The organism is Stenotrophomonas sp. A3_2 (assembly GCF_036624925.1).
Classification (GTDB): Bacteria; Pseudomonadota; Gammaproteobacteria; order Xanthomonadales; family Xanthomonadaceae; genus Stenotrophomonas; species Stenotrophomonas hibiscicola.
The window spans coordinates 1-56,203 of record NZ_JAZKVY010000362.1 but is presented as its reverse complement, the minus strand read 5'-3'; the positions used below and the strand labels follow the sequence as shown (position 1 = coordinate 56,203).

Below are 56,203 nucleotides of genomic sequence, written 5' to 3'. Positions count from 1 at the left end.
ACACGCATGGAGCGGAACTTGAGCATCCAGAACTCTTTACCGCCAAGGCCATGACGCTTCTGTCGGAACAACACCGGCCCCGGCGAGCTCAGCTTCACACCGATGGCGAGTACGGCAAACAACGGCGCCAACAGGACCACCGCTGTGCCGGCAACGATGATGTCCTCGACCCGCTTGAATAGCCGGAAACGCTGATCCGTCAGGCCCTGGCGGACGCCGATCATCGGCACATCCCCCACCTGGTGCACGCCGGGATTGAGCGCACCCATGCCCGTGGTATCGGGAATCAAGCGTACGGGCACCGGAAATCGCTCGATCTGCTTGAGCATGTCCTTGATCGCGGCCGCGTGCCCCATCGGCATCGACACCCAGACCTGATCGAATTCGCCGCGGTGCTGATCCATGTACTGCGGAACGTCTTCCAGTCGCCCCAGCCGGCACGGCGCATCACCACCGCGACGGGTGGCGATGTCGCCCGCACTGGCGAAGTAGCCGATGACGTCTTTGCCAAGCTCCGGCTTCCCACGCAGCAGGCGATGCAACCTCAAAGCAGGGGCTCGCAGTCCAACCAGCAGGATCCGCTCATGGTCCATCCCGCGTGACCGCAGGCGGTGCAACTGCACCCTCAGCAATACGCGTAGCACAGCCATTGAGCCCAGACCAAAGGCATACCAGCCACTCAGCCATGTAGCGGGGACCGCATCAGCAAGCCCAACCACCACGGCGTAGAGCGAGAACAACGCGAAGGTGGCAGACCACGCCAACAACAGCAGCCAGAGGTCGGCCAGCAACCCACGCATCCGCCAGTTCCGGTACAGCGGCGCGACAGAAAAGCAGACGATGGCGCTGAGAATCACTGCGCCAAACACAATGCGCTGGGAAGAATCCGGCGCAGCTGCGCCATACAACATGATATGGGAGAGCACCGCCATACCTGGCAGCAACATCAGATCGCCCAGACGCAACCCCAACTCAAGGGCTGCCCGGGCTTCGACGCGCCGGCGGCCCGCCCGGGCCCGCTCTGCGGGGAGGTCTTCTACTGATCCATGTAGCAAAGCACTTCTCCAGTATCCGCTCGACACGACTCCGAAGGATTCGGCGTCACGTGCGTGGACTCCCCAGCCAGCACAGAACTGTCAAGACAAAGTCAGTCAAATGTGGAGGAATTGTGAATGAAGTCCAGACCAAAAGATAGGAACCTCAAGTCGGGAGAATCCCCACCCAACCCCGGGAGAATCACCTAAGTAACTAGAATTATTACGAATTTCTAATGTATCCAAATGCATCAAAAGAAATCATTTTGAGTCAAAAATCAGACTTGTCGACACACCTTGAGCATCCTGGATCCCTCAGTACTGGTAGACTTTCGTGCAGTTTTCGCAACAAGGACGATGCGTGCCACACATCCTCATCTGCGGCGGCGCCGGCTACATCGGCAGCCACATGGCCCAATTCCTCGCCGAAGCCGGCCACTCCGTAACCGTGCTCGACAACCTGTCCACCGGTCACCGCGACGCCGTCCGCTGGGGTGAACTGCTGGAAGCCGATCTGCTGGCCCCCGAAACACTCGAGCGCGCCCTCCAAGGTCGCCATTTCGACGCGGTGATGCATTTCGCCGCCCGCTCGCTGGTCGGTGAGTCCGTTACTGATCCTTATACCTACTACGCCAACAACGTCACCGGCACGTTGAACCTGCTGGAGGCCATGCGCCGCCACGACATTGATCGCATCGTGCTCTCCTCCACCGCTGCGGTATTCGGCAATCCACAGTCGGATGTGATCGACGAGGATCACCCCAAGGCACCCATCAACCCCTATGGCGCCAGCAAGCTGATGGCAGAGCGGATCCTCGCTGACGCAGCCACAGCCTACGGCCTGCGCTCGACCTGTCTGCGCTACTTCAATGCCGCTGGTGCCCTGTCCGATCACGGCATTGGCGAGGCCCATGCCTGCGAAACCCACCTGATCCCCAATGTCCTGCGTGCCGCATTGGGCATCGGCAGCGCCATGAAGGTGTTCGGCGATGACTACGCAACGCCCGATGGCACCTGCGTGCGCGACTATGTTCACGTGCAGGACCTGGCCCAGGCCCACGCGCTCGCTCTTGAGTACATGGACCACACGCCCGGTGCGCATGCATTCAATCTCGGCAATGGCCAGGGCTTCTCTGTCCGCGAAGTCATCGCCGCTGCCGCAGAGGTGAGCGGGCGCAGCATTCCATTTGAGTTGGCAGAACGCCGGCCGGGCGATCCAGCCAGCCTCGTCGCCTCCTCCACCCGCGCTCGCCAATTGCTGGGGTGGCACCCCAGATGGACCGAGCTGGCACCGATCATCGAGAGCGCGTGGCAGTGGCATCGCAACCCGCCCGCATGGTCGCCACAGCCGGCCATTCCAGACACCGCCCGCAGCCTGGACGAAGCCTTGCCAGCCTGAACAGGCACCCCGCATAGGGATGGCCTATCGGTGCGGTTCCACCCCGCACCGCACCAAAGCCCAACCACCACCCTCTGCTACCATCGGCGGTTCTGTTCATCGCGCCCCCCACCTGCCCGCGATGGCGCCAAAACAACGTAACGAAACACAGGAGTCTGCATGTCTTCCGAGCTGCTCAAGTCCCTTGGCCTGGACGCGATCAACGCTGGCACGTACCTGGGCAACGGGGAGTGGTCGAGCGCGACCAGCGGTGAGCTGATCACCCCGGTCAACCCGACCACCGGCGAGCCGATCGCGCAGGTCCGCGCGACCACCGAGGCCGAGTACGAGACCGTCGTCGCCCGTGCGCAGGAAGCCTTCAAGGTCTGGCGCACCACGCCTGCCCCGCGCCGCGGTGAGGCCGTGCGCCTGTGCGGCGAAGCGCTGCGCAGGCACAAGGATGCGCTGGGTTCGCTGGTCGCCCTGGAAATGGGCAAGAGCAAGCCGGAAGGCGACGGCGAAGTGCAGGAGATGATCGACATCGCCGATTTCGCCGTGGGCCAGAGCCGCATGCTGTACGGCTACACCATGCATTCCGAGCGCCCCGGCCACCGCATGTACGAGCAGTACCACCCGCTGGGCCTGGTCGGCATCATCTCGGCCTTCAACTTCCCGGTCGCGGTGTGGAGCTGGAACTCGTTCCTGGCCGCCATCTGTGGCGACGTGTGCATCTGGAAGCCGTCCAACAAGACCCCGCTGACCGCCATCGCCTCGCTGAAGATCTGCAACGAGGCCCTGCGCGAGGCCGGCTTCCCGGACATCTTCTTCCTGATCAATGATGCCGGCACCGCGCTGTCGGAAAAGATGGTCGATGACCGCCGCGTGCCGCTGATCAGCTTCACCGGCTCGACCCAGGTCGGCCGCACCGTCAACGAGAAGGTCGCGCGCCGCCTGGGCCGCTGCCTGCTGGAGCTGGGCGGCAACAACGCCATCATCCTGGACGAAACCGCCGACCTGAAGCTGGCCGTGCCGGGCATCGTGTTCGGTGCGGTCGGCACCGCCGGCCAGCGCTGCACCACCACCCGCCGCCTGATCGTGCACCGCTCGATCTACGCCGACGTACTGGCCACCCTGGTCAAGGCCTACAAGCAGGTGGAAGGCAAGATCGGCGACCCGACCGATGCCGCCAACCTGATGGGCCCGCTGAACAGCGAAGGCGCCGTGCAGCAGTTCCTCGATGCCATCGCCCAGGCCAAGGCCGCCGGCGGCACCATCGAAACCGGCGGCACCCGCATCGATCGACCGGGTAACTTCGTACTGCCCGCCATCGTCTCTGGCCTGAAGAACAGCGACGCCGTGGTCCAGCACGAGACCTTCGCGCCGATCCTGTACGTGATGCCGTACGACAGCATCGACGAAGCCATCGACATGCAGAACGGCGTGCCGCAGGGCCTGTCGTCCTCGATCTTCACCCAGAACCTGAAGACCGCCGAGAAGTTCCTGTCGGCCGCCGGCAGCGACTGCGGCATCGCCAACGTCAACATCGGCACGTCCGGTGCGGAGATCGGCGGCGCCTTCGGTGGCGAGAAGGACACCGGCGGTGGCCGCGAATCCGGTTCGGATGCGTGGAAGGTCTACATGCGCCGCCAGACCAACACCATCAACTATTCGGATTCGCTGCCGCTGGCCCAGGGCATCAAGTTCGACCTGTAACGCTTTCTGTAGTGCCGGGCCATGCTCGGCAGGATGTGCAATGAACACCGCAGGAAATGCAGCCGAGCATGGCTCGGCGCTACAGGGTGGCAAGCCGGTGATTGATTTCACCGGCCGCCGCGTGCTCATCGCCGGTGGCAGCAAGGGCATTGGCCGTGAGATGGCGCTGGCATTTGCCGGCGCCGGTGCGCGGGTCTCGGTCTGCGCCCGCGGCCAGGCCGGCCTGGATGCCCTGCGTGCCGATGCAAAGGTACAGGGCGTCGAGTTGCACACGTTTCCTGCCGATCTGGGCGAGGCCAACCAGATCCAGGCCTGGCTGCAGGCCGCCGCCGATGCCCTCGGCGGTATCGATGTACTGGTCAACAACGCCACCGGCTATGGCATGGCCGATGACGAGGACGGCTGGGCCGCCAGCCTGCAGATCGACCTGATGGCGGCGGTACGGGCCTCGCGCCTGGCACTGCCGTGGCTGCGCGCATCCAGCGATGCCTGCATCCTCAACCTGTCCTCGATCGCCGCCCAGCAGCCGCGTCCCGGTGGCGCGCCCTACGCTGCCGCCAAGGCCGCGCTGTCGCACTACACCACCTCGCAGGCACTGGCGCTGGCCAAGGACCGGATCCGGGTCAATGCCATCGCCCCGGGCTCGATCGAGTTCGATGACGGCCTGTGGGATCGCCGCCGCACCGAAGACCCCGCCCTGTACCACGGCACCCTGGCGAAGATCCCGTTCGGCCGCTTCGGCCACCCGCGCGAGATCGCCGACGCTGCCCTGTTCCTGTGCTCGCCGCTGGCGCGCTGGATCACCGGTCATGTGCTCAACGTGGATGGCGGCCAGGTGTTGATGGGCTGAATCTCTAGAGACGAGCCCATGCTCGGCTTGCACGCAAGACGCGGTCGATCCCGCATCAGCCCAAGGGGGCAACCGAGCATGGGCTCGGCTCTACAGGGCACTGCCCATGGGATTGCCCGGGCAGAGGCACTATCATGTGCACACTGCCAAGGAGGACCCCGATGAGCGTGGCACCCCGACAGACAAGCGCCCTGGCCGTGGTCAGCCTGGTCATGGGCATCGCCAGCTGGACCGTCCTGCCCTTCGTGGCCAGCATCGTGGCCATCATCACCGGCCACATGGCCCGCGCCGAGATCCGCCGCCGCCCGCATGAACTGGAAGGCGATGGCCTCGCCGTCACCGGCCTGGTGCTGGGCTGGGTGATGGTCGGCGCCGTGATCGCCGCCATCCTGGTCTTCATCCTGTTCTTCGGCGGCCTGGCGTGGCTGGCGGCAGTGTCGAAGTGACGCCATGACTGCCTCCGACAGCACTGAACGCTTCAGCAGCCGCGTCGCCGACTACGTCCGCTACCGGCCCGATTACCCGCCCGCCCTGTTGGAGTGGCTGCATGGCCCGATGGGCGTCAGCCACGAGGCCGTGGTCGCCGACATCGGCGCCGGCACCGGTATTTCCAGTCGCCTGTTCCTGGCCAGCGGCCATCCAGTAGTCGCGGTTGAACCCAACGCCGCCATGCGGGGCGCGGCCGAGGAATGGCTGGCACCGCAGTACCCGCAGTTCCGTGCGGTGGACGGCCGCGCCGAGGCCACCACACTGGACGATGCCAGCATCGATCTGGTCAGCGTCGCGCAGGCCTTCCACTGGTTCGACACCGTGGCGGTGCGCGCCGAGTGGCAGCGCATCCTGCGCCCGGGTGGCCTGGCACTGATCTACTGGAACTCGCGCCTGCTCGATGCCAGCCCGTTCCTGATCGGCTACGAGCAGCTGCTGCTGGACTACGGCACCGACTACACCGCCGTTGCCGAGCGCTACCAGGACGACGCCACCATGCAGGCGTGGTTCGGCCCCGGCCTGCGCGGCATGGTGGAGCTGCCGAACGTGCAATATCTGGATTTCGACGCCCTGCGCGGGCGCCTGCTGTCCTCCTCCTACGCACCCCAAGCCGGTCATCCGCGCCATGCGCCGATGATCGCCGCCCTGCAGGACCTGTTCGCCGCCCACGCGGTCGACGGCCAGGTTGCTTTTGAATATCGAACCCGAGCCTTCCTCGGCACGCTGGACTGAACCGACGCATGTATTCGCTTGCCCGCCCCTTCCTGTTCTCGCTCGACGCCGAGCGCGCCCACGGCCTCGGCCTGTCCGCACTGGACCTGGCCTATCGCACCGGCACCACGCCGCTGCTGGCCGCACGCATCGCGCCGATGCCGAGCACCGTGTTCGGGCTGACCTTCCCCAATCCGGTCGGCCTGGCCGCCGGCCTGGACAAGAATGGCGAGCACATCGATGCATTGTTCGCGCTGGGTTTCGGCTTCGTCGAGATCGGCACCATCACCCCGCGTCCGCAGGCCGGCAACCCGCAGCCGCGCCTGTTCCGCCTGCCGGAACACAACGCGATCATCAACCGCATGGGCTTCAACAATGCGGGCGTGGACGCGCTGGTGCGCAATGTCGAGCGCGCGCGCAACCGCCGCGGCCTGCTCGGCATCAACATCGGCAAGAACAAGGACACGCCCAACGAACAGGCCGTGGACGATTACATCGCCTGCCTGGACAAGGTCTATCCGCTGGCCGACTACATCACCGTCAACATCTCCTCGCCCAACACTGCCGGCCTGCGTGAACTGCAGGAGGAAACCGCGCTGCGCCAGCTGGTCAGCCAGTTGCGCGACCGCCAGGAAGCACTGGCCGCGCAGCATGGCCGCCGCGTCCCGATGCTGGTGAAGGTGGCACCGGACCTGAGCGAGCGCGACATCGATGCCGCCGCCCGCGTACTGGGCGAACTGCAGGTGGACGGCGTGATCGCCACCAATACCACCATCGACCACAGCAAGGTGGCCGGCGATCCGCTGGCCAACGAAGCCGGCGGCCTGTCCGGCGCGCCGGTGCTGGAGCAGTCCACGCTGGTACTGCGCCGCCTGCGTTCGCGCCTGCCCGAATCGGTCCCGCTGGTCGGTGTCGGCGGCATCCTGTCCGGTGCCGATGCGGTGGCCAAGATGGCCGCAGGCGCGGCGCTGGTGCAGTGCTACAGCGGCTTGATCTTCCGTGGCCCGGCGTTGGTCTCTGAATGCGTGGAGGCGATCCGTCGCCGCCGCGAAGCGCCGAGCCGCGGCGCGGTGGCCCCACTGTGAGCGCGCCCATGGATACCGTCGACGGCAACGCCCCGCTGCGCTGGACGCTCACCCGCAATGCGCCGCTGCAGGCGCTGAACACCTTCCACGTGCAGGCCAGCGCCGCGCAGCTGCTGGAACTGCACGATGCCGCACTGCTGCCGGACGTGCTGGCGCTGCCCGAGGTGGCCAGCGGCCCGCTGCTGGTGCTGGGCAGCGGCAGCAACGTACTGATCGCCGAAGACCTGCCTGGCACCGTGCTGGTGTTCGGCAACCGGGACATCAGGTTCCTGGAGCACCGCGCCGACCATGCGGTGATCCGCGCCGGCGCTGGCGTGTCCTGGCATGGCCTGGTGATGTGGTCGCTGCAGGAAGGCCTGTCCGGCCTGGAGAACCTGGCGTTGATTCCCGGCACGGCCGGTGCCGCGCCGATCCAGAACATCGGTGCCTATGGCGCGCAGGTCGGCGAGTTCATCCAGGCCGTTGAAGCCTGGGACTGCCAGGAGCAGGCCTGGGTGCGGCTGGACAACGAACAGTGTGGCTTCGCCTACCGCGACAGCGTGTTCAAGCAGCAACCCGATCGCTACCTGATCACCGCCATCGAGCTCAGGCTGCCGCTGCTGCACGACCTGCGCATGGACTACGCCGGCATCCGTGAGGAACTGCAGGCACAGGGCGTGGAGCTGCCCAGTGCCGTGGACGTGGCCAATGCGGTGATAGCGATCCGCCGCCGCAAGCTGCCCGATCCGGATGTGCTGGGCAACGCCGGCAGCTTCTTCAAGAACCCGGTACTGCCACTGGAACAGGTGGACGTACTGCTGCAGCACTTCCCCGAGCTGCCGGTGTTCCCGGCCGAACAGGACGACAAGCGCAAGGTCTCTGCGGCCTGGATGATCGAGTCCTGCGGCTGGAAGGGCTTCCGCGAAGGCGATGCCGGCGTCGCGCCGAGCCACGCGCTGGTGCTGGTCAATTACGGCAACGCCACCGGTGCTGAGCTGCTGGCGCTGGCGCGACGCATCTCGGCCTCGGTGCTGGAAAAGTTCGGCGTGCCGATCGAACCGGAGCCCCGCCTGCTCGGCGCACAGTGGTGAACACCCCCGCCCTCTCCCCCAGCGCCACCCCGATGCGGGCGGCGCTGCTGATGCTCGGCAGCACGATGGCATTCGGCCTGATGGCCGTCGCCATCCGCTACGCCACCCGGTACGTACCAACCCAGGAAGTGGCGTTCTTTCGCAATGCCTTTGGCCTGCTCGCGTTGCTGCCGATGCTGCTGCGCCCCGGCCATGCACCACTGAAAACGCAGCAGCTGCCGCGTTATTTCGTGCGCAGTGCGATTGGCCTGGGTTCGATGCTGTGCGCATTCTGGGCACTGGGCCATCTGCCACTGGCGCAGGCGGTTTCCCTCTCGTACTCCACGCCGTTGTTCGTCACCATCGCCGCCGTGCTGTGGCTGGGCGAGACCGTGCGTGTACGCCGCTGGGCTGCGGTGGTGGTTGGATTCATCGGTGTGCTGGTGATCGTGCGCCCCGGTACCGCCGGCTTCACCGCGGGCAGCCTGGTAGCGGTGGCAGCCGCCGTGCTCAGCTCATTGGTGGCGATCCAGATCAAGCAGCTGACCCGTGTCGACAGCGCTGACACCGTGGTGCTCTACACCTACGTGTTCTGGGTGCCGCTGTCGCTGGTCCCGGCACTGTTCGTCTGGGTCTGGCCCTCCGGCATGGCGTGGCTGTGGCTGCTGGCCACCGGCGTGCTCGGCACCGTCGGCCAGCTGTTGTGGACCCGCGCGCTACGGCTGGGCGAAGTCTCCGCCCTGACCCCGATCAGCTTCCTGCAGCTGCCACTGGTAACGCTGTTCGGCTGGCTGCTGTTCAACGAAACGGTGGACCGCTGGACGATCATCGGTGCCGGCATCATCCTCGCCGCCAACGCCTACATCGCCCACCGCGAAGCCGTGCTGTCACGCCGCGCTGCAAGCGCGGCGGCCTCTGCAGCGGCCAAGCCCGCCGAGTAGATCCGCACCACACGTGGATGACGCTGCACTCCTCTGTAGAGCCGAGCCTACGCTCGGCTGCTCTTCGCGCCTCCACCGTTGACTGAGCGCGCAGGGTTCATCCACGCATGGCGTGGATCTACAGCGCGCGATACACCCGCTCCGCCGCATCGAACACATTGCCCGGTGCGAACTGCTCGCCCAGGTAGTGCAGCGACTGCCTGCGCAGTTGCGGCGAACGCTCCTCGCCATCGCTGCCCAACAGCACCTGCTGGAACTCGATCAGGTCCTGCAGGATGCGCCAATGCCGGTACCAGGCGATCCAGCGCGGATCGCCGCGGTCGCTGCCGTAGCCCTCCTCGAAGCCCAGCGGATTCTCGCGCCCCCAGCGCCCACCAACCGCCGCACCAATGAACATCAGGTCGCGCTCGCGCGGGGCCAGCGAAAGGCCGTCCCAATCGATCAGGTGCAGGCCCCCGTCATTGCCCATCAGCAGGTTGCCGGCATGCAGGTCGGTGTGACACAGATGCAGATCTACCGGTACGTCCTGCAATGCCACGAGCAGCTCCCGTGCCTGCGCATGCAGCGCCGCGATGCGCGCATGCTGCTGGTCCCATACCGAAACAAATGCGCGGCCCAGCCCGTCCTTCGCGGCCGCCAGGCCTTCGCCGGCCAGCCATTGACCGACCGTCTCCAGCGCCGCGGTCTCCAGCCGTACGATCGGCAGCGCCTGCTGCAGTTGCGCTGGCAGTTGCGCGCCGTGCAGGCGCCGCAGTACCTCGCCCAACCGCTTCCACTGCGTGCGGCTCAACGCCGCCTCGAATCCGGACTGCCCTTCCACATAAGGGAACAGGGTGAACTGCAGCCCCCACCGCTGTACCGATGCGCCGCCGGTCAATGCTGGCCACGGCGCAACGATCTCATCGATACCCAGCGTGCCGCGCAGCCAATGCAGGCTGTCCCACACCGCTGGGGCGACCTGGTAGGTGCGGCATTTCAACCACCACTGCCCGTGCCGCGCATCGACGCGATACACGCTGGCATTGGCGTCGGCACCCACCGGGCGTGGCACCACGGCGGTGGCAGTGATGCCATAGGATTGTTGCAGGACTTCGCCGAGATGCTGCGCCGAAGCGAATGACATGGATGCAAGCGGAAAGTATTGCCTGCTGCCACTATCGCAGATGCATTCGCCGCGACACAGACATGTCCGTCACAACATCAGCTCGCCGCGACCAGAGAACTAGCCTGCGATGCGTCGCATCACCATCTCCAGCGGGCCGCGTGCGAACTGCCACGACCACAGCCAGGCCGCGCCCGTGGCCAACATCAGGAACAACAGCGCCCACAGCAGCACCGACGCCAGCGATGCACCGCCATCAAGCAGCCCCAGGCTTTCCAGCGTGCCCATGCCCAGCAGGATGTGGCCCACATACAGGGTCAGGGTCATGCGTCCGGCCGCGATGAACGGCTCCAACCAGTCACCCGGTCGCACACGCGCCAGCCACAGGCAGGCGGCGATGACACTGCAGGCCGCACCCGCACCCGTGAGCACATAGGCCGGTCCCGGCGGCATCGGCTGCGTTCCCAGCCACACCTGCCAGGGCGTCCCCTGCCCAAGCTGCTGCACGCCATGTCCAGCCCCGATCAGCAGCAGCCCCAGCACCAGCAATGCTCGCTGCACCCGCGGCTGCGACAGCTGAAGGCGTGCCAGCAGCATCCCCAGCAGGAAGAAGCACAGCCACGGCAGCAGCGGATGGAAGCCGTTGAACAACAGGTTGCGGGCCGCGCCCGGCCATTGCCACAGGTCGGCGTATTCTAGCGTCTGCCAGTTCCATCCCTGGCTGTAGTCCCAGTGCAGCAACGCCCAGAACGAACACGCCGCCAGGCCCACGATGCTGGCCAGCAACACCCGCGGCGACGCACGCAGCCACACCACCGCCAACGCGAAATACACCGCGTAGTAGTGCAGGATATCGGCCGGGAACAGAGTCAGGTTGAGCAGGCCCAGCACCATCAGGAACAGCGCGCGCCTCCAGGTCTGCACGCTGGCCGGCCACCACCCCTGCCGCTGCGTGGCCAGCACCAGGCCAAGACCGGCCAGAGTGACGAACGTCGCCGAGGCTTTGCCTTCCAGCAGATGGAAGAACCCTGCCAACCAACTCTCACCCTCTGCCGGCACGGCCATCGCCAGGCGGAAGTTGACCAGCACCATGCCGGCCAGGGCCAGGTAGCGCGCCAGATCAAGGCCGTGCAATCGCCGGTCAACGGCACTCATGCGCGTGCCCCGAGCAGCAGCGCGAGCAGGCCAAGATCCAGCGAGGCCTCATCGATGCCATCGGCTTCGCCCAGCCCCCGACGCAGCGCATCGCTTTCAATGGCATCCAGCAGCACCTGCGCCTGCAATGCCGGGGCCAGCACGGGACGCCGACGTTCGCGCCGTGCCACCTGCTGCAGGGCTTCGGCCAGGGTCGCCTGCAATTGCCTGCGATTGGCCGCAAATGCCTCGGCCACGGCCGGATTGCGTGCGCTCTCGGCCAGCACTTCGACGGCAAGCGTCGCCCATTCCGGCTGGCGGCACAGTGCGTGGAAGTCCTGAAGGAAACCCAGTACCTGTGCGCGCTCGCCTTCGGACGCGGCCAGTCGACGCAGCAACGGTGCAAGTTCTTCGCTCTCGGCCACTGCCACTGCAAGGATGATCGCTTCCTTGCCCGGGAAGTGGTTGTAGAGGTTGCCCAGGCTGACGCCAGCCGCCTGCGCGATGTCACGCATGCTGGTCTGGTGGAATCCCTTGGCGAGGAAGCACCGCAGGGCCGCCTGCAGGATCAGGGTCACGCGCTGCTCATTGCGGTCGATTCGGCTCATGCCATAAATAGTGAACGAACGTTCGTCCATTTTGAAGAGGGTAACCCGGCCACCACCGGGCTTCGTTCAGGCAGCCTTGACCTCAACCGCTGTTGAGGCCCGATGCTGCCCGCCCCGCCCAACGCTCAACCCGGAGTTGCTGCATGCCACGGATGATCTCCACCCTGCTCGACAGCCGCATGATGTGGTTCCTCGCCCGACTGCTGCTGGCCGTGGTGTTCCTATCCTCGGGTCTGGCCAAGCTGCTGGCGTGGGACAACAGCGTGGCCGAAATGCAGGCGGCCGGGCTGCAACCGCCCGCGCTGTTCAACATCGCCAGCGCCGTGGTGCTGCTGGGTGGCTCACTGTGCGTGCTGCTCGACCGCCTGCTATGGCTGGGCAGCGGCGCGCTGGCAGTGTTCATGCTGCTGACCATCGCCGTCGTGCATACCTTCTGGACCAAGCATGGCGCGGAACAGCAGCTGGCCCTGTTCTTCGCGCTGGAACACTTGAGCGTGGTCGGTGGCCTGATCTGCGCGGCCATCGCCAGCCATGCGCGGGCTCAGAAGAACTCGTCGAGCAACCGGTAGAACGCCAGCCGACGCTCGTCGGCCACCGCGCCATAGCGCTGGAACAACGGCGCCACCCAACGCGTGTCGCCGAAGTTGTGAACCAGGCTGCGCGCGGCCAGCGCCAGGTCCTGGTAGCGGTCGGCCACGCCCAGCCGCCCACAGTCGATGAAACCACTGAAACGCCCCTCGACCGCCATCAGGTTCGGCAGGCACGCATCGCCATGGCTGACCACCAGATCTTCATGGTCGGGCCGGGTGCTGCACAGTTCGGCGAACACCTGCTGTGCGCTCTGCCCCAGGCGCTCGTCATCGAAGTCATCGGCGTCGACCAGACCCGCCTCGACGCGGGCGGCGGCGGCCTGCAAGCGCGAGGCCAATCGCTGGTCGAACGGACAGGCTGCCACCGGCAACGCATGCAGCCTGCGCAGCGCGTCAGCCAGCAGTTCCACCAACTGCTGCGGCGCAAGTTCCGGCGACGAGGCCAGGTCGCGGCCGGGCAGCGCGCTCATCAGCAACCAGCGCCGGCCCGCTTCTTCCGCGGTGGCAATCACCGTTGGCGCCGGCAGTCCCTGTGCCTGCAGCCAGCGCAGGCGCATGATCTCATCGCCCAGCTCACTGAAGGCGTCGATCACTTCCGACTTCACGAAGGCATCGGGCTGGCCTGGCTGCTGCACACGAGCAACATCCGCACGCGACACGCCGATCGACTGCCGCTCGATGCGCGCATCGGCCAACGCTTCCTGCCACGCCCGCGGCAGCGGCAGGCCATCAGTGAAGGGATCGGGTGCTCCCATGTCGGGATGCTCCTGTTGCTGCGGACCCTACGGATTCTCGCCGATCCCGAAGCACACCGCCCAGCAGAGCGCGCAATGGAAGGAAGCGACATGAAATTGATGGTCATCGGCGCCAGCAGGGGCCTCGGTCGGGCATTCGTGGAAGGCCTGTGCAGTGCGGGCGACACCGTCATCGGCGTTTCGCGCAGCCGTCCGCGCGACTTTGAATGCCCAGAGGGTGTCACCCTGCAGTGGATCGAGGCCGATCTGTCCCAACCCACCCTGGCTGCCAATCACATCGCAGCGCAGGCACCGGCCGATCTGGATGTGCTGATCCACAACCTGGGCATCTGGGAAGAGACCGCCTTCAGCGACGAGTACGCCTTCCTCGACGAGAGCGATGCCGCGCTCACCCAACTGGTCGACGTCAACATCACCGCGACCCTGGTGCTGCTGCAGCGCCTGCTGCCGCGGGTACTGGGCGCACCACGCCCGCAGCTGGTGCTGACCGGCTCGACCTCGGCGCTGCCACGCAGCGGCCGCCCGGAAGTGGCGTTCGGCGCGTCCAAGTTCGCGCTCAACGGCATCGCCGATGCACTGCGCGAGGGTTTCCGCGATCGCCGCCTGGCGGTGACCAGCCTGCAGCTGGGCTACCTCAACACCGACGATGCACTGTCGGTGCCGGTGGCAGAGGCCGCAGCACGCGGGGATGGCGAACTTGTCCCGGTACACGATGTGGTGACCATGGTGCGCGCGCTGCTGCAGCTGTCGCCGTCCGGCTTCGTACGTGAACTGGTACTGCCAGCCATCGCCGACCCACGCTACTGACCTTGCCGGCCGCCGCAGGGCGCCATCAGTGGCCGCGCGCGCGGTCGTGGTTTACCCTGCTCCTCACCGGCCGTCGGTCACAGGCGGGAATGCTATGGATGCGCTGTCACGGGTCTCGGCCCAGGTCCTGGACGGTTCCCTGCCCAGCCTGCCGCTGTACCTGCTGCAGGCCACCGCAGTGATCGGCATGATCGGGGTGCTGCTGATCGCCACCCGCCGTGCCGGCCATGCCATTGAAGGCCGCCGCCTGTATGTGGGCGTGGCACTGGGCCTGATCTACCTGTTCAATTCCTGGTTCGTGGCCCGTTACACCCAGGGCGTGGTCAAGCTGCACCTCGGCTTCGACATTCTGCTGGTCAGCGGCCTGCTCGGCGGCTGGCGCGGTGGCCTGGTGTGCCTGGGCGCCAGCCTGCTGGCCCGCTACCAGTTCGCCGGCACCCAGTACTTCCTGCCTGCCGGCCTCGAGGCCACGCTGCAGATGCTGGCCGGCGTCTGGCTGCGCAGGCGCCTGCACCCGCACATGCTCAATGAACTCTCGCTGCGCATGATCCTGCAGGCCTGGGGCGTTCGTGTCGTCGTCACTGCGTTGGGCTTGGCACTGGGCGTAGCAATCATTGGTGCCAACCAGCTACCCGTGGAGGAGCTGGCAATCCAGCGGCTGCTGGCACTGCCGCTGTCACTGCTGATGCTGGGCGCGGTGTTCGCACTGGTCTACAACGATGCGCAGATCGATGCACAGCGTCAGCGCGAACACGCCTGGCTGCGCATCGATCCGATCAGCGGCCTGCCCAACATGCGTGCGCTGGGCGAACGTCTGCAGCAGTACTGGCGAGACAACGACGGCCTCGGCAAGGCCTGCCTGATCGTGGCCGAGATGGGCAACCTGCGCGATCTGCGCCTGCGCTACGGTCCGCTGCAGGAAAGCGGCCTGTGGCAGCGCGACAGCACCGAAGAAGTACATCGGCTGCTGCCCTCGCTGCCGGCCGGGCAACTGGAGATCTACCAGTTCGGCGATGCCGCGCTGGCGATCCTGGTGCGCGACCTGTCCTTGTCCGAACTACGTACGCAACCGCAGATCACCGAGCTGGCCAGCAACCTGGCCGAACGGGTGGGCCGCGATTGGCCCGGTTTCCGCCCGTTGTTCCGTTGCGCGGTAGTCGAACTCAAGCCCCCCACCGATACAGACGACGGTCACCTGCCGTTCCGGGCGATCACCCTGACGATGAGTGCGATCGAATCGGGCGTCGTGTTCTTCGACGACCCGATCCAGCGCGACAGCGAGATCGACGCCCTGATCGAAGTCGCTCTCGAACGCTGGCTGCAGCAGGGCGATGCACCACTGTGCTACCAGCCCAAGCATCGCCTGCAGGACCGCCAGCTGGTCGGCGCCGAAGCACTGCTGCGCATGCGCGACGGCGAGGGGCGGCTGATCGCGCCGATGCGGGTGATCTCGCTGCTGCGCCGGCAGGGGCGGCTGGCTGAACTGGAATGGGCCACGCTGCAGTCGGCCATCCACTTCCTGCAGCAGTGCCGACGCGATGGCACGCAGCTGAAAATCGCCGTGAATGTTTCGGCCGAGTCACTGCGCCTGCCCGGCTTCGGCCTGCGCCTGCAGGAACTGCTGCAGCTGCACGATGTGCCCGGCGTGATGCTGCGCCTGGAGATCGTCGAATGGACCGAGATCGTCGAGCGCGACGTGGTCGATGCCAACATCACACAGCTGCTGGCAGCCGGGGTCACCCTGTCGCTGGATGATTTCGGCGCCGGCTATTCAACCCTGATCCTGCTTTCGCAGCTGGCCATCGCCGAGGTCAAGATCGAGCAGGCGCTGATCGCCACGCTGTCCGACGCCAAGTCGCAGTCGATCGTGCGCTTCATCGTCGAGGTCGCGCACCGCTGCGGCGCGATCGTGGTGGCCGAAGGTACCGAAACCCTGGCGCAGGAGCAGAAGCTGCGAGCCCTGGGCGTGGATGTCGGCCAGGGCTATCTGTACTCGGCGGCGCTGCCGGCCGACGAGTTCCGTCGCTTCGCCGCCAGCTAGACCGCGTAGAAGCCCAGGAACATCGCAACCGCCGATTCGGCCACGCGCGCACGTTCCTGCGCGGTCAGCGGTGGCTGCCCCATCGTGACCTGTGGCCAGAACGCAAAGCTCTTCACCAGGCCGTGCAACTGGTGGCCGGCAAAGTCCGGATCCACCTCGCGCAGGCGGCCATCGGCAATTGCTGCGCGGATCCAGGCACTCTCGCCACTTTCCTTCTCGCCCATGCGGCAGACGATGGCCTGCGCCCGCTCCGGTGAGTGGATGACCTCGGCCATCGCCACCCGTGCCAGGTCGATGAAGTTGGCATCGCTGAGCAGTTCCAGCTTCTGGCCCAGCAACTGCAGCAGCTGCGCCTGCAACGGCTGGTCCGCGCGATACGGCAGTGCGTCGCTGGCCACGCTGCGTTCCCACAGCTCCTCCAGGATCATCGAAAACAACGCTTCCTTGCTCGGGAAATGGTTGTAGACGGTGCGCTTGGAGACCCCCGCCGCCTCTGCAACGCGGTCCATGCTGGTGGCCTCGTAGCCCGAGGCACGGAACTCCTCCACCGCCGCGCGCACGATGGCATCGCGTTTACGGTCGGTCAGGCGTTGCGGGGCACGGGGCATGGCGGGAACCGGATAACTGAACGGACGCCACCATTTTACACCCATCAGTGTACTTTTGAAAAAGACGAAACTACACTGTGCAGTGTACCCAGCGGACGTCACCCATGAAGCGCCTGCTCCTTGTCCTCCTGCTTGGAATCCTCGCTGTGACCGCCTACACCTTCTGCAAGTCCTGGTCCCTCCCCGACTTCCCCGATTCGCCGCAGTACCGTGATGGCAAGTTCCGCAATGCCCTGCCCCGTCCGGCGATGGGCCTGCGCGACGGTGCGGAGATCTGGTGGACGTTCCTGTTCAACAAGCCCAAGGGCACCGTCCCGGCCCACCCCATTCCGGTGCAGCCGCTGGACCGCGCCACGCTGGACGCCGCGCCGGACCGCAGCCTGTTCCGGCTGGGGCACTCCACGATCCTGCTGAAGCTGCGTGGCCAGTACTGGCTGACCGATCCGGTGTTCTCCGAGCGCGCCTCGCCGGTGCAGTGGATGGGCCCGGCGCGCTTCCACGCACCGCCGATTAGCATCGACAAACTGCCGCCCATCGCCGGCGTGATCCTCTCGCACAACCACTATGACCATCTCGACCATGCCGCGGTAATGCAGCTGGCTGGCAAGACCGCGCGCTTCATTGCACCGCTCGGCGTCGGCGACCAGCTGATTGCCTGGGGTGTGGACGCCAGCAAGGTCGAACAGCTGGACTGGTGGCAATCGACCGAGGCCAGCGGCCTGCGCCTGACCGCCACGCCGGGCCAGCACTTCTCCGGCCGCGGCCTGGGCGACAGCGACCGCAGCCTGTGGGCGTCGTGGGTGATCCAGGACGACGACTTCCGCATCTTCTTCAGCGGCGACACCGGCTACTTCGACGGCTTCAAGGCCATCGGCGAAAAGTACGGACCGTTCGACCTGACCATGATCGAGACCGGCGCCTATGATCCGCGCTGGGCATTCGTGCATATGCAACCGGAACAGACGCTGCAGGCGCACCTGGACCTGCGCGGCAAGTGGCTGCTGCCGATCCACAACGGCACCTTCGACCTGGCCCTGCACGCATGGCAGCAGCCGTTCGAGCGGATCACCGCGTTGGCCGCGGCGAAGAACGTGCCGGTGGCCACGCCGATGATGGGAGAAGCGCTGGACATGCAGGCGCCGCAGGCGGGCACGCGCTGGTGGGAGACGGTGGAGTTGTAACCGGCGTGACGGGGCGTCATGTATCCCAAGGCCCTGTAGAGCCGAGCCATGCTCGGCTGCTTCTGAAACGTGTTCAGTGGAAGTCAAGCAGGCTCAGCTCTGGCGAAACTGCAGGTAGAGACGCTGGCAGCATTGCTGACATCAAAATGCACCGCTATCAACTCGGCTTCCGGGAGCGCCTTCTGGACCTGCGCGCATGTGTCACGCGCGACATCGTTTGCGGCCGTTCCCTCTCGCCAGAATCGCAACGCCAAGATGCCCGGCAAACCGCTGCCCAGCAATGCATCGTCACATCCCGACTCTGCAAGACATCGCTCAAATGCACTGAGATCTTCTCCGGTATCGGGCACCCGATACATCAGCGTGAAGCTGAATTCCACCATCAATCCATTTCAGACCTGAGGTCGCTATCAATCAGCGTATGACCTAGCCTGCAGGCGTCCAGAGCCACATGCGTCAGTCCCATCGATGAATCGTGACTCAAGCCCACGAAGGAGGCGACCGGGGATCATCCGCAACCTATTGCAGCGCGTCATGTAACCGATTACATCCCTTGCTAGCGTAGCGCTCGCCCGATACCGGCCGAACCTGCGAGGCTGTCCGTAATGACGTTGCGCGCCGAACGCTCCAAGGTCTCCACCCCGCTTTTCCCGTTGTGCCCTGTCGCTGCCCTGCTGTTGGCCGCGCTGGCCTACAGCGCGCAGGCACAGACCCTCCCCCCGCGCAGCCAATGGCAGGCCAGCAGTTCCTCACAGCAGGTGCCGGCGATGGCGATCGGCCACCTGATCGACGGCGATCCGAAGACCGTCACCGGCGGCGCCTTCAGCCCCGGCCACTGGTTCCAGATCGATCTGGGCACGCCAACCCTGCTGGCTGGCGCACGACTCACTTGGGATGTCTCCAACCCGGAAGGCTATTCACTGCAGACCTCACTGGATGGTACGCAGTGGCAGACCGCGTACACCATGGCCGATTCACTGGGCGATGTGGAAACGCTGTACTTCGCGCCGCGGCAGGCGCGCTATCTACGACTGGCCAGCCCGCAGCGCACCTCCGATTGGGGCGTGTCGATCTTCGAGCTGGAGCCACTGGACAGCACGCTCAGCGCACGCGTCAGCGGCGTGGATGCAATGCAGGCAGCGGCACTCTGGCAAGGCGGCGGCACCGTCGCGATTCCGGCCGGCACGAATGGATCCCACGCGCTTGAGATCACGCTGCCCCGCGCTCAACCTACTGCGGGTCTGCTGGTTGAGTGGGCTGATGGCGCGCGCGGCGCTGCCCGTTTACAGGCGCAGGACGGCCGGGGTCGCTGGCACGACTGGGCGCACGACGCTCAGGCGGCCAGTCATCGGCAGAGCTGGCTGGCCGCAGATGACGCCCAATCCCTGCGGGCGTTCCGGCTGAGCGTGGACGGCGCCGCACCGCAGGTGGCGCGACTGCGCCTGCTCGGCCCCAAAGCCGTAATGACACCGATGAAGCAGTACCAGATCGCCGCCAGTGGTGCGCAGCGCGCGTTGTTCCCGGCCTCGCTGCAGATGCAGCAGACCTACTGGACTGCGGTCGGCGTGCATGGCGGACGACAGAAATCGATCTTCGACGAGTACGGCAACCTGGAAGCGTTCAAGGGCGCGCCGCTGGTGCAGCCGATCTGGCGCAGCGCCGATGGGAGCACTGCGGGTGCGGCCGGGCAGAACGTGCAGCATGCATTGCGGGACGGTTGGAAGCCGATGCCCTCCGCTACCTGGTCGCCGCAGCCCGGGCTGGAACTGCGCAGCGAAGTGTTTGCCATCGAACGTGGTGGCCAGCCGGTGACCTTCCTGCGGCATCGGCTGCACAACACGGGCAGCGCCAGGATCGAAGGCACGCTCAGCCTGGTCGTGCGCCCGATGCAGATGAATCCGCCGTGGCAGAACGGCGGGCTGTCACCGATCCGCGATGTGGCGATCGATGGACAGGCCGTGCGCGTCAATGGACGCACGCTGCTGCAGTCGCTCACGCCGGTGGCTGCGTCGGGCGCGGCGCCGTTCGGCAAGGATGGCGCAACGGAAATCACCGCGACCCTCGCTGCAGGCCAGCTGCCCTCCACGCAACAGGCGCGCGACGACGAGGGTCTTGCCTCGGCTGCGTTGAACTACCGCGTATCACTGGCACCGGGGGCCAGCGATGCCATCGTGGTCGCGTTCCCGCTGGGTACTACCGCCGCCGATACCAAGGGCGCACTGCCCGAAGCGCCTGCGCTCGATCTAGCCACGCTGCCCCGCGATGCCAATGCGGCGTTCGATTCCCTGGCCACGCAGGCCTCCGCGGACTGGCAGGCACGGCTGGGCCAGGTCGGCCTGCGCCTGCCCGATCCCTCACTGGTCGACATGCTGCGTGCGCAGGCCGCCTACATGCTGATCAACCAGACCGGCCCGGCCATGCAGCCCGGCCCGCGCAACTACAACCGCTCCTTCATCCGCGACGGCATGGCCACCTCGGCGGTGCTGCTGCGCATGGGTGAAGCCAAGGTCGCGCGCGACTATCTGGGCTGGTACAGCGAACACGGCGTGCATGCCAACGGCCTGGTCTCGCCGATCCTCAACGACGATGGCAGCGTCAACACCGGTTTCGGTTCGGATATCGAGTACGACAGCCAGGGCCAGTACGTAGCGCTGGTGGCCGATGTCGCGCGCCTCGATGGCGGACCCGAATCGGTACGTGCCTATCTGCCGAAAGTGAAGGCAGCGCTGCGCTTCCTGCAGGAACTACGCGAACGCACGCTGGTGCCCGGCTACAAGGCCGACCAGCCAGCGCCGGAACGCTTCGCGGGCATTCTTGCGCCGTCGATCAGCCATGAGGGTTATCCGTCTCCCACCCACAGCTACTGGGACGACTATTGGGGCCTGAAGGGCTGGCACGACGGCGCGTGGCTGGCCGAATCGCTGGGCGACCACGAGACCGCAGCGTGGGCACGCGAACAGTACAAACTGCTTTACGACGCGCTGCATGCCTCGATCCGGGCGACGATGGCGTGGAAGGGCATCGACTTCATTCCCTCCTCGGCCGACCTGGGCGATGGCGATCCCACCGGCGTTTCGATCGCACTGGACCCGACCGGCGCACAGAGCGTGTTGCCCGCCGAGGCGCTGCGGACCACCTTCGCGCGCTACCTGGAGGACGTCCGCAAGCGCAGCCAGCCCGGTGCGCTGTACGCGTACACACCGTACGAGATCCGCAACGTGCTGAGCTATGTGCACCTCGGCCAGCCACAGGTGGCCGATGAGCTGCTGCAGGGGCTTCTGCATGATCGGCGCCCGCTTGAGTGGCAGGTGCTGGCCGAAGTGGTGCATTCACGGCTGCGCTTCCCGCGCTATCTGGGTGACATGCCGCATACGTGGATCGGCGCGGAATACGGCCGCACGCTGTTCGGCATGCTGATGCGCGAAGACGACGATGCGCTGTCGCTGCTGCCGGGCACGCCACCGTCTTGGGTGGCTGGCGATGGGTTGGCGGTGGAGCGGCTGCCGACCGCGTATGGCACGTTGCAGATGCAGGCGCGGCAGCGCGACGGCATGCTGACCGTCACGCTGGGCAAGGGGTTGCGCAGCGGGACGGCAGTGAAGGTCTGGTGGCCGGCGCGCACGATGCCGAAGACGGTGCGTGTGGATGGACGTAGCGTTTCCGACTTCGACGCCGATGGCGTGCGCCTGGCGAAACCGTTCAGAACGCTGGAAGCGCGTTGGTAAAGCAGCCGAGCATGGCTCGGCTCTACAAAGACGGAGGTAGCGCCGGGCCACGCCCGGCGTCATTGCAGCGTCGGCAACCCCGGCGGATTGGTCTGCGACTGTGGCACGGCTTCCTCGGCCACATTCCATCGCTTCAGCGCCTGCGCATAGGTGCCGCTGCCGATCTGGGTGTTCAGCGCCTGCGTCACCGCGTCGGCCAGGCCGCTGCCCTTGCGCGTGGTCACCGAGATCGCTGCGGCATTCGGCCAGCCGCCAGGGAACAGGCCCACGCGCCGCACCTTGCCGTCGCGCGCCGAATAGGCGCCGGTAGCATTGGGCTCGAACGATACATCGGCGCGGCCGGTGATCACCGCCAATCGGCCGACCAACGCGTCATCGAAGTACTGGTATTCCACGGGCTTCAATCCCGCCGCGATGTTCTGCTGGTCCCACTGGCGCAGGATCTGGTCCTGGTTGGTGCTGGCGCCCACCACCACCTTCAGCCCGGCCACATCGGCGGGCTTTTCGATTTTCTGGATGGGCCCGTCGCTGCGCGTGTAGATGCCCAGCAGGTCGTAACGGTAGCTGGAGAAATCGAACTTCTTCTTGCGTTCTTCAGTGACCGTCACGTTCGACAGCACCGCATCGTACTTGCCCGACTCCAGCCCCAGCGGCCAGTCGGCCCAGGCCACCGGCACGATCACCAGCTTCAGGCCCAAAGCATCCGCGATCAGCCGCGCGATGTCCGGTTCGATGCCGACCACGTCCTTGCTGTCGGCGCCGTAGTCGGCCAGCGGTAGCTGCCCCGGGTGGGTCGCCACGGTGAATGCGCCCGGCGTGACGAAGCGGTAGCCCGCAGGAATCAAGGCCTGCGCCTTCGGGTCGAGCGTGCCCTTCAGCACGGCGGTGTTGGTGCCGGCCAGGCTGGCCGCGGCCACAGCGGCAGCCTCCGGGGCCTGGCGCACGCGCGAGTAGACGATGCCGGCGATGCCGATGATCAGCACGCCCACGATCAACAGGGTGCTGCGCGAGGGACGACGCGGTGCTGCAGGGCTCATGATGTTCCTTCCGGGGTTACAGGGTCTTGGCCAGGAAATCGGCGGTGCGTTGCTGGCGCGGGCGCTCGAACAGGGCCTCGGGCGTGCCCTGCTCGATCACCCGGCCCTGGTCCATCATCACCACGTGGTCGGCCACGCGGCGGGCGAAGCTCAGCTCATGGGTGACGATCACCAGCGTGGTACCCGAACGGGCCAGTTCCTCGATCACGCTCAGCACCTCCGCCACCAGTTCCGGGTCCAGCGCCGACGTGGGTTCGTCAAACAGCAGCACCTTCGGCTGCAGCGCCAGCGCGCGGGCAATCGCGATGCGCTGCTGCTGGCCACCGGACAGCTGGCGCGGGAACGCATCGGCCTTGTCGGCCAGGCCGACCCGCTCCAGCAGCGTGCGCGCCTGCTGCTCGGCCTGCGCGCGCGATACACCACGTACCGCGATCGGTGCCTCGATGATGTTCTCCAGCGCGGTCAGATGCGGGAACAGGTTGAAGCCCTGGAACACCATGCCCACCTCGGCACGCCGACGGCGGATCTCGCGCTCGGGAAGTTCGTACAACGTGTCACCCTCGCGGCGGTAACCGATCAGCTGGCCGCCGACGGTCACGTAGCCGCTGTCGGCACGTTCCAGGTGGTTGATCAACCGCAGCAGCGTGGATTTCCCGGCACCGGACGGGCCGATCAGCACCGTCACGCTGCCGGCGCGCAGCTCCAGTTTCACGTCTTCCAGCACCGGCTGATCGCCGAACACCTTGCCCACGCCATGCAGCGATACCGCCGCACCCTCGCCCGCCTCCACCTGGGTGGCGATGCGCGGGCGGTTGGCCACGCGCGGCGCAGCATCACTGGATGTCCGCACCGGTGACGACACCCGCGACACCGAGCGCTCGCGCTGCAGCTGGCCGCGCGCGAAGCGCTGTTCCACGCGCCGCTGCAGCAGCGACAACACGGTCAGGATCACCAGGTACCAGACCGTGGCCACCATCAGCAGCGGCACCACTTCCAGGTTGCGCCGATAGATCACCTGCACGGTGTAGAACAGCTCCGGCAGCGCCAGCACGTAGACCACCGAGGTGCTCTTGGCCAGGCCGATCACATCGTTGAACGCGGCCGGCAGGATCGAACGCATCGCCTGCGGCAGGATGATGCGGCGCACCTGGCGGCCACGCGGCAGGCCGAGCGCGGCCGCCGCCTCGTACTGGCCGTGGTCGACCGAAAGAATGCCACCGCGGATCACCTCGGCCGAGAACGCTGCCTGGTTCAGGGTCAGGCCCAGCACCGCGGCGGTGAACACACCGATCAGCTGTGTAGTCGGGTACGAGAACAGGCTGATGCCGGTGAACGGCACGCCCAGTTCGATGGTGCTGTACAGATAGCCCAGGTTGTTCAACAGCAACAACAGCACGAGTAGCGGAATCGAGCGGAACAACCACACATAGCCCCACGACACCGCCGACAGCAGCGGCGAACCGGAGACGCGTGCCAGCGCGAGCAGCGTACCCAGCGCGAAACCGAGGCCGGTGCCAAGCGCGGTCAGCAGCAGCGTGCGACCCAGGCCTTCCAGCACCGGGCGTGCGAAGAACCACTCGGCAAAAGTGCCCCAGCCCCAGCGCGGATTGCCCAGCACGGACTGCAGCCCGATCAGGATCAGCGCCAGTGCCAGTACCGTGCCGAAGACCTGCAGCGGATGCCGGGCGGGCACGATCTTCAGTGCCGGTCCGGGCGCCGGACGAGCGGCGATGCCCTCCAGCGCGGTCGACGGTGTGCTCATGCGTGGGCTCCGTGCAGCAGTGCCTGTGCAGGGGTAACGACAGGCGTCGTCGCCCGCAGGTGCTTCTCGAACGGCAGATGCGCAACCGTTTCCGGGTCGGCCTCCAGATCGAACAGCGCGGTGTAGCCGTGGCTCAGGTACAGGCCAACAGCTTCCGGCTGGCGGAAGCCGGTCGTCAGGAACACCCGCCGGTACCCTTGCCGCGCCGCCTGCTCTTCCAGCTCCTGCAGCACGCGCCGCGCAATGCCCTGGCGACGCAGCCCGGGTAGCGTCCAGATGCGCTTGAATTCGGCGGTATCCGGATCGCGGTGCGGCATGAACGCACCGCCGGAAATCGCCACCCCGTCGCGCAGCAGCAGCACGAAGGCGCCCACCGGGGCCGCAAAGGCCTGCGCCGGGTATCGCTGCAGCTCCTCGCGAGCGCTGCCGCCGATGCGTCGACGCACATCAGCGTAGCGACTGTCATATTCCTGCTCCAGGCCATCGAACAACGGCCGCGCCAGCGGGTCGTCGACCGAGGTATAGAGGAAGCGTTCGTCGTGGCTCATGTCGCGTCCTTCACCAGGTAATCTTCGGCCAGCCGCGCCCACAGGCTGGCGGCGGGGGCAATGGCGGCGTCGTTGAACACATAGCGCGGGCTGTGCAACGGTGCGCTCTCGCCGTTCCCGACGAACACGAAGCTGCCCGGTCGTGCCTGCAGCAGGAAGGCGAAATCCTCGCTGGCCGTGCGCGGTGCGAAGTCGGGCACCACCTGTCCGGCGCCGAAGCCCTGCACGGCCACCTCGCGGATGTAGGCGGTCTGCTGCGGATGGTTGATCACACTGGGGAAGCCGCGCGGGAATTCGATCTCGGCGCGCGCACCGAACGCGGCGGCAGTCTGCTCTGCAAGTTCGGTGACGCGGCGCCGCAGGGTGTCGCGCACCTCCGGTAGATAGGCGCGAACGGTCAGCTTCAGCTCGACCACGTCCGGAATCACGTTGGCGGCCTGCCCGCCGTGGATCGAACCGACGGTGACCACGCCCATCTGCCGCGGATCGACATTGCGCGACACCACGCTCTGCAATGCAGTGATGATGTGCGCGGCGACCAGGATCGGGTCCACGCTGCCCTGCGGCTCGGCACCGTGGCCGCCCTTGCCGATCACCTTCAGCCGCGCCCAGTCGACCGACGCCATCGCCGGGCCGTCGACGAAGCCGAAGTGGCCCACCGGTACGCCGGGCCAGTTGTGCAGCCCATAGATCGCGTCCACGGGGAAGCGCTCGAACAGGCCGTCGGCAATCATCTTCGATGCGCCCGAGCCCGTCTCCTCGGCCGGCTGGAACACCAGCTGCAGGGTGCCGTCGATATTGCCGTGATGGGCCAGATAATGCGCCGCAGACAGCAGGATGGCGGTATGCCCATCGTGGCCGCAGGCATGCATCAGGCCCTCGGTCTGGCTGGCGTAGGCCAGGCCGGAGTCCTCGTGGATCGGCAGTGCGTCGATGTCGGCGCGCAGGCCGAGACGACGGCTGCCCTGCCCGCGCTGCAGCGTGCCGACCACACCGGTGCCGCCGAGCCCGGTGGTCACCTCATAACCCCACTGCTGCAGCAGCTCGGCCACACGTGCACTGGTGCGATGCTCCTCGAAGGCCAACTCCGGGTGCCGATGCAGATCGTGGCGAATCGCGATGGCAGCCTCGGCGCGTGCTGCAATTTCCGGCAGCACGCCGATGGACGCGGAATCCCGCCGGGCATGGCCCGGCGCTACCGAGTTCTCTCCGCTCATCGCCCTACCCCACCTTCCGCGCCGGTTCGGCGTCGGTCGAATAGCGGCTGGCCTTGTACGGCAGACCCAGATGCTCGCGCAGGGTCTGTCCTTCCAGCTCGCGCTGGTGGTAGCCGCGCGCCTGCAGGATCGGCAGCACCTGGGTCACGAAATCGTCCAGGCCTTCGCGTTGTGCGGCGAAGCCGAGAATGAAGCCATCGCTGGCACCGGCATCGAACCAGCGGATCAGCTCATCGGCCACGTGCTCCGGCGTGCCGATGAAGTTTGGTCGCGGGCTCACCGCTTCCAACGCCACCTGGCGCAGGCTCAGGCCCTTCTCACGCGCATCCTGCTTGATGCGGTCGGTGGTGGAACGGAACGAATTGCTGCCGATGTCACCCAGCTCCGGGAACGGTGCATCCGGGTCGTACTGGCTGAAGTCGTGGTGATCGAAGAAGCGCCCCAGGTACGCCAGTGCATCCTCCAGCGTGGCCAGTGCGGCAATCGCCTGGTACTTGGCCTCGGCCTCCTCGGCGGTGCGGCCGACGATGGGGCCGATGCCCGGGAAGATCTTCACGTCATTGCCGCTGCGGCCGTGCGCGATCGCCGAGTTCTTCACTTTCTGGGTGAATGCACGGGTTTCTTCCAGCGACGGCGAATGGGTGAACACCGCATCGGCGTACTTGCCGGCCAGCGCGATGCCATCGTCAGACGAACCGGCCTGGAAGATTACCGGCTGGCCCTGTGGCGAGCGCTGGATGTTGAGCGGGCCTTCCACCTGGAAGAAGCGGCCTTTGTGGTCGAGCCGGCGGAACTTCTCAGGCGTAAAGAACGTGCCGCTGTCGCGCTCGCGCACGAAGGCGTCGTCATCCCACGAATCCCACAGCCCCTGCACCACCTCCAGATATTCGTCGGCGATCTGGTAGCGCAGCGCATGCTCCGGGTGCGGCCGGCCGTAGTTGCGGCCCGAACCCTCCAGTGGCGAGGTCACCACGTTCCAGCCGGCGCGGCCGCCACTGAGCAGATCCAGCGAAGCGAACTGGCGGGCGACAGTGAACGGGTCGCTGTACGAGGTCGACAGCGTGCCGGCCAGGCCGATCTTCTTCGTTGCCGTGGCCAGCGCCGAGAGCAGCGAGATCGGCTCGAAGCGGTTGAGGAAGTGCGGGATCGACTTCTCGTTGATGTACAGGCCATCGGCCACGAAGCCGAAGGCAATGCCGTTGTCCTCGGCGGTGCGCGCAATGTCGATGTAGAACTGCAGGTTGACGCTGGCATCGGCCGGATTGGACGGATGCTTCCAGGCATGCATGTGGCTGCCGGGGCCCTGCAGCATGATGCCGAACGGAATGTGGCGCGGGGTGGTGCTCATGGGAATCGCTCCTGCAGGTCAGGCCACCGCCGCGCGCGGCGCGGGCGACAGCAGTTCGAGGGATGTCAGGCGTGCGTCGAAGTCGGCCACCGGCGCGTCGAGGATGAATTCACCCACGCCGAAGCGTCGGTGCAGCGCATCCAGTTCGCCGCGTACCTGTTGCGCATCGCCGGACAGCACGCTTGGCCGTGTTTCCTCGATGCGGAAGTCCGCCACACCTACCTGGCGTGCATACTCGGCAGCCGCCTCGGGGCTGGGCAGGTTCACCGTCTGCCCCGGGCCAAGATACAGCTTGTAGACGCGCAGCGCGCCGATATGGCGTGCGGCTGCTTCGGCAGTCGGTGCGGCGAAGGCCACCGTGGCGAGCAACGGCGGCTGCGAGGCGACGCTGCGGTAAGCGTCGAACGCAGCCTCGATATGTTTCGGGTCGCCATCGAAGTGCGCGGCGTACACGAAGCGCCAGCCGAGCTCGGCCGCCTGCCCTGCACTCTGCGGGCTGGCACCGAGCAGGAAGCGCTCCGGCGCCTGCTGTGGAATCGGGCGCGCCAGCGCCTCGGTCGCGGCACCGGACAGATAGCCCTCCAGGTCGCGTAGCTGCTGGTCGAAATCGGCGAATGCCGGGCGCCCGGCCGCCAGCGCGGCGGTCGATGCTGGCAGGCCACCGGGCGCCTTGCCCACCCCCAGATCCACGCGCCCCGGCGCCAACGCCGCCAGCAGGTTGAAGTTCTCCGCCACCTTGTACGGCGCGTAGTGGCGCAGCATCACCCCGCCGCTGCCGATACGGATGCGCCGGGTCTGCGCCAGCACCCACGCCGCAAGCACCTCCGGTGCGGGACTCGCCAACGTCGGCGCGGCATGGTGCTCGGCAAACCAGTAGCGGTGATAGCCCAGCTGTTCGGCGCGCTGCGCCAGCTGCAGGCTGTTGCGCAGCGCCTGCTCCGGCGAGGCGCCTTCGGCCACCGGGCTCTTGTCCAACACGCTGATCTGATAGCTCATGGTCGCGTCCTCGCTCAGGGATGGGCCACGGGGATGCCGAGCAACCCGTTCAGCGCGGCCAGGATCGGCTCGGCACCGGAGATGTACTGGCGGTCCTGGTGCACGCCACTCGCGAGGTCACTGCGCACGCCCTGCGGCAGCACCAGCTTCGGCAGCGACTGGTCCTGCTCGCCGATCTCGGCGATCACCTCCCGGCGCGGCCGTGCGAAACCGATGCGGCGCACGTCCAGCTGCGCGTCCAGGCCGTCGATGCTCGACAGCGCACCTTCCAGCAACAGGCTGTGCCGGCAGAAGAAGCGCTGGCCGGGAATCTGTCCGTCCTCGAACTCACGGTCGAGCAGGAACAGGATGGGCTTGTCGGTTGCGTCCAGACTCACGGGGTCGTCCTCATCGGGGGGCGGCAATGCGATGCCGCTTCGATATCGATGCTAGAGATGACGGCGGTCGGCACGGCGATGCCAGGCGACAATCGGCGGTCAGATCCGGCCATGCAGATGCGCCTTGGCCATAAGCAAAGCGCCGCCGGTTATGCCGTCAGGCGATCCTTCGCAGCGGCGCCGGTACCGCCAGCGCCTGCGAAGCCAGATGCCCTGCCGCGCGCTCGGCCGCCAGTGCGATGCGCGCCTGCAAGGCTGCACTGTTGATCTGCTCGCCATCGAAGTCGGCAGGCGTGGCATACACCCCGATCGGCAGCGTGTGCGCCTGCAGGAAGCTGAACAATGGCCGCAGCTGGTGGTCGATCACCAGCGCATGGCGCTCGCTGCCGCCGGTCGCTGCCAGCAGTACCGGCGTATCCACCAGCGCTTCCAGCCCGATGAAGTCGACCAGGTGCTTGAACAGTCCCGGATACGATCCCCGATAGACCGGCGCAGCCACTACCAGCAGCCCGGCCGCCTCGATCGTCTGCAGCGCCTGCTCCACGGCGGGCTCCACTTCGTCGCGCGACAACGACTGCCCCAGCGAACGCGCGATCGGTGCCAGCTCCACCAGCTCCACGCTGGCATGCACCCGCTGCTGCAGCGACGCCAGCAGGTGCCGCACCAGCAGCAACGTGCGCGACGTCGCCGAACTGGTCGGCGACCCCACCACTGCAACCACCCTCAATGCAGAAGACATGAACTGCTCCTCGATGATGCCGAACTGCCGCCGGCCGCCTTTCGCCTTGTGTAGAACCGAGCCATGCTCGGCTGCTTTCGCCTTTGTGGAGTCGAGCCATGCTCGACTGCTCCAGATCAGAACCGGTAATTGATCCGCCCGTACCAGAACGCCCCGATGCGGCTCAGCACGTCGCCCGAATCCCAGGTCGTCTCGATGCTCGCCACATCGGTGGCACTGCGCGCGTACTCCGGCACCTTGCGGGTGCGCTTGTCGAACACGTTGTTGATGCCCAGCGCCGCACTCCAGCCCGCACCCAGTTCCACGCCACCGGAGAGATTGGTCACCAGCACCGGCGGCTGTTTGTACTCCACGCCGTTGTTCAGGCGCTTGATCGGGCCGTAGTAGGTGAAGTCGACGTTCGAGCGCCAGCGCCCGTTCTGCCAGCCCAACCCCGCCACCTGCGTGTAGCTGGGCGTACGGAAGCGCAGCGCGTACTCGCTGCTCTTGGTCAACAGGTTGATGTTCGGCAGCCCCTGCAGCGCCGCCGGAATGTCGCTGACCTTCTGGATGGTGGTGCGCCCCACGTTGGCCGCATAGCTCCAGCGCAGCTTGCCCCACACGGTTTCCTGGTTGGCCTCCAGGGTCAGCTCGACACCGCGTGTGCGGGTATTGCCCACGTTGGTGAAGTAGCTGGCATAGAACGCATCACCCGGCAGGATGCTGATGCCGGCCGAACCCAGCAGCGCATCGATGGTGTTCTTCTGCGCCGCAGTCAGCACCGTGCCGCTGTTGTCGGTGATGCGCGCTGGATCCTGCGCGTTGTAGCCGATCTGGCTGGACTGGCCGAGCTGGCCACGGATGTCGATCTGGTAGGCATCCACGGCCAGGTGGAACGCCGGGCTCGGGTCCCAGGTCACGCCCAGGCTGTAGTTGGTGGCTTTCTCGGGCTTCAGCGGCGTCGCACCCAGCGCAACCGCCGCCGGCGAAGACACCTGCGCCACCAGCGTGGTGCCGCACGGGCAGCTGCCGGTGGCCTGGTAGTACTGCGCGCCCAGGCTGGGCGCGTGGAAACCGTTGCTGACCGTGGCACGCACGCCCAGCGCGTCGGTGAAGTCGAAGCGCGTGGTCAGGCGGCCGGTGGAGACACTGCCGAAGTCGGAGTGATCTTCCCAGCGCGCGGCCGCATCCAGATACCAGCGCGAGGTGATGTTGGTGGCCGCGCCCACATAGACCGCCTTGCTGTTGCGGGTAGCCTTCACCGCGTCCGCAGTGGAATAGCCGACGAAGGCCGCAGCACCAAAGCCGGTATACGACTCCCACTGCCCCGCCCCACGTTCGTACTGTTCGTGCTGGTACTCGGCACCTGCGCTCACTTCCAGCGGCGAGGCGAACGCAGCCACCTCGAAGCCACGGCGCAGGTCCAGGTTGGCGATACCCTGCTGGTAGTCCAGCTTGCCGTCATAGAAATCGGTGGGCGATCCCGGGTACGGCAGCGAATAGTTCACCGAATTACGGGTGTAGGTACGCACCGTGCTGCGGTTGCCGGTCAGGCTGGCGTCGTAGTCCCAGCCCGCGATCTGGCCTTTCACGCCTGCGGTGCCGGTGTACTGTTTCTCCTTGGTTTCCAGTACCGGCAGGAAGCCATCCGGGAACACACTCAGCACGCCGGGTGCCTTGTAGGTGGTGAAGATGGTCGCCGGCAGACGGAAGTTCTGGATCGCCTGCGCGGTGCGGTCACTGGCCGTAGCGTTAGCGTAGAACTGCGCGCTTTCGCCCAGGCCATGGCCCACGTTCACCGCGAAGGCCTTCAGCGCATACGACGGCGAGCTGAGGATGGTGTTGGCCTCGGCATCGCGGTTGGCCTCAGCCGGGTTCGGCGCAGCACCCGCTGGCAATCGATTGTTCGGCCGCAGCGCCACCAGATTGCCGCTGCCATCCACCGCCGGATAGCTCAGGTAGCCATCGATGTAACGGCGGGTACGGATCGCGTGGTGCTGCCGCGTGGTCTCGCCGGACAGGTTGACGAAGCCATCGGCACCCCACGGCAGGCCCACGTTGGCACGCACGCTGGTTCGCGAGCCATCGCCATCAATGCTCTGCCCGCTTTCCACGGCGAGCTCGCCACCGTGCGCCTGCGATTTCAGGATCACGTTGACCACACCGGTGATCGCGTCCGAACCATAGATGGCCGATGCACCGTCGCGCAGCACTTCCACATGGTCGATGGCCGAGACCGGAATCAGCGCCAGATCGGCCCAGGCATGGCCGGGGAAGCCGCCGCCGTTGGCACCGCTCACATAGGCACTGGCATTGCGGCGCTTTCCGTTCACCAGCACCAGCGTGTAGCCGGGCGACAGGTTGCGCAGCTGGTAGCCACGGATCAGGCTCTCCTGGTCGCTTTGGTAGCCACCGATCTGGCTGAGCGACGGCAGTGCGCGCTGCAGTGCTTCCAGCAGGTTGGCCTGGCCGGTAGAGGCAAGGTCTTCAGCGGAGATCACGTCGATCGGCGTGGAGCTGTTCTTCACCGTGCGCGTGCTGGTGCGCGACCCGGTCACCACCACGGCATCCAGCGTGGACGCTGCCGCGTTGGCTGTCGCGGCGGTGGCGGCAGGAGCGGCATCGACTTCCGCCGCATGGGTGGGCGACGCGGCGAGGATGGCTGTGATCAGGACAGCGAGAGTGCTCAGGACAGGGGCGTGGGCGGCAGGCATGGGGGCTCGTGGGGGTGGGCCGGAAACACGCTTCCATTCAAGGGCCTGTTCACCTGGCGCGACAGGCAGGATCACGTCACCCAACCGTCATATCCGGCCACCCACATGACCGCTGGTAATGAGGTTAGGCGGCATTGCCGGTGCACTGCTGTCTGTAGAGCCGAGCCCACGCTCGGCTGCTCTTCGCGACGGCGTCAGATGCATCCCCTGCCGGTATTGAGCCGAGCGTGGGCTCGGCTCTACAAGAGGGGAGCGACCGCTCCATATGCCTGGCCGGCATCACCTCATGCCCGCGCACCACTCAGCGCCATGCATCTGCACCCGTAGCATCAACCCATGCCCAGCCCACCCGCCGACCCCGCTGCGCCGCTCGTTGCCATCGTCGCCTGCCACGGCCAGGGGCTGTTCGAATTCGGCTGTGCGGTGGGCCTGTTCGCGCCGATAAGACCCGAGCTCGGCGTGGCCTGGTATCGCACCCAGCTGTGCGCGGGTGAACCCGGTGCGCTGCGCATGCTTGGCGGAACGCAGGTGCAGCTTCCCTACGACCTCAGCACAGTTGATGATGCCGACATCATCGTCATTCCCGGTTGGCGCGAGCCCAGCGAGCGCCCGCCACAGGCGCTGCTTGATGCACTCATCCGTGCCCACGGCCGTGGCGCGCGCATCGCTTCGATCTGCTCCGGTGCCTTCGTGCTGGCGTGGGCCGGGCTGCTCGATGGCCGCCCGGCCACAACCCACTGGCGCCTCACCGAAGCGCTGGCGCGCGACTTCCCACGCATCGATGTGCGCGAGGACGTGCTGTACGTCGATACCGGCAGCATCATCACCTCGGCCGGCTCGGCCACCGGCATGGACATGATGCTGCACATGGTGCGCAAGGACTACGGCGCGCGCGTGGCCAACCTGGTGGCCGAGCGGCTGGTACTGGCGCCATGGCGTGATGCCGGGCGCAGCCAGCGCGTCAGCCGCGCCATTCCCCATGGCGAGCCCTCGCGTCTGGCAAAACTGATGGAATGGATGCGCCGCAACCTGCGCGAGCCGCACTCGCTGGGCAGTCTTGCCGAGCAGGCCGCGCTCAGCCAGCGCACGCTGCAGCGGCAGTTCCTGGAAGCCACCGGCCTGTCACCCATCGACTGGCTGATCCGCGAGCGCGTGGCATTCGCCCGCGAGCTGCTGGAAACCACTGATCGGCCGCTGCAGTGGATTGCCGAGCAGGCCGGCTTTGGTTCGCAGGAGTCGTTCCGCCGGCACTTCCGCGGCCAGGTGGACGCCAGTCCTACCGAATACCGCAGCCAGCATCGCGGCGGAATTGGCGCGGATCGGCTGGTGGGCTGCTGATCCAACGCATCACTCCCAGGTGATGCGTGAGGAAAGGCTCACGGCAGGCTACGGCGCCCCACGTATAGTGACGGGCGTCACAAGAAGCCCCTTCCATGCTCCACGCATTTGCCTACTCCAGCCACATGTCGGCTGGGCTTTCCGATGAAATCCTCCGGCAGATCGTCTCCTGCTCTGCCACGTTCAACCGTCGCGTGGACGTTACCGGAGCGCTGCTCGTCGACGGTCAGCGGTTTTTCCAGTACGTCGAAGGTCCTCCCGACGGGCTGGAGGCGGTCAAGCGCCGCATCCATGACAGTCGCTCGCATGCTGCCGTCGTGCCGGTACTGGACATGGCCATCAGCGCGCGTGCTGTTCCCTATTGGGCCATGACCCGCATCGACACCGGGCAGATCATGGTGTCCGGCCTGGTCAATGCGCGATGGGACGAATTTGGCCATGCCGTTCCGGGCATGGATCAGCTCGTCGGCCTGCTGCGTCCGCACTTTCCGCGCATCGGCCCGCTCGGTATCCACCATACGCCCGCCGGATCCAGCTGAACCGCCGCCTTGCGCGCGTAGTCCCACGCGGCCGCGTACTCCCTGCGCACGTCATCATTCAAGCCGCGTTACCCATCGTTCCTGCCAGATCCACAGCATGCCTGTACCCGCTCAACCTTCAACGCAAACACGTGCCTCGCCCGCCGAGTTGTTCGAGGTCGTCGTCCTTCGTGCAGGCACGGCCCTGTTCGCGATCGACGTCCAGGCTGCCGTGGAAATACGCGGCCCCGAGACCTTCGGCCCCGCAGATCATCAGGGCCGGCGGACCCTGGAGGTACGGGGGCAGGCGTTGCCGGTAGCCGACCTGCGCAGGCTCAGCGGTCAACCGGCATTCGGTGGCGGCAGCCCTGCCGTGCTCTTGATCAACGCCGGTAGCGCAACCCTGGCGCTGGCGGTGGATGAAGTGCTGGAGATCGAGACGCCGGACGCAACGCCAGACGTATCCGCGCCTGCCGAGGGTCGGGTGTTCAACTTCTGCAGCCGGCATGTTCGGGTGGATTCCACACGTTCGGCTGCACTTATCGAACCGCAGTCGTTGCTGGCTGAAATGGCGGTGCGGGACTGAGGTGCCTCTGCTCAAGGGCGCCTGCGAACCGGTTGAGACCGCATGCGCCAGCACTGCGCGGCAAAGGCCAGCACAAACACCGCAGCCAATCCCAGCAGCGTGTGCAGCACCACCGGCGCCATCGGCGCCGCAGCAATCGGATGCGCTGCCGGCAACCGTGTCAGCGTTTCATTCACGCCCGGCACCAGCGACAGCAGGAAGCTGAAAGACAGCGCAAATGTCGACACGTAAGGTGCGGCGCCACCCAGCCAGCGCAGCCGGGCCGCCAGCACGCCGCCGAACGCCACCAGCAGCACGATCACTCCGAATGCGTGGCCCGGGTTGATCCCGCCCGTACTGGAGACGGTGAACGACGTTGCCACCGACAGCACCAGCCCGAGCAGGTACAGCTTGCCGGAGCGTGTCGCGGGGTCGATCGCGCGATGGCGAATGAAGGCATACAGGCCGGCGAACACCGGTACAAGGCTGACGGCCGTGTGGATCACGCCCAGCGTGGACAGAGAGTGCGACATGGAACATCTCCAAGGGTTGATTGAACCTACTAGTAGGTAGACTTCTGAATCAAAGAAAAGGCCTACGTTGCCGCAGGCCCAGCACACATCAATCAGGCAGCCGCGCTCACCCGCGCGATGGCCAGCCGTGCCAGCGCAGCAAACGTCGCCGCATCGCCGAAACCGCGCGCGGCCAGCATCGCGCCATGCACCGATGACATGAACGCCTTGGCCTCATCGGCCACCGAACCCTGCAGGCGCAGTTGACCCAGCGCCGCGCCCTTTTCCAACGTGAGCGCCAACCAGCCACTCAAATCATCGAAATGCCCGCGTACTTCTTCGGCAATCTCCGCAGGGATCATCGGCGCCTCTGCCGCCAGCATCGCGCAGATGCAGAACGAAGACGTGCCACCGGCAATACAGCTCGACCAGTAGTCCACATAGGCGTTGAGCTCCCGCAGCGGGTCGTCCAGCTGCCGGTCCAGCAGCGCCAGGCCTTCGCGCGCCTCGGCCCGGTACAGTTCAACCACCGTGCGCACCAGGTCCGCCTTGCTGGGGAAGTGGTGATGGATGCTGGCCTTGCTGATGTTCACCCGCGCGGACACGTCGGCGTAGCTGAAGCCGTTGTAGCCACCGGCCTCCAGCAGCGAGCGGGCATGGGCCAGGATCTCCTGGGCCTTGGGCGAGAGCGACTCTTTCATGCCGTCAACCTACTAGTAGGTTGACGCCCTGTCAACTATCCGCGGCCGGGTGGGCAGCATCTGGTAGTGCCGGGGGCGGGGCGGCCCCACCACCCCCCCCCCCCCCCCCCCCGCGGCCGCCCCCCCCCCCCCCCCCACTACCGCATCCGGGCGTTCGTGACCGGTTTTGACATGCAGGTATTTACCTGCATATAGTCCACTCAAGGGCGGCACCTGCCGGCCCATGCGAGGAACCTGCAATGGTGGATATCGCACACCGGGTCGGCATCAAGGCCCCCGCAAGCCAGGTGTATCAAGCACTGGCCACCCCTGAAGGCGTCGCCGCCTGGTGGGCCGAAGACGCCCATGGCGACTACAACGTCGGCGGCACGGTAAAGGTCCGTTTCACCAATAACGGCCAGGAAATCGGCGCCATGGAAATGCTGCTGGAACAGCTCATTCCCGGCGAGCTGGTGCTCTGGAAGTTCCTGGCCGGCCCCGCCGAATGGATCGGCACGCATGCACGCTTCGCACTGAAACAGGAAGGCGACTACTGCATCGTGCTGTTCACCCACGAAGGCTGGAAGGAACGCGTCGAGTTCACCTCCCACTGCAGCACCAAGTGGGCGGTGTTCCTGATGAGCCTCAAAGCCCTGCTTGAAACCGGCAAGGGCCAGCCCAACCCGCACGACGTCAGGATCGACAACTGGAACTGAAGACGCCCCGCATGAATGCAGACAAGGTGTTCAAGGCCTTGGCCGACCCCACACGCAGGACGCTGCTGGACCTGCTCTGCGAAGACAACGGCCAGACCCTCGGTCAGCTGTGCGAGCACTTGGACATGGCCCGGCAATCGGTCACCCAGCACCTGGGCCTGCTGGAAGACGCCAACCTGATCAGCACCGTGCGCCGTGGCCGCGAGAAGCTGCACTTCATCAACCCGGTGCCACTGCATGAAGTCTATGAGCGCTGGGTACGCAAGTTCGAGCAGCAGCGCCTGAGCCTGCTGCATGACCTGAAACGCGAACTGGAAGGAGAATGACGATGTCCGCAGAGTCCACCCGCTTCATCCACGTGATCTACATCGCCTCCACGCCACAGAAGGTGTTCGAGGCCATCACCCGCCCCGAGATCGCCCGCCGTTACTGGGGCCACGAGAACATCTCGGACTGGAAGCCCGGCTCGCGCTGGCAGCATGTGCGCGCCAACGAAACGCGCTCGGTCGAGCTGGTCGGCGAGGTGGTGGAAAGTACCCCGCCCTCGCGGCTGGTCATCACCTGGGCCGCCACCTCGCAGGCCGACAACCCGGACGCCTACAGCCGGGTGACCTTCGACATCGTGCCCTACCAGGACATGGTGCGGCTGACCGTTACCCACGAGGAGCTGGAACCCGGCAGTGGCATGGATACCGGCATCCGCCAGGGCTGGCCGATCGTGCTGTCCAGCCTGAAGTCGCTGCTGGAGACGGGCAAGGGGCTGGATGTGTTTGCTAAGCCGAGTTGAGCGAGCAAAAACGTTCCTTCCGTTGGTGGTCCGCCCGCCACGCCTACTGATGCGCGTTGTCCACAACGCGTTTGACACCTAACTGATCGAGAGTTCTATCCAATCCTCGGCTGTAGTCAACCACGTTCTTCTGGTACGCCCCCATCAGATCCGACATTTCCTCTCTATACTTACGATTATCTTCAAGATGATCAATTAACTCAGCTTGCAGATTCCTTCCGCTTTCCTTGTCGAAGACCATCGTGCTTATCGTGGCGCGCCGTATGGAGTACTCGATCGCACCCGCATGATCCTTGAAGCTATAGCTTTCGGCATCGGCCGCCAGCACATTTGACCCAGCCGGCCTACTGAGATCAACCAGCTTCTTTGCTGCACCAGTCCCAAAGTACCGCTCAATCTTAAAGTAGTGTGCAATCAACTTCTGATTCCATTGGCGGTTGAACTCCATGTAATTCAGCCAAGGACCGTCTTTCACTTCCTCCCATCCCTTTCCGTCCGTCGCCCATTGCAGCTGCTTCAAGGCCAAGTAGCCTTCATTGAGGAGAACTACCGTTTCCTGGAAGGTAAGCTGGGCGCCTTCGGCGAACCTTTCAGCTTCGCTCTTCTCTGATATGTACGATTGCAGCATCAGACCGCCCCCTAGAGTCAGGACAGAGCTGAGTACGGAAGAGACAACTGCAACAATTATGCTGGACCTTAGCGATACGTCGGACATCCTTGACTCCTGAAGCGGTGATTCTGTGCGGATCAATCGCTTACGCGATTGCCTATGATATCGACTGACCAGCGCCGGCTGAACGCCGCCCCCCGCCCAGCTTCGCCGAACCCGGTTCCGACCGTGCTCCGACGCCGCCCGCCACAGCATCGCCCACAGACATCCTTGGCGACGTTCGATGCGCGCTTCAGACGCAGATTCCCTGCACAGCAAAGTGGCGGCGGTCACCCTCGGCTTCTGGGTGATGAAGATCGCCGCCACCACGCTCGGCGAGACCGCCGGCGACCTGCTGTCGATGACACTCAACCTGGGCTACGTGGCCAGCTCGGCCATCCTGCTGGCGATCTTCGCCGGCCTGCTTGCTCTGCAGCTGTCGGCACGGCGCTTCCACCCGGTACTGTTCTGGTCGGTAGCGCTGGCCACCAGCACCGCCGGCACCACCCTGTCGGACCTGATCAACCGCACGCTCGGCCTGGGCTATGACACCGGCGCCAGCCTGCTGACCGGTTGCCTGGCACTGGTGTTGCTGGCCTCGCGGTTATCGGAAAAGTCGATCTCGGTCAGCAACATCGCATCGCGCCGCGCTGAAGGCTTCTACTGGACCGCCGTGCTGCTCTCCAACACGCTCGGCACCGCGCTGGGTGATTTCCTGGCCGACGATTCCGGGCTGGGCTTCACCGGCGGCGCACTGCTGATCGGCAGCCTCATCGCGCTCACCGCATTGGCCAGCCGCATCAAGGGCATCAACCGGGTCATCCTGTTCTGGATCGCCTTCATGCTCACCCGCCCGTTCGGCGCCACCTTCGGCGACCTGCTCACCAAGCCGCTGGAGAAGGGTGGCCTGGGCTTCGGTACGGTCGGCTCGTCGCTGGTGCTGTTCACCCTCCTCGCCACACTGGTGGCACTGCCGATGCTGCAGCGTAAGGCGCAGCCGGCCAGCTAGCGCGCCGTCCAGCCCCCATCCACCGGCAGCGCCGTGCCGGTAATCTGCGCTGCCGCGTCCGAGGCCAGGAACACCACCATCTCGCCCAGCTGCTCGGGCGTCACGAACTGCAACGAGGGCTGCTTCTCAGCCAGCAGCGCACGCGCAGCGGTCTCCTGATCCGTGCCTTCGCGCTCGGCCAATGCGGTGATCTGCTGCTCGACCAGCGCCGTTCGCACCCAGCCTGGGCAGATCGCGTTTGCGGTGATGCCGGTGCCCGCATTCTCAAGCGCGGTCACCTTGGTGAACCCCACCACGCCATGCTTGGCCGCCACGTAGGCCGACTTGTTCACCGAGCCCACCAGGCCGTGCACCGACGCAATGTTGATGATGCGGCCGGCGCCCTGCTGCTTCATGTGCGGCAACGCCGCCGCCGTGGCATGGAATACGGCCGACAGGTTCAGCGCCAGGATTGCATCCCACTTCTCGACCGGGAACTCCTCGATCGACGCGGTGTGCTGGATGCCCGCGTTGTTCACCAGGATGTCGATGCGGCCCATCTTCGCCACGGCGTGGTCGATCAGTCCGCGCACTGCCTCGCCACGGGAAAGGTCAGCGCCGTCATGCGCCACGCGCACGCCGAACTCGGTTTCCAGTTGGGAACGGATGCGTTCGATTTCCGCCGCATCGCCGAAGCCATTCAGCACGATGTCCGCGCCCTGCCGTGCCAGCGCCGTGGCGATGCCAAGACCGATACCGCTGGTGGAGCCGGTGACCACCGCAACCTTTCCACTGAACATGGGCGAGCTTCCATCAAGTACAGGCAACCAGTTTAGCCCCGCAGATCCACGCCACATGTGACTGCCGCGACTCCAGTAGATCCACGCCACGCGTGGATGCTCTCCCTCAACGTAGCCTCAACTCGATGATCCCAAGGACGGAGGCCGCTCGGGCACTCCGCCTGATGTCGCAAATGATATTGGACCCGCCAGGGAATATGCGGATACTCTTGAATCCGCATGGGTCTGCCGAAAGGGTGATAGTCATGGCTTTTGCTTCCCCTCCTGTCCCGGCGAACCTCCGGGAAATGCTTAAGGACTATCCGGAGCTTATCGAGAGGCTGCGGGAAGCGCTCATTTCCGTCAACACCAGAAGCACGGGGTCTTTACCGCCGTTTGAGGATGCAGTGTGGAAGCTCGAGGATTGTCTCGACAGCTTTATCAATGACGCCCAGGCTGAGCTGACGGCAGCTAAGGCATCAGGTGATGCTGAATTGATTTCAGCGACCGACGGCAAATTCAAGCTGATGTTCCGAGCGCGATCCGGCAATGGCGGAATGAAAGGTCTCCATGAACTTCGCGATTATTTCAAGGAATCGGAGAAGCGGCGCTAGTTGGAGCCGCATCTGCAATTGAGCCCCGCAAGTCATTTCGCCCGCATCTCTGATGTCATCCTTCCGGAAAGCCGTTTGGACCAAATTACAAGCCAGCTGATGCCTCATGCCTTCATTCTTGCGGAGTAGACATGACCAAGGTGAAGGAGAATTGATCCGTACCGTCGAATTTGAGATTCCCGAGCCAGCATGCTGAACGTCAGCGATCTGGCGGGCTACTTCTTGGCCAAAGACCGAGGCACGTGAATAGTCTTGTGGTGGCCGGCCAGCGCTGAAACGCCGACTGCCAGGAGAGAAAGTAGTCCCAAGAGCGGCATGAATGGGGCCAGCGCCAGGATCACCCCAAGACGGAGGTTCCAGCTGGCCAGCCGGGAGACGATAGCCGACCTGCCGTGGGCAGCATTGAACTTGCCACTGCAAGTGCAGATACTCGTGAGAACGCATCAAATCGCCAGATAGGTGAAAGCCATGCCTCAGCCCCTTCCCCCGGTACCGGCAAAGCTCCTTGAATTGCTCAAGGACTATCCGGATCATATCCAGCAACTGCAGAAGGCTCTCAATTCGATAAAGAATAGAAGAATCAAGTCCACCCCACCCTTCGAGGCCGCAGTCTGGGAGTTGGAGGACTGTCTTAGCGCCTTCAAGATTGAAGCGCGCGCTGAAATTGACGCCGCTGTGGCATCAGGCGATCCGCAAGCGATCGAACGAGCCAAAGAAAAGGAACGAGTGATGTCATTTGCCAGGTCCAGCAACATTGGCCTAGCGAATCTCAGCGAGCTGCGTGCCCACTTTGACGCCAGTATGGAGTAAAGCTAATGGCCTCCAAGGATGGTCAGTTGCCGGCAGACGTGCATCAGCGGGTTCTTCGGGAAACGATCATTCCCGAGAGTGGCTTGAGTCACCACACCTCACAGACAACACCAAAGGCCATCCTCCTCGCAGGGCAACCAGGCGCAGGAAAGGGCACGCTGAAGGACATCAGCAGAGCGGAACTTGGCGGGAATGTAGTTGTCGTGGATCCCGACGAACTACGCGACGCGTATCCAGACGTAGAGCGACTGTATGAGCGGTACCCGTACACTTGGGCCGGGCACACCCACGAGGACGCCAGTCACTGGGCGAAAGAACTGCGTGCGGGAGCAGTCAAGGGTCGTAGGAACCTCATCCTCGACACGACGCTAGGCAATGGTGATAGTGCGATCACGCTGATCAAGGATCTTCAGGCCAAAGGCTACGAAGTGGAGATTCGAGGCGTCGTCGCGCATCGGCTGGAAAGCGAACTTGGCGTGGATGCACGCTTTTCCAACTCTCTGGACAACTATGGCTTCGGCCGCTACGTCCCGGAAGACGTGCGCAAACACGTTTACGATGCCCTACCCGGAAATCTGGACAAGGTTCAGGCCGAGACAGGCATCCAAATTCGACTCTACGGACGCAAAGGCGCTCAGGTCTACGACAGCCATAGCGATACCCGCCTACCCGGCACAGCCCTGGAAGCGGAACGCGAAGCTCGGCTGAATGACCCGCGAATCACCCAGACACTGCGCGATGACTGGCGCGCACAAGGCCGCTGGCACGCCGAGCTTGGGGATACCCTGCCCCACAACACAAAGGTCAGCCCACCAACAGCGGCAGCCGTTCTCGATGAGCGCGCAACGCTCAAGGTTGTTGAAGGCATTACGCCCAACATCCAGGAAGCACGCGGCATCGACCACACCATCCGCGTGCGCCCAAACATGGTGCGGGGCGCCGTCATCGGTGGCGCCACAGCCACGGTCGTTGAAGCCGCCACGGAAGGAACAAGGATTGCCGACCTATACGCGCGCGACAACCGGACGGGCGCAGAAGCCGCGCTGTTGGACTTCGGAGCACGCAGCGTCGGCGGTTGGACCGGCGCGGCAGTGGGCGCCAAGGTCGGTACGCTGCTGGGCATCGAGTCCGGCCCCGGCGCCATTGTTACCGGCATCATCGGTGGCGGGTTAGGCGCCTGGGGTGGCAGTGAGATCGTCGATTGGATCGAGAAGTACCAGATCAACAATCAGGCCGACAGCACCGGTAGGGTCTGGACGTTTGACCCGGCGCATCCCGAGAATGGCTGGACACACAGCGAGCGGGAGATCGTAGGCACCGTCGGTACCCTGGCCGATCGCCCGATCTACGGCGCGACCACGCTGCTCACGGCCGACGCCGAATTGACCCAGCAACTGAACTACCAGGCCTCAAGCCGGGCCGTCGGGCTGCGGCTGTCCGAGCCTGATCAACCGATCAATCCCTTCAGCATTGCCGGCGACGCCAGCGATACACCCAGCGCCCTTCCGCGCTCCTGGGAGCGCAACCCGGAGACCGGCGAATGGCGGCGCGAGGTCGTCCATCAGGTCCTCGAGCACGGCATCAAAAACACCACGGTCGAAGTAGCCGACGCCACCAAGGCTGCCCAGCTTGATGAAGCTGCACAGGGCATCATGGCCTTCAATGCCGCCCGCAGCTCGGCGGCCTTTGCCAAGCAGTATGAGGAGGCCTACACCGCACAGGGCTGGTCCCAGTACGGAGCTATTCCTGATGAAGTGATCTGGGCCCGTGAGCATCCCGATCACGTACTCGCCTCCGACGGACGCACCTATCAGCATCAGGGCGATGGTGAGTGGCTGCATGACGGTTGGATCTACGATTCGCTGGCCGAGGGCAACATCCGCGACGAGTTGAACAGTACCTACCCGCAGATCCGGGCCATCCAACAGATGGAGGCGCCCGTACCCAGCGCCCACGAACGCAGTATCGAGGCATTGACCGCCAACGAGCGCGATGCCCGCGACCAGGCCATGCAGGAAGCCAATCGACTTGGCGTCGCTGCACCGCAGGTGCAGCAGGTGGCCGCCGCTGCTGTGGCTGAGGTTCGCGGCGAGCACGCCGAAGAACGCCTGACGCCACAAGCCGTGATCGATACGCGCACCGTTGAGCATGCTGCACTGGCGCCCAGCACATCACCCTTGTTACAGGAGCATCGCGCTCCTACGCCTGCAGTGCCGACGCCATCGAATCCTGCGGAACCCGTGCGGGAACCGGCTCGCCGCGAAGTATCCCAACAGGAGCCGATCGCTGCCTCCGCAACGCAACCTGCGCGGGATGAGTCAAGCGAGCGACAAGCGCATGCCGAGGCAAACCCTCCTGCGCACACGATGCCGGCAGCTCCTGTGCCGTCACCCGGGATTCCCTCCGCTGAGCGATCTCCCGCGCAGCCAGAAGTGAGTGTGCTACCGACGCCGGATATCGGGTACCCGGCTCCCGCGCAGGAGCCCGTTGCAACTGACCCACACTCCCCGGCCCCGTCAATCCAGACCGAAGTGGCTGAAGCCGTGCCGGCTACTGCCCGCCTCCACGAAGCCGAAGCGAAGTCGGCGCCGATCCAGCCGGAGTCAGACGTTCCAGTCACCCTCGCAGCAGCCGAGCCAGCTACGCCCGCGCTGATGACAGACGCGGCGACCCAAGTCTCGCAGCACGAGCCTCCCTACACGCCACCACCCGTGGAGGCACCGGCGGCATCACCCTCAAGCGCAACGATCCAGGAACCCGAAGCGCCGCCCGCGCCCCTGCTGCCTACCAAGCCCGAGCATCCCGATCATGCGCTCTACCAACAGGTGCGCGAAGGCGTAGCGGCGCTGGACGCCAAACACGGTCGCACCTTCGACGAAGCCAGCGAGCGCATGACCGCCAGCCTGCTGGTACTGGCCAAGGACAACGACCTGGACCGCGTCGACCACGTACTGCTGAGCAACGCCACCGCAGACAAACCGGCCGGTCACACCCTGTTCGTGGTCCAAGGCGAGCCCAGCGATCCCGGCCACCAGCGCGCAGCGATGCCGACCGAACTGGCTGCGCAGACCACGGTTGAAGAATCCATGCAGCAGTTCGACGCCGTCAGCCGCGAAGCGCAGCAGCGCGCCATCGCCAACCAGCTTGAGCAGCAGCTGGAAGATCAGCGCGTGCAGCAGGATATCCAGATCCGCGCCGCCAGCATGGGCTGAGTGGGTGAAACACGTTCGAAATAATTCACAACAACCCGCTCTCCTGGCCCCTCTGTTTGCCAATCGGTGCCACTGCTATCGCCGCACAATCAAAAGAACGGACCGGCCCGATCAACGGTCGCCAGCGGATTGGCCTTCCGCACCGCCTCCAGAAAGAGCAGGAAGTCGCGGTTGAACAGCGACAGGTTGTTGGTGAACGTCACGCACTTTCTACCCGATGCTCTGCTGAAGCACACCTGCCAGACATAGCGCGAATAGATGACGTCGGACGTTCGTGTGACTGAGGTGATCTGCGAGAGCGGAACCGCCGTGGGCACCGGCCCACGCCGCAGGTAAAAGGACGCCGCATCAAAGAAGTAGTGCTCGCGATCCTCTTTGCCATCCACCATCACCAAGGTCATGGATGTTCCGGAGATCCGGCGCGGGGCATGCAAATGCAGCCCCGATTTCACGGACGAGCGAGCAGTTGCTGACATTCGCCGAAGGGTGAACCAGAGGATCACCAACGGAAGTGCCGCGAGGACAATGAAGCCTACTGTCTTCAAAACAGTTTCCAGCGTGCTGGGCATACAGATCTCCAGGATGAACGTTCAGGCGATGCCCAAGTAGATCCACGCCATGCGTGAATGCTCTCCCTCAGCGCCCCATCACTTCCAATGATCCGGCCCCAAAAACGGTAGGCTCAACACAAACACCGGAACCGCCACAGGGATCAACGCCGCGCCCAGCACTTTGCCAGCCGCCGACCCCACACCCGGCTTGTCCTCCCTCTCCGGCAGGATCCGCTGCGCCCGCGCATTGATCGGCTGTGCCAGCTTCCCCTTCTCCGCCAGTGCCGCAGCCTCCGGCAACTGCACCTGCTCGCCGTCGCCCTCGAACAGCGCGCTGTAATAGCTGCCGCCCTTCCGTGAAAGATTGCAGGCGCGATCAAACGCCAGCGCGTAGCGGGTCCGGTCCATCGGCAGGTAGTAGCGCGCCCGCTCCTCCACGGCCCTGGCCTCACGCGGGGGGACCTCAATCCGCTCCAGCTTGAACTGCGCGGCCTGTTCCGCCGTCACCTGCTCCGGCCGCAGCAGCAGCGCATAGCTGCCGTGCACCTTGGCCTTGTTGGCCGGGTCGCGCCAGTCTTCATGGAAGTACATCTGCGCGCAGGCCACCGCCTCGCGCAGCGGGCTGTCCATCAGCGCACGGTACTCGCGAAACGGCGCGGCATTGAAGCGCATCGGCTCGTCATAGCGCGGCAACAGGTACAGCTGGCCGTCGTCGGCCACGAATGCGCCGGTGATTTCGCGGCTTGAGGCGTGCTCCTCCGGGCCACTGGCACAGCCGGACAGCAAGCCAAGGCACAAGGCGGAGAGAATGAAAAAAGACGTTCGCATGTCGTGTTCTAGAGCTTCCGTGGAAAACCGGCCCCGCCCAGAAGGATGAGGCCAGTCCGCCATGGTGCCACGGCACCGCACGCGATGCAGAGCCCCGCCTTACTTCAACCGCTCCACCAATCGCTGCCCCACCTCCAGCGCCGAAGCCGGGTTCTGCCCGGTAATCAGCTCGCGGTCCACCACCACATGCCCCGTCCACGGCGTGGTATTGCTGCTGAACTTCGCACCCGCCCGCTGCAACGCGGTCTGCGGGTAGAACTTCATCTCACCGCCGCCCAGCAGCGGCTTGGCCTGCTCTTCTTCCTGATTGCTGATCACCGTCATCTGGTAGCCGCTGTAGATCCACTTCGGCGTGCCCGGCATCGCGCCCGCCTCCAGCTTTGCCACGAAACCCGCAGCATCCGGCAGCGTGGACAGCAGCGCGATCGGCCCGTGGCAGACCAGCGCGGTAGTCTTGTTGCGCTGGTGGAAGTCGGCCAGCAACCGGCCCAGCGCCGGGCTCTTCAGCAGGTCCTGCATCGGCGCGTGGCCACCGGGAATGTAGACCGCATCGAACCGCGCATAGCCCTGCTGCTCGACGCGCGCCAGGCTGACCACCGGCGAGGCCGTCGGCGAGGTCAGCGCCAGCTTCTCCAGCAGCGCCTTGTGCAACGTCAGCTGCGCGGCATCGTTGCCGAAGTACGCCGGCGTCACCGAGGACGCATCCACCGTCGGCGCCCGCCCCTGCGGCGTGGCGAAGGTCACCTCGTGGCCCGCGTCCAGCAGCAGCTTGACCGGCTGCATCAACTCGTTGAGATAGAAGCCGGTGGACAGCACCTTGCCGTCCTTCAGGTCCAGGTGGTTTTCGTCGGACAGCACCACCAGCACGTTGGCGGCATGCGCGCCGCTGGCGGCCAGGGTCAGGGCCAGCGCTGCGGCCAGCCGGGTCATCAGGTTCATGGGGTAGCTCCTATCGGGGAATGGCGGGCACTTTATTTATCGCCCCAGCGGCGATAAATTGGTCCCATCGCAAAACATCTGTTCCCCGGAGAGCCAAATGAGCCGCAAGTTCGACTATCTGGGCGATGTGGAGGTGTTCCTGGCGGTGGTCGAGCACGGCTCGTTCACCGCCGGCGCGGTGGCGCTGTCCACCACGCCCTCGGTGCTGAGCCGGGCCGTCACCCGTCTGGAAGCGCGGCTGGGCCGGCAGCTGCTGCAGCGGACCACCCGCCGCGTGGGCCTGACCGACGCCGGGCGGCTCTATCTGGAACAGGTGCGCACCGCCTTCGGCCTGCTGGACGACGCCGAGCGCGACGTACTGGCCCAGGACGGTGCGCTGGCTGGCCGCGTACGCCTGAGCGTGCCCACCACCTATGGCCACTACCGGCTGCCGCCCGTGCTGGCGCGCTTTGCGCAGCAGTACCCGCAGGTGCAGGTGGAACTGAACATCACCAACCGCAACGTGGACCTGGTGGCCGAAGGCTTCGACCTGGCCATCCGCCTGGGCCAGCTGCCGGACAGCGGGCTGGTGGGGCGAAAGCTGGAAGACGCGCCGCTGCTGCTGGTGGCCGCGCCGGACTACCTGCAACGCCGCGGCACGCCGCAGACGCTGGACGATCTGCAGCAGCACCTGTGTCTGCCCTTCGTGATGCCGCGCACCGGGCGGCTGGCACCGTGGATCTTCCGCGACGGCGGGCGCGACGTGGACTGGCTGCCGCGATCGTCCATCGAGACCTCCGACGATGTGCTGGGCGTGGTTTCGCTGGCCGAACAGAGCATTGGTATCTGCCAGAGCTATGAGTTCATCGTGCGCGAGCGATTGCAGCGCGGGGAGCTGGTGGAAGTGCTGCCGCAACTGCGCGGGAGATCACGACCGTTCTCGGTGATCTATGCGCCGCATCGGCGGCAGTCGGCGGCGGCCCGGGCGATGATCGAGTTGCTGGTGGGGAATTCGGCTGAGGATCGCGCTGGTTGAAGCCGCAAGGCTCGCTGGCGGTGTCGGGTTTGAACCGATTTTCGGGATGTACGGCTGATCGCGTGCCGTTGTTTGGCGAGGCTGACTAAGTACTGTTGCAAAGCAAGCTGTCGCGCTATTCGCTTGTGGCATGGGCGATTGCGGCACTTTGATTCGCCATCAGCAGAGTATCTGCACGAATGCGTCTTTTGGCGTCGTGTGTTGCACGATTGGTGCGTGCAACAATAGTCCTTCGCTCTCGGATTCCGCGATTCCTTTGCGAATTTCTATTGGCATTCGAAGCGGCGGCGTAAACACCATGACGTGCCACCGACAACGGGTGGCTCCGGGTCTGCAAACCCGCGATGAGCAACGACTGTTGTTTACGCTTGCCCGTCGGCACCGTCCTTAACCGGTGCCGGCGGGCAATCCGTCGGCCTATCTGGCGGGCGGTGCGTGGGGGTCTTCGGACCCACCGGTCATTCGTTGCTTCGTCCCGGTTTGCAGCCACGCATCGTCCGCCACCTCTTCACGGTGGCGCTGTTAAGCACAGCCACGGAAGCCGACGCCATGAACGAATCCGACACCTTCTCTTCGTACACCGTTGTTGAGCCCATCAACGACGACACTCCCCTGCCCGACCTGAACTCCCTGCTCGGCATCCTCAAGCGCATGCGCGGCTGCGAGGGAGCCGATGGGCACCCGTGGCCAGAGACCGATGTATCACCCGGCCGTCGCGTGAGCCTGGCGAGGACTGAGCGTGCGCTGGTCGGGCTGCTGACGGTGCTGGAAGTGCTGCACGCGGCGGACCGCTGCCGTGTGGCAGCGGAGCCGGAGCGGCATTTGGATGAAGGGGTTGTGGATGGATTGTTTCTGGCTTGCCGGGGGTTGGCTGAGTGGGCTTGTCAGGAAATTCGGCCTAATCCCTAACAATCACAGAGATGTAAAGATGCACAGCTTAGGAAGTTCATCCATGCTGAACCAGATTACCGGAGCCAAGATCTGGGAATAAGCGCTTCACCACCACGGAATTCGGGGAGCAAGTGGACATACTCCATGCCCTCAAATGCCGCCTTCGGGACATGTTCGAACACTATCATCTGGAACTGCGCGGAGTATTCCCTATTCATCTTCTCAACGAAATCGCTGAGCAACTTGAATGCTATTGAAACTTTTTCACTATCACTATTATCCAATGCGATGCCATCCATACTACCTTCATCAGGATAATATGGCCGACTTGGCTGATCAATAATTAGACACCGCGGAACAAAGGGCGAATCATGACTAATTGCCACCTCATGAAGCGCAAGAAACTGCAAAAGATGCAAAAACATGTGATTCGAGCTACTCCCGACATTCTCAATCAGGCTTGACCTTGGCTTCCTTAGCCTAAGCCTTTTTTCCTTGTAGGAGAAATCCGTCTGATACCTTGAATAGTTCGCAAGTGCAGCACCCGTCTCAGCAAGGAAGTCCTGAGCTATTTCGTTGATCATCGAAACAACGGATGCCCTTGTTTCCTCAACGTCACGGACGTTGATCGAATCAATCTCGTTCTGCAGTTGATCAGCAGATGGCTGCAGATGAATCGAGGAGGCCTTTGGAGCCGAGTCAAATACACTAAGGCGCCCCTTCGTCTCTCCCACGAACAGCCATTTTTCACGTTCTGACTCGAATGATCTAGGCTCCTCCGGAAGCGCTTCTAGCTCACGACGGAGTTCCCCTTGCTCAACAGTCAGCGCATCGATAATCGCTCCAACCTGACCGTCGACGGGCTGTTTCCGGCTCGTGGACCTTCTTATCTCCGAAAGATCGAATTTCAAACTAGCCAGCAAACCATCGAATATTTCAGACTTGATTAACAATGGCGCATTCTTTATTAGATGATTAACCGGAAGCAAGCTATCCTCCGCCAAGCTCAGCGCCCGCTTGTATTCCTTATAATCAGCCGAGAACTGTCGCAGCTGTCGAAGTCTCTTATCGACGGAGAACAACTCGGCAGAGATCTCTGCGCGGCGACCTATCGCCTTTCCTGTATCAACCGAAGCAGCTCGTTCGATTGCATCTCGCACAGCCTCGCGCGAAACATCATTCGCGCTTGAATCGAATATTCCATACTCGGCAGCCCGTGAAGCGAGGGTGCGTATTTCACCATCGAAATCATCTTGGCCCGCGCGAAGCTGCGACTCTCTGCGCAAAGCCTTTGCAAGCTCTCTTCCAAGAATATCACGTCGTTCGCGCGCAGCCATATTCCCGAGATCGTCAATTCCCAGCGCCATATCAAATATACGAGGTAGCGCCTCCCGATAGCGATCCTCAGACTGCTTATCAAAAAACACCTTGCTATTAGTAATGATATCCTCAGATATTGTGTTGAACATCAAAAAATATCTAAAAGATACCTTAGAGCCCGCCCTTATCGCTCCGCCGCCAAATGGAAATACGACGCCCCCATCAATACCAAATTCGCTTTCAATTATCTTCCTGATGTCATCCTCACGTGCATTCTGCACAGGCGCATCAGGCAGTTCGCCGATTGAAGAGAAAAAGTACTCCGAGGACACCTTGTTACCCTCGGGACTTCTCCTGGCTATCGCGTACACCTTTTCATTTACATAGAAAACAATCCCGTACCAAGCAACGTTTTCATTTATTATACTATCCGGCAGCTTATGTGAGCTTGCCAAGAAACAGTAGTCAATTATATCCAGGAGAGCACTCTTACCGGTATGGCTCTCGCCAGATATTACATTAACCCTATTTCTCTTGAAATCAAGCGAGCGGCACTCGCCATTTTTTGACCATAGAACAATTTTATCGAAACCAAAGTTCACAGTTTCACCCTAAAATTTAGATACAGCTCTTCAGCTGATGAACCCAGAAGACTCGAAATGTGGCCCGACGCCTTCGCAATGCGAATTGCTCGATCACCAAATTCAGGACCAATTTTCAGGGGAAACACCAGCTTGATACCCCCATCAAATTCCACGTAGCCGGTCGCAACAAGCCATTGAATTGCATTAATTGATGTAACGAGGCTACTGAAGAATCTCTCATTGAAATTCGCAAATAAATCTGGGCGCACGGCGACGAGACCGGACACTTCACGGAATGCAACATTCGATCGCCCCAGGTAGCGAACGGTTGAATCGTGCATAACCAATGGCATGATAAGAAGCGTCTTTGCGATAGACAATTCTTGGGAATGGGCAAGCACGGAAAGGATTGACGATGCACATATCGCGGGGTTGTTGTAGGCAGACCCAATCATTCAGACACCTGCGCCCAGTCCCTGTGCCAACCAATCTTTCCGATATCGGAAAGATAATAAAGCTCGCCATTGCTCAGCTTGACGTCCAGCACACTCTCATTTATTGAGAAGCGCTCCCTCTTAAGCCGCCTAAGAATATCCATCCCACGATCGACGACGTCCTCTATGGACGTGCACTTTTCGAATGCCCCGTAGAATTCATTGTCCCAGCTTGCGTAGACCGCATCGTGGAAGCGGGCCACCTCCTCACCAACAAGATCTCCCGCCTGAACCCATCTTTCCAAATTGGTTGAAAGACGAATCTTTTGGCCAGTATATTCTATGGCCCGCTCCTTATCGGAAGCGCTTAGCGCGCCAACTTCAATTAGCCGAGCAACAAATACTTGGTTAAATACATCAGAGGGAACTACAGGCTCGAAGTTGTGCTGAACCAATTTCCCACTTCGGGCATCTTCGAATATTTTTCGGTACCTTGTAATGAATTCATCAAATGAGATTACGGAAAATCCGCCATTCTTTACCGCAATGAAGTTATCACTCCGCACCTGAGAATCAAGACGCTCGAATACTTGGTCAACCTTATTCTCGGCAATGATTTTTTCATGAATTGCCCTCTTAACCATTCCGATAATGTCATCAGCATCCAGCTCAAACCTAACGTTCGCAAAGAATCTTGATCGCACCCGAACATTAAGCGCCAGCACCGAGGATATATATTCGGCAATCTTCTCGTCCTTTGTTTTTTGGAGAAGTCGCCCGAGATGAGCATCTACATCATCAAAGTCGGAAGTCCTCTGGCACTCCACAAGCTTCTTTATGAAATCGTTTGTCTTGCTCACGGACTTATTGGAGACAAGATGAAATTCAGTTTTCGCAACGAAAGAGAGCTGCTCATCGACTTCTTTGCGCCCATCTGCCGCATCCGAAATCACCTTGGACCAGTTATGCATGGTTTTCCACAAGTCGCCGTCGAGTTCGGTGAGCGCTATTGGACCGCCACTGGAATTAGTCTGAATCGTATGTTTTAGCTGATAAAGAACATTAAAGTCCGCCGCCAACTCAGTATGGACATCGTCCTTTACTTCAAGACCAACGGACTGGCCTTTACCGAGATTGAGAATTCTGTATAGAAAGTAGTAGTGCTGATAGTCAAAACCGATGCTTGTATCTGCCGCACTAGTCTTTGCTGTAAAGGATCTTTCGTCCGTCATGCGCCCTTCCTTTGCACTGCGTTCCAAATTGACTCATTAGTCGCCTGTGGTCCAGGCCGCCAGATTTTTGACGGCTCGAGGCCCAGCAGGACGAAGCGTCAGTCCGGATCATACTGTGCTCAGTCCGACGCGGGAAACCTCATTTGGGAGCGATGTCATCGCATCACTCAAAGTTCCGCCATCAGCCATGCTTTACGGAACTTCGAACAGACTTCACGTTGCGGATAACACACACTCGCGAATCTTTTCCCCACTCTGCTCGCCAACGTAGAGGCCAGCGATCCCCTGCCATCCTAGGTGGGCACTCAAGGACGTCAACTGGAGACGACTGAGAACAGCAACTGGATTCAGAACAGAATTGAAGGTTCATTTACAAACAACGAGGGCGCCTCTCGGCGCCCTCGTTCTTCCAACTCATTCCCACTCAATAGTCGCCGGCGGCTTCCCCGAGATGTCATAAACCACCCTCGACACCCCCCGCAACTCATTGATGATCCGGTTGCTCACCGTACCCAGGAACTCATACGGCAGATGCGCCCAATGCGCCGTCATGAAATCAATCGTCTCCACGGCACGCAGCGCAATCACCCACTCATAAGCCCGCGCGTCGCCCACCACGCCCACCGACTTCACCGGCAGGAACACGGCAAACGCCTGGCTGGTCTTGTCGTACAGGTCCGCCTTGCGCAGCTCATCAATGAAGATGGCATCGGCCTTGGCCAGCAGTTCGGCGTATTCGCGCTTCACTTCGCCCAGAATGCGCACGCCCAGACCCGGGCCCGGGAACGGATGGCGGTAGACCATGGTGCGCGGCAGGCCGAGCTCGACGCCCAGGCGGCGCACTTCGTCCTTGAACAGCTCGCGCAGCGGCTCCACCAGGCCCAGCTTCATGTGCTCCGGCAGGCCGCCCACATTGTGGTGGCTCTTGATCACGTGCGCCTTGCCGGTCTTGCTGCCGGCCGACTCGATCACGTCCGGGTAGATGGTGCCCTGCGCCAGCCACTTGGCGTTCTTCAGCTTGCTGGACTCTTCGTCGAAGATCTCAACGAACAGGTTGCCGATGATCTTGCGCTTGGCTTCCGGGTCGCTCACGCCTTCCAGCGCGGCGAAGTAACGGTCGGCGGCGTTCACGCGCACCACCTTTACGCCCATGTGCTCGGCGAACATCGCCATCACCTGGTCGCCTTCCTGCCAACGCAGCAGGCCGGTATCCACGAACACGCAGGTCAGCTTGTCGCCGATGGCCTTGTGCAGCAGCGCCGCCACCACGGATGAATCAACGCCGCCGGACAGGCCCAGGATCACTTCGTCATCGCCCACTTGATCTCTTACGCGGGCGATCTGGTCGTCGATGATGTTGGCGGCGGTCCACAGGGTCTGGCAGCCGCACACGTCCACCACGAAGCGGCGCAGGAGCGCCTGGCCCTGCAGGGTGTGGGTCACTTCCGGGTGGAACTGCACGCCGTACCAGCGCTTTTCTTCGTTGGCCATGGCGGCCACCGGAATGCGGTCGGTGGTGGCGGTGATGGTGAAGCCCGGCGGCGCAACGGAGACGTGGTCGCCGTGGCTCATCCAGACATTCAGCTTCGGCTCGCCGCCGTGGTCGCTCAGGCCCTTGAACAGTGCATCCGGGTTGATCACGTTTACTTCGGCGTGGCCGAATTCGCGCTGATCCGCCGCTTCGGTGGCACCGCCCAGCTGCGCGGCCAGGGTCTGCATGCCGTAGCAGATGCCGAAGATCGGCAGGCCGCTGTCGAACACTTCCTGCGGCGCGGCGGGCGCACCCGGCAGCGTGGTCGACTCCGGTCCACCGGACAGGATGATGCCCTTGGCGCCGAACGCGGCGATCTCGGCCGGGTTGTGGTCCCACGCCCAGATTTCGCAGTAGACGCCCAGCTCGCGAATGCGGCGGGCAATCAGCTGCGTGTACTGCGCGCCGAAATCGAGGATGAGGATCTTGTCGTTATGGATGTTGGTCATGGCGCCCCGGCAATGCAGTAGGGAAAACGAAATCAGATTTACGGCGGCAGATGGAGAAAGAGGAACGGGAAGTGCTTCCCCGTTCCTCTTTGCTCGGCCCGCGTCAGGCGCGGTAGTTCGGCGGCTCTTTGGTGATGGTCACGTCGTGGACGTGGCTCTCACGCTGGCCGGCGCCGCTGATCTTCACGAACTTGGGCTTGCTGCGCATGTCTTCGATGGTGGCGCAGCCCACGTAGCCCATGGTGGCGCGCAGGCCGCCCATCAGCTGGTGGATGATGCCGCCCACCGGGCCGCGGTACGGCACGCGGCCTTCAATGCCTTCCGGCACCAGCTTGTCGGCGGTGGCGGCGTCCTGGAAGTAGCGGTCCTTCGACCCCTTCTCCATGGCAGCCAGCGAACCCATGCCGCGGTAGCTCTTGTACGAACGGCCCTGGTACAGCTCGGTCTCGCCCGGCGATTCCTCGGTACCGGCCAGCAGGCCGCCGACCATGATGGTCGAGGCGCCGGCGGCCAGCGCCTTGCCGATGTCGCCCGAGTAGCGGATGCCACCGTCGGCGATCAGCGGGATGCGGTCCTGCAGCGCTTCGGCCACCAGGTCAATCGCGGTGACCTGCGGCACGCCGACACCGGCGACGACGCGGGTGGTGCAGATCGAACCCGGGCCGATGCCCACCTTCACTGCGTCCGCGCCGCTGTCCAGCAGTGCCAGTGCGGCTTCGCCGGTGCAGATGTTGCCACCGATGACCTGCACGTTCGGGAAGTTCTTCTTGACCCAGCTGACGCGGTCCAGCACGCCCTGCGAGTGGCCGTGCGCGGTATCGACCACGATCACGTCCACGCCGGCGGCGACCAGCGCTTCCACGCGGCGATCGGTATCGCCACCCACGCCGACGGCAGCGCCGACCAGCAGGCGGGTCGACAGATCCTTGGCAGCGTTCGGGAAGTCGGTGTTCTTCTGGATGTCCTTGACCGTGATCAGGCCACGCAGTTCGAACGAATCATTGACCACCAGCACCTTTTCGATGCGGTTGCGGTGCAGCAGCTGCAGCACTTCGTCAGACGCGGCGCCTTCCTTGACCGTGATCAGGCGATCCTTCTTGGTCATGATGTGGCGGACCGGATCATCCAGCTCGGTCTCGAAGCGCATATCGCGGTGGGTCACGATGCCGGCCAGCTGGCCGTCGCTGCCCACCACCGGCACGCCGGAGATGTTGTGCGCCTGGGTCAGGGCCAGCACGTCGCGGATGGTGGTTTCCGGGCCGACGGTGATCGGGTCGCGGATGACACCGGCCTCGAACTTCTTGACCTTGGCCACTTCCGCGGCCTGCTGTTCCAGGCTGAGATTCTTGTGGATGATGCCCATGCCGCCGAGCTGGGCCATGGCGATGGCCAGGCGGGCTTCGGTGACGGTGTCCATCGCGGCGGACAGGATCGGAAGCTTCAGCTTCAGGTCTCGGGTCAACCGCGTTTCGAGGTTGACGTCCTTGGGCAGGATGGTCGAGTGGGCGGGGACGAGCGAGACGTCGTCGTAAGTGAGTGCTTCAGCCTGGATGCGCAGCATCGGCATACCCGAGATGTGGGGAAGCGCGACATTTTACCCCTTTTCAGGAGCCAAGAACAGCATTTTTGGTAGCCAGAATTGGAACTTCGCGCGACACAGTGTCGCACCCGCTCACCTGTAGAGCCGAGCCCATGCTCGGCTGCTTTCCGCCAGACCGCGATGAGCCGAGCATGGGCTCGGCT

Annotated in this window: 53 protein-coding genes (1 of these 53 cut by a window edge); 25 read left to right on the top strand and 28 right to left on the bottom strand. The window is 64.2% G+C overall.

What is annotated here, in order from left to right:
* Positions 1-965, bottom strand: partial view of an undecaprenyl-phosphate glucose phosphotransferase gene (locus R5H29_RS21485; RefSeq protein ID WP_407073565.1) — the 5' portion only. Its footprint begins 403 nt before the window's first position; the window shows 965 of its 1,368 coding nt (coding positions 1-965); its start codon is at positions 963-965; its stop codon lies off the left edge, out of view.
* A gap of 430 nt (positions 966-1,395) precedes the next feature.
* On the opposite strand from R5H29_RS21485, the gene galE reads away from it, so the two are divergent.
* The 8 genes from galE to R5H29_RS21445 all read left to right on the top strand — a co-directional run bounded on the left by galE (position 1,396) and on the right by R5H29_RS21445 (position 9,250).
* Positions 1,396-2,433 (top strand): UDP-glucose 4-epimerase GalE, encoded by a 1,038-nt coding sequence (gene galE / locus R5H29_RS21480; protein ID WP_332329798.1) that lies wholly within the window; start codon positions 1,396-1,398, stop codon positions 2,431-2,433.
* 159 nt (positions 2,434-2,592) lie between these two features.
* Positions 2,593-4,125: an aldehyde dehydrogenase family protein gene (locus R5H29_RS21475; RefSeq protein ID WP_058982648.1), complete on the top strand. Its 1,533-nt coding sequence runs from the start codon at positions 2,593-2,595 to the stop codon at positions 4,123-4,125.
* 40 nt (positions 4,126-4,165) lie between these two features.
* The gene (locus R5H29_RS21470) at positions 4,166-4,975 is read left to right on the top strand and encodes an SDR family NAD(P)-dependent oxidoreductase (protein ID WP_332329797.1); all 810 of its coding nucleotides are present in this window, start codon (positions 4,166-4,168) and stop codon (positions 4,973-4,975) included.
* A gap of 161 nt (positions 4,976-5,136) precedes the next feature.
* The gene (locus R5H29_RS21465) at positions 5,137-5,421 is read left to right on the top strand and encodes a DUF4190 domain-containing protein (protein ID WP_279936430.1); all 285 of its coding nucleotides are present in this window, start codon (positions 5,137-5,139) and stop codon (positions 5,419-5,421) included.
* A 4-nt stretch (positions 5,422-5,425) separates the two neighbouring features.
* On the top strand, positions 5,426-6,196 hold the full coding sequence (locus R5H29_RS21460) for a class I SAM-dependent methyltransferase (protein WP_171952079.1): 771 nt from the start codon (positions 5,426-5,428) through the stop codon (positions 6,194-6,196).
* An 8-nt stretch (positions 6,197-6,204) separates the two neighbouring features.
* Positions 6,205-7,260 (top strand): quinone-dependent dihydroorotate dehydrogenase, encoded by a 1,056-nt coding sequence (locus R5H29_RS21455; protein WP_021202868.1) that lies wholly within the window; start codon positions 6,205-6,207, stop codon positions 7,258-7,260.
* A gap of 8 nt (positions 7,261-7,268) precedes the next feature.
* Complete coding sequence (gene murB, locus R5H29_RS21450; protein ID WP_332329796.1) at positions 7,269-8,330, top strand: UDP-N-acetylmuramate dehydrogenase; 1,062 nt, start codon at positions 7,269-7,271, stop codon at positions 8,328-8,330.
* A gap of 32 nt (positions 8,331-8,362) precedes the next feature.
* Positions 8,363-9,250 carry a DMT family transporter gene (locus tag R5H29_RS21445; protein ID WP_019661359.1) on the top strand — a complete coding sequence of 296 codons (888 nt, stop codon included), beginning with the start codon at positions 8,363-8,365 and terminating at the stop codon, positions 9,248-9,250.
* 118 nt (positions 9,251-9,368) lie between these two features.
* Here the strand turns inward: R5H29_RS21445 and R5H29_RS21440 are convergent, their stop codons facing one another.
* From R5H29_RS21440 to R5H29_RS21430, 3 genes are all read right to left on the bottom strand, one after another.
* Positions 9,369-10,373, bottom strand: a complete 1,005-nt coding sequence (locus R5H29_RS21440) for an aminoglycoside phosphotransferase family protein (protein WP_019661358.1) — start codon at positions 10,371-10,373, stop codon at positions 9,369-9,371.
* Positions 10,374-10,472: 99 nt separating this feature from the next.
* Positions 10,473-11,507: a heparan-alpha-glucosaminide N-acetyltransferase domain-containing protein gene (locus tag R5H29_RS21435; RefSeq protein WP_332329795.1), complete on the bottom strand. Its 1,035-nt coding sequence runs from the start codon at positions 11,505-11,507 to the stop codon at positions 10,473-10,475.
* Positions 11,504-12,094, bottom strand: coding sequence for a TetR/AcrR family transcriptional regulator (locus R5H29_RS21430; RefSeq protein ID WP_111103734.1), 591 nt, complete (start codon positions 12,092-12,094; stop codon positions 11,504-11,506). The genes R5H29_RS21435 and R5H29_RS21430 overlap by 4 nt, the downstream gene beginning before the upstream one ends.
* A gap of 143 nt (positions 12,095-12,237) precedes the next feature.
* On the opposite strand from R5H29_RS21430, the gene R5H29_RS21425 reads away from it, so the two are divergent.
* The gene (locus tag R5H29_RS21425) at positions 12,238-12,663 is read left to right on the top strand and encodes a DoxX family protein (protein ID WP_332329794.1); all 426 of its coding nucleotides are present in this window, start codon (positions 12,238-12,240) and stop codon (positions 12,661-12,663) included.
* On the opposite strand, the gene R5H29_RS21420 is transcribed toward R5H29_RS21425, so the two are convergent.
* Entirely contained in the window at positions 12,636-13,439 is an 804-nt protein-coding gene (locus R5H29_RS21420) for an APH(3')-II family aminoglycoside O-phosphotransferase (protein ID WP_332329793.1), read from the bottom strand. The two genes, R5H29_RS21425 and R5H29_RS21420, sit on opposite strands and share 28 nt — an antisense overlap.
* A 90-nt stretch (positions 13,440-13,529) precedes the next feature.
* On the opposite strand from R5H29_RS21420, the gene R5H29_RS21415 reads away from it, so the two are divergent.
* Positions 13,530-14,246 (top strand): SDR family oxidoreductase, encoded by a 717-nt coding sequence (locus R5H29_RS21415; RefSeq protein WP_019661353.1) that lies wholly within the window; start codon positions 13,530-13,532, stop codon positions 14,244-14,246.
* 94 nt (positions 14,247-14,340) lie between these two features.
* Positions 14,341-16,287 carry an EAL domain-containing protein gene (locus tag R5H29_RS21410; RefSeq protein ID WP_332329792.1) on the top strand — a complete coding sequence of 649 codons (1,947 nt, stop codon included), beginning with the start codon at positions 14,341-14,343 and terminating at the stop codon, positions 16,285-16,287.
* Here the strand turns inward: R5H29_RS21410 and R5H29_RS21405 are convergent.
* Complete coding sequence (locus tag R5H29_RS21405; RefSeq protein ID WP_171952086.1) at positions 16,284-16,895, bottom strand: TetR/AcrR family transcriptional regulator; 612 nt, start codon at positions 16,893-16,895, stop codon at positions 16,284-16,286. The genes R5H29_RS21410 and R5H29_RS21405 overlap by 4 nt on opposite strands.
* 104 nt (positions 16,896-16,999) lie before the next feature.
* Between R5H29_RS21405 and R5H29_RS21400 the strand changes: the two genes are divergently transcribed.
* The gene (locus tag R5H29_RS21400; RefSeq protein WP_134731409.1) at positions 17,000-18,076 is read left to right on the top strand and encodes an MBL fold metallo-hydrolase; all 1,077 of its coding nucleotides are present in this window, start codon (positions 17,000-17,002) and stop codon (positions 18,074-18,076) included.
* Between the two features lie 83 nt (positions 18,077-18,159).
* Here R5H29_RS21400 and R5H29_RS21395 read toward each other — a convergent pair whose 3' ends face one another.
* Positions 18,160-18,459 carry a hypothetical protein gene (locus R5H29_RS21395; RefSeq protein WP_146268432.1) on the bottom strand — a complete coding sequence of 100 codons (300 nt, stop codon included), beginning with the start codon at positions 18,457-18,459 and terminating at the stop codon, positions 18,160-18,162.
* Positions 18,460-18,681: 222 nt separating this feature from the next.
* Between R5H29_RS21395 and R5H29_RS21390 the strand changes: the two genes are divergently transcribed.
* A complete protein-coding gene (locus R5H29_RS21390; protein WP_332329791.1) occupies positions 18,682-21,801 on the top strand; it encodes a discoidin domain-containing protein in 3,120 nt (1,039 codons plus the stop codon).
* 59 nt (positions 21,802-21,860) lie between these two features.
* Here the strand turns inward: R5H29_RS21390 and R5H29_RS21385 are convergent, their stop codons facing one another.
* From R5H29_RS21385 to R5H29_RS21345, 9 genes are all read right to left on the bottom strand, one after another.
* The gene (locus tag R5H29_RS21385) at positions 21,861-22,838 is read right to left on the bottom strand and encodes an ABC transporter substrate-binding protein (protein WP_332329790.1); all 978 of its coding nucleotides are present in this window, start codon (positions 22,836-22,838) and stop codon (positions 21,861-21,863) included.
* A gap of 16 nt (positions 22,839-22,854) precedes the next feature.
* Entirely contained in the window at positions 22,855-24,600 is a 1,746-nt protein-coding gene (locus R5H29_RS21380; RefSeq protein ID WP_180877260.1) for an amino acid ABC transporter permease/ATP-binding protein, read from the bottom strand.
* Positions 24,597-25,148: a GNAT family N-acetyltransferase gene (locus R5H29_RS21375; protein WP_134731399.1), complete on the bottom strand. Its 552-nt coding sequence runs from the start codon at positions 25,146-25,148 to the stop codon at positions 24,597-24,599. Before R5H29_RS21375 ends, R5H29_RS21380 begins: the two co-directional genes overlap by 4 nt.
* Complete coding sequence (locus R5H29_RS21370; RefSeq protein WP_332329789.1) at positions 25,145-26,365, bottom strand: M20 aminoacylase family protein; 1,221 nt, start codon at positions 26,363-26,365, stop codon at positions 25,145-25,147. The genes R5H29_RS21375 and R5H29_RS21370 overlap by 4 nt, the downstream gene beginning before the upstream one ends.
* Before the next feature lie 4 nt (positions 26,366-26,369).
* Positions 26,370-27,713 carry an LLM class flavin-dependent oxidoreductase gene (locus R5H29_RS21365; protein WP_332329788.1) on the bottom strand — a complete coding sequence of 448 codons (1,344 nt, stop codon included), beginning with the start codon at positions 27,711-27,713 and terminating at the stop codon, positions 26,370-26,372.
* An 18-nt stretch (positions 27,714-27,731) separates the two neighbouring features.
* On the bottom strand, positions 27,732-28,709 hold the full coding sequence (locus R5H29_RS21360) for an MsnO8 family LLM class oxidoreductase (protein WP_332329787.1): 978 nt from the start codon (positions 28,707-28,709) through the stop codon (positions 27,732-27,734).
* Positions 28,710-28,723: 14 nt separating this feature from the next.
* Positions 28,724-29,086 carry a DUF3088 family protein gene (locus R5H29_RS21355; RefSeq protein WP_005409341.1) on the bottom strand — a complete coding sequence of 121 codons (363 nt, stop codon included), beginning with the start codon at positions 29,084-29,086 and terminating at the stop codon, positions 28,724-28,726.
* Positions 29,087-29,243: 157 nt separating this feature from the next.
* On the bottom strand, positions 29,244-29,825 hold the full coding sequence (gene msuE, locus R5H29_RS21350; protein ID WP_332329786.1) for an FMN reductase: 582 nt from the start codon (positions 29,823-29,825) through the stop codon (positions 29,244-29,246).
* Between the two features lie 116 nt (positions 29,826-29,941).
* The gene (locus tag R5H29_RS21345; protein WP_332329785.1) at positions 29,942-32,518 is read right to left on the bottom strand and encodes a TonB-dependent receptor; all 2,577 of its coding nucleotides are present in this window, start codon (positions 32,516-32,518) and stop codon (positions 29,942-29,944) included.
* 336 nt (positions 32,519-32,854) lie between these two features.
* Here R5H29_RS21345 and ftrA point away from each other — a divergent pair, with 336 nt between their 5' ends.
* The 3 genes from ftrA (at position 32,855) to R5H29_RS21330 (ending at position 34,960) form a co-directional block, all read left to right on the top strand.
* On the top strand, positions 32,855-33,856 hold the full coding sequence (gene ftrA / locus R5H29_RS21340) for a transcriptional regulator FtrA (RefSeq protein WP_329859260.1): 1,002 nt from the start codon (positions 32,855-32,857) through the stop codon (positions 33,854-33,856).
* Positions 33,857-33,951: 95 nt separating this feature from the next.
* The gene (locus R5H29_RS21335) at positions 33,952-34,395 is read left to right on the top strand and encodes a BLUF domain-containing protein (protein ID WP_171952094.1); all 444 of its coding nucleotides are present in this window, start codon (positions 33,952-33,954) and stop codon (positions 34,393-34,395) included.
* Between the two features lie 97 nt (positions 34,396-34,492).
* Positions 34,493-34,960, top strand: a complete 468-nt coding sequence (locus R5H29_RS21330; RefSeq protein WP_171952095.1) for a chemotaxis protein CheW — start codon at positions 34,493-34,495, stop codon at positions 34,958-34,960.
* A gap of 11 nt (positions 34,961-34,971) precedes the next feature.
* On the opposite strand, the gene R5H29_RS21325 is transcribed toward R5H29_RS21330, so the two are convergent.
* Together R5H29_RS21325 and R5H29_RS21320 are read right to left on the bottom strand one after the other, a co-directional pair.
* A complete protein-coding gene (locus tag R5H29_RS21325) occupies positions 34,972-35,472 on the bottom strand; it encodes a hypothetical protein (RefSeq protein WP_164133596.1) in 501 nt (166 codons plus the stop codon).
* Positions 35,473-35,564: 92 nt separating this feature from the next.
* Positions 35,565-36,152: a TetR/AcrR family transcriptional regulator gene (locus R5H29_RS21320; protein ID WP_111098751.1), complete on the bottom strand. Its 588-nt coding sequence runs from the start codon at positions 36,150-36,152 to the stop codon at positions 35,565-35,567.
* 239 nt (positions 36,153-36,391) lie between these two features.
* Between R5H29_RS21320 and R5H29_RS21315 the strand changes: the two genes are divergently transcribed.
* The 3 genes from R5H29_RS21315 to R5H29_RS21305 are packed head-to-tail and all read left to right on the top strand — an operon-like array spanning position 36,392 to position 37,634.
* Complete coding sequence (locus R5H29_RS21315; RefSeq protein ID WP_164144332.1) at positions 36,392-36,847, top strand: SRPBCC domain-containing protein; 456 nt, start codon at positions 36,392-36,394, stop codon at positions 36,845-36,847.
* Between the two features lie 11 nt (positions 36,848-36,858).
* Positions 36,859-37,173 carry a helix-turn-helix transcriptional regulator gene (locus tag R5H29_RS21310; protein WP_005416268.1) on the top strand — a complete coding sequence of 105 codons (315 nt, stop codon included), beginning with the start codon at positions 36,859-36,861 and terminating at the stop codon, positions 37,171-37,173.
* A gap of 2 nt (positions 37,174-37,175) precedes the next feature.
* Entirely contained in the window at positions 37,176-37,634 is a 459-nt protein-coding gene (locus R5H29_RS21305; RefSeq protein WP_180877269.1) for an SRPBCC family protein, read from the top strand.
* A gap of 43 nt (positions 37,635-37,677) precedes the next feature.
* Here R5H29_RS21305 and R5H29_RS21300 read toward each other — a convergent pair whose 3' ends face one another.
* Positions 37,678-38,349 carry a hypothetical protein gene (locus tag R5H29_RS21300; protein WP_227844644.1) on the bottom strand — a complete coding sequence of 224 codons (672 nt, stop codon included), beginning with the start codon at positions 38,347-38,349 and terminating at the stop codon, positions 37,678-37,680.
* 178 nt (positions 38,350-38,527) lie between these two features.
* Here R5H29_RS21300 and R5H29_RS21295 point away from each other — a divergent pair, with 178 nt between their 5' ends.
* The gene (locus tag R5H29_RS21295) at positions 38,528-39,292 is read left to right on the top strand and encodes a hypothetical protein (RefSeq protein ID WP_227844645.1); all 765 of its coding nucleotides are present in this window, start codon (positions 38,528-38,530) and stop codon (positions 39,290-39,292) included.
* On the opposite strand, the gene R5H29_RS21290 is transcribed toward R5H29_RS21295, so the two are convergent.
* Positions 39,289-40,071, bottom strand: coding sequence for a 3-hydroxybutyrate dehydrogenase (locus R5H29_RS21290; protein WP_332329784.1), 783 nt, complete (start codon positions 40,069-40,071; stop codon positions 39,289-39,291). The genes R5H29_RS21295 and R5H29_RS21290 overlap by 4 nt on opposite strands.
* A 245-nt stretch (positions 40,072-40,316) precedes the next feature.
* Here R5H29_RS21290 and R5H29_RS21285 point away from each other — a divergent pair, with 245 nt between their 5' ends.
* From R5H29_RS21285 to R5H29_RS21275, 3 genes are all read left to right on the top strand, one after another.
* Complete coding sequence (locus R5H29_RS21285; protein WP_227852190.1) at positions 40,317-40,664, top strand: hypothetical protein; 348 nt, start codon at positions 40,317-40,319, stop codon at positions 40,662-40,664.
* Between the two features lie 468 nt (positions 40,665-41,132).
* Positions 41,133-41,474, top strand: a complete 342-nt coding sequence (locus R5H29_RS21280) for a hypothetical protein (RefSeq protein ID WP_021202901.1) — start codon at positions 41,133-41,135, stop codon at positions 41,472-41,474.
* A gap of 5 nt (positions 41,475-41,479) precedes the next feature.
* Positions 41,480-44,686, top strand: a complete 3,207-nt coding sequence (locus tag R5H29_RS21275; protein ID WP_332329783.1) for a zeta toxin family protein — start codon at positions 41,480-41,482, stop codon at positions 44,684-44,686.
* A gap of 89 nt (positions 44,687-44,775) precedes the next feature.
* On the opposite strand, the gene R5H29_RS21270 is transcribed toward R5H29_RS21275, so the two are convergent.
* The 3 genes from R5H29_RS21270 to R5H29_RS21260 all read right to left on the bottom strand — a co-directional run bounded on the left by R5H29_RS21270 (position 44,776) and on the right by R5H29_RS21260 (position 47,004).
* Positions 44,776-45,255, bottom strand: coding sequence for a hypothetical protein (locus R5H29_RS21270; protein WP_332329782.1), 480 nt, complete (start codon positions 45,253-45,255; stop codon positions 44,776-44,778).
* 78 nt (positions 45,256-45,333) lie between these two features.
* Positions 45,334-46,065 (bottom strand): hypothetical protein, encoded by a 732-nt coding sequence (locus R5H29_RS21265; protein WP_332329822.1) that lies wholly within the window; start codon positions 46,063-46,065, stop codon positions 45,334-45,336.
* A gap of 99 nt (positions 46,066-46,164) precedes the next feature.
* Entirely contained in the window at positions 46,165-47,004 is an 840-nt protein-coding gene (locus R5H29_RS21260) for a type 1 glutamine amidotransferase domain-containing protein (RefSeq protein WP_180877276.1), read from the bottom strand.
* Between the two features lie 97 nt (positions 47,005-47,101).
* Here R5H29_RS21260 and R5H29_RS21255 point away from each other — a divergent pair, with 97 nt between their 5' ends.
* Together R5H29_RS21255 and R5H29_RS21250 are read left to right on the top strand one after the other, a co-directional pair.
* On the top strand, positions 47,102-48,019 hold the full coding sequence (locus tag R5H29_RS21255; protein ID WP_332329781.1) for a LysR family transcriptional regulator: 918 nt from the start codon (positions 47,102-47,104) through the stop codon (positions 48,017-48,019).
* A 549-nt stretch (positions 48,020-48,568) separates the two neighbouring features.
* Entirely contained in the window at positions 48,569-48,928 is a 360-nt protein-coding gene (locus R5H29_RS21250; RefSeq protein WP_227844652.1) for a hypothetical protein, read from the top strand.
* 56 nt (positions 48,929-48,984) lie between these two features.
* Here R5H29_RS21250 and R5H29_RS21245 read toward each other — a convergent pair whose 3' ends face one another.
* From R5H29_RS21245 to guaB, 5 genes are all read right to left on the bottom strand, one after another.
* Entirely contained in the window at positions 48,985-50,832 is a 1,848-nt protein-coding gene (locus R5H29_RS21245; RefSeq protein WP_227844653.1) for a DUF3732 domain-containing protein, read from the bottom strand.
* Positions 50,829-51,269: a three component ABC system middle component gene (locus R5H29_RS21240; protein WP_227844654.1), complete on the bottom strand. Its 441-nt coding sequence runs from the start codon at positions 51,267-51,269 to the stop codon at positions 50,829-50,831. Before R5H29_RS21240 ends, R5H29_RS21245 begins: the two co-directional genes overlap by 4 nt.
* A complete protein-coding gene (locus tag R5H29_RS21235) occupies positions 51,266-52,480 on the bottom strand; it encodes an ABC-three component system protein (RefSeq protein WP_231336816.1) in 1,215 nt (404 codons plus the stop codon). The genes R5H29_RS21240 and R5H29_RS21235 overlap by 4 nt, the downstream gene beginning before the upstream one ends.
* A 414-nt stretch (positions 52,481-52,894) precedes the next feature.
* Complete coding sequence (gene guaA / locus R5H29_RS21230; protein ID WP_332329780.1) at positions 52,895-54,460, bottom strand: glutamine-hydrolyzing GMP synthase; 1,566 nt, start codon at positions 54,458-54,460, stop codon at positions 52,895-52,897.
* 103 nt (positions 54,461-54,563) lie between these two features.
* Complete coding sequence (gene guaB, locus R5H29_RS21225) at positions 54,564-56,021, bottom strand: IMP dehydrogenase (RefSeq protein ID WP_005416248.1); 1,458 nt, start codon at positions 56,019-56,021, stop codon at positions 54,564-54,566.
* Positions 56,022-56,203 lie beyond the last annotated feature (182 nt).

Bases quoted from the DNA above. Each gene is read 5' to 3' on its own strand.
- R5H29_RS21475 (WP_058982648.1), top strand. From the start codon at position 2,593: ATGTCTTCCGAGCTGCTCAAGTCCCTTGGCCTGGACGCGATCAACGCT.
- R5H29_RS21470 (WP_332329797.1), top strand. From the start codon at position 4,166: ATGAACACCGCAGGAAATGCAGCCGAGCATGGCTCGGCGCTACAGGGT.
- R5H29_RS21465 (WP_279936430.1), top strand. From the start codon at position 5,137: ATGAGCGTGGCACCCCGACAGACAAGCGCCCTGGCCGTGGTCAGCCTG.
- R5H29_RS21460 (WP_171952079.1), top strand. From the start codon at position 5,426: ATGACTGCCTCCGACAGCACTGAACGCTTCAGCAGCCGCGTCGCCGAC.
- R5H29_RS21455 (WP_021202868.1), top strand. From the start codon at position 6,205: ATGTATTCGCTTGCCCGCCCCTTCCTGTTCTCGCTCGACGCCGAGCGC.
- murB (WP_332329796.1), top strand. From the start codon at position 7,269: ATGGATACCGTCGACGGCAACGCCCCGCTGCGCTGGACGCTCACCCGC.
- R5H29_RS21445 (WP_019661359.1), top strand. From the start codon at position 8,363: ATGCGGGCGGCGCTGCTGATGCTCGGCAGCACGATGGCATTCGGCCTG.
- R5H29_RS21440 (WP_019661358.1), bottom strand. From the start codon at position 10,373: ATGTCATTCGCTTCGGCGCAGCATCTCGGCGAAGTCCTGCAACAATCC.
- R5H29_RS21435 (WP_332329795.1), bottom strand. From the start codon at position 11,507: ATGAGTGCCGTTGACCGGCGATTGCACGGCCTTGATCTGGCGCGCTAC.
- R5H29_RS21430 (WP_111103734.1), bottom strand. From the start codon at position 12,094: ATGAGCCGAATCGACCGCAATGAGCAGCGCGTGACCCTGATCCTGCAG.
- R5H29_RS21425 (WP_332329794.1), top strand. From the start codon at position 12,238: ATGCCACGGATGATCTCCACCCTGCTCGACAGCCGCATGATGTGGTTC.
- R5H29_RS21420 (WP_332329793.1), bottom strand. From the start codon at position 13,439: ATGGGAGCACCCGATCCCTTCACTGATGGCCTGCCGCTGCCGCGGGCG.
- R5H29_RS21415 (WP_019661353.1), top strand. From the start codon at position 13,530: ATGAAATTGATGGTCATCGGCGCCAGCAGGGGCCTCGGTCGGGCATTC.
- R5H29_RS21410 (WP_332329792.1), top strand. From the start codon at position 14,341: ATGGATGCGCTGTCACGGGTCTCGGCCCAGGTCCTGGACGGTTCCCTG.
- R5H29_RS21405 (WP_171952086.1), bottom strand. From the start codon at position 16,895: ATGCCCCGTGCCCCGCAACGCCTGACCGACCGTAAACGCGATGCCATC.
- R5H29_RS21400 (WP_134731409.1), top strand. From the start codon at position 17,000: ATGAAGCGCCTGCTCCTTGTCCTCCTGCTTGGAATCCTCGCTGTGACC.
- R5H29_RS21395 (WP_146268432.1), bottom strand. From the start codon at position 18,459: ATGGTGGAATTCAGCTTCACGCTGATGTATCGGGTGCCCGATACCGGA.
- R5H29_RS21390 (WP_332329791.1), top strand. From the start codon at position 18,682: ATGACGTTGCGCGCCGAACGCTCCAAGGTCTCCACCCCGCTTTTCCCG.
- R5H29_RS21385 (WP_332329790.1), bottom strand. From the start codon at position 22,838: ATGAGCCCTGCAGCACCGCGTCGTCCCTCGCGCAGCACCCTGTTGATC.
- R5H29_RS21380 (WP_180877260.1), bottom strand. From the start codon at position 24,600: ATGAGCACACCGTCGACCGCGCTGGAGGGCATCGCCGCTCGTCCGGCG.
- R5H29_RS21375 (WP_134731399.1), bottom strand. From the start codon at position 25,148: ATGAGCCACGACGAACGCTTCCTCTATACCTCGGTCGACGACCCGCTG.
- R5H29_RS21370 (WP_332329789.1), bottom strand. From the start codon at position 26,365: ATGAGCGGAGAGAACTCGGTAGCGCCGGGCCATGCCCGGCGGGATTCC.
- R5H29_RS21365 (WP_332329788.1), bottom strand. From the start codon at position 27,713: ATGAGCACCACCCCGCGCCACATTCCGTTCGGCATCATGCTGCAGGGC.
- R5H29_RS21360 (WP_332329787.1), bottom strand. From the start codon at position 28,709: ATGAGCTATCAGATCAGCGTGTTGGACAAGAGCCCGGTGGCCGAAGGC.
- msuE (WP_332329786.1), bottom strand. From the start codon at position 29,825: ATGTCTTCTGCATTGAGGGTGGTTGCAGTGGTGGGGTCGCCGACCAGT.
- R5H29_RS21345 (WP_332329785.1), bottom strand. From the start codon at position 32,518: ATGCCTGCCGCCCACGCCCCTGTCCTGAGCACTCTCGCTGTCCTGATC.
- ftrA (WP_329859260.1), top strand. From the start codon at position 32,855: ATGCCCAGCCCACCCGCCGACCCCGCTGCGCCGCTCGTTGCCATCGTC.
- R5H29_RS21335 (WP_171952094.1), top strand. From the start codon at position 33,952: ATGCTCCACGCATTTGCCTACTCCAGCCACATGTCGGCTGGGCTTTCC.
- R5H29_RS21330 (WP_171952095.1), top strand. From the start codon at position 34,493: ATGCCTGTACCCGCTCAACCTTCAACGCAAACACGTGCCTCGCCCGCC.
- R5H29_RS21325 (WP_164133596.1), bottom strand. From the start codon at position 35,472: ATGTCGCACTCTCTGTCCACGCTGGGCGTGATCCACACGGCCGTCAGC.
- R5H29_RS21320 (WP_111098751.1), bottom strand. From the start codon at position 36,152: ATGAAAGAGTCGCTCTCGCCCAAGGCCCAGGAGATCCTGGCCCATGCC.
- R5H29_RS21315 (WP_164144332.1), top strand. From the start codon at position 36,392: ATGGTGGATATCGCACACCGGGTCGGCATCAAGGCCCCCGCAAGCCAG.
- R5H29_RS21310 (WP_005416268.1), top strand. From the start codon at position 36,859: ATGAATGCAGACAAGGTGTTCAAGGCCTTGGCCGACCCCACACGCAGG.
- R5H29_RS21305 (WP_180877269.1), top strand. From the start codon at position 37,176: ATGTCCGCAGAGTCCACCCGCTTCATCCACGTGATCTACATCGCCTCC.
- R5H29_RS21300 (WP_227844644.1), bottom strand. From the start codon at position 38,349: ATGTCCGACGTATCGCTAAGGTCCAGCATAATTGTTGCAGTTGTCTCT.
- R5H29_RS21295 (WP_227844645.1), top strand. From the start codon at position 38,528: ATGCGCGCTTCAGACGCAGATTCCCTGCACAGCAAAGTGGCGGCGGTC.
- R5H29_RS21290 (WP_332329784.1), bottom strand. From the start codon at position 40,071: ATGTTCAGTGGAAAGGTTGCGGTGGTCACCGGCTCCACCAGCGGTATC.
- R5H29_RS21285 (WP_227852190.1), top strand. From the start codon at position 40,317: ATGGCTTTTGCTTCCCCTCCTGTCCCGGCGAACCTCCGGGAAATGCTT.
- R5H29_RS21280 (WP_021202901.1), top strand. From the start codon at position 41,133: ATGCCTCAGCCCCTTCCCCCGGTACCGGCAAAGCTCCTTGAATTGCTC.
- R5H29_RS21275 (WP_332329783.1), top strand. From the start codon at position 41,480: ATGGCCTCCAAGGATGGTCAGTTGCCGGCAGACGTGCATCAGCGGGTT.
- R5H29_RS21270 (WP_332329782.1), bottom strand. From the start codon at position 45,255: ATGCCCAGCACGCTGGAAACTGTTTTGAAGACAGTAGGCTTCATTGTC.
- R5H29_RS21265 (WP_332329822.1), bottom strand. From the start codon at position 46,065: ATGCGAACGTCTTTTTTCATTCTCTCCGCCTTGTGCCTTGGCTTGCTG.
- R5H29_RS21260 (WP_180877276.1), bottom strand. From the start codon at position 47,004: ATGAACCTGATGACCCGGCTGGCCGCAGCGCTGGCCCTGACCCTGGCC.
- R5H29_RS21255 (WP_332329781.1), top strand. From the start codon at position 47,102: ATGAGCCGCAAGTTCGACTATCTGGGCGATGTGGAGGTGTTCCTGGCG.
- R5H29_RS21250 (WP_227844652.1), top strand. From the start codon at position 48,569: ATGAACGAATCCGACACCTTCTCTTCGTACACCGTTGTTGAGCCCATC.
- R5H29_RS21240 (WP_227844654.1), bottom strand. From the start codon at position 51,269: ATGATTGGGTCTGCCTACAACAACCCCGCGATATGTGCATCGTCAATC.
- R5H29_RS21235 (WP_231336816.1), bottom strand. From the start codon at position 52,480: ATGACGGACGAAAGATCCTTTACAGCAAAGACTAGTGCGGCAGATACA.
- guaA (WP_332329780.1), bottom strand. From the start codon at position 54,460: ATGACCAACATCCATAACGACAAGATCCTCATCCTCGATTTCGGCGCG.
- guaB (WP_005416248.1), bottom strand. From the start codon at position 56,021: ATGCTGCGCATCCAGGCTGAAGCACTCACTTACGACGACGTCTCGCTC.